Source organism: Acidobacteriota bacterium, from assembly GCA_020845575.1.
GTDB lineage: Bacteria > Acidobacteriota > Vicinamibacteria > Vicinamibacterales > Vicinamibacteraceae > Luteitalea.
On record JADLFL010000057.1, the window covers coordinates 1 to 44,576 of the forward strand.

The window sequence follows — 44,576 nt, forward strand, 5'->3', positions numbered from 1 at the left end:
GATCCTCGGCCGTGAGGATGCACTCGTCCTCCGTGTTGAGCCGGTCGAGCAGCGCGTACAGCGTGGAGCTCTTGCCGCTGCCCGTCGGGCCCGTCACGAGCAGCAGGCCGTTCGGCAGATCCGACGCCTCTTCGAGGAGCGTCTTCGTCTCCTCGTCGACACCGAGATCGCCGAGATCGCGCCGCTGGCGCGCGCGGTCGAGCACGCGCATCACGACCTTCTCGCCGGAGATCGACGGCACGAGCGAGAACCGCAGATCGATGGGCCGTCCCCACACGAGGTCGTACCCGATGCGCGCGTCGATGGGCGCCGTTGCCGTCTGCAGCGGCACGTCGGCCATCGCCTTGAGGCGCGCCGTCACAGGTTGAATCACCGACGGCGGCAGGTCGTGGAGCACGCGCAGCGCGCCGTCCACGCGCGCACGCACGCGCAGCCGCCCCTCGGCGGGCTCCACGTGGATGTCGCTCGATCCGGCTTCCACGCTGCGTGCGATGGTCTGGTGGACGAGCCTGATGATCACCGGCTCGCGCGCCAGCAGCTCGAGCCCCTGCTCGCCCTGACCGAGGGTGTCGCGCGTCCTGTTGGCGAAAGCCGCGGCACCCTCCACGTACTGCGAGAACGGCGTCTCGATGGCGGCCTTGTACGCCGCTTCCGCCGACGTGAGCGACGCCTCGCCCATGTAGGCGAGCGTACGCCCCTTCAGGGACGCCGCGTAGTGCTTCGTGAGCGCGCCCGACACCGCCGGCTCGGTGGCCAGCAGCGGCACCACCTGGCATCCCGAGAGCGACTCCAGACTGCGACGATAGCGCGCGTCGGTTGGGTTCAACAGGCAGACGTGCAGCCTGTTGACCTCCATCTGCGCAGGGAACGCGAGCATGTCCAGCCAGACGTTGGCTGGCACGAGCGTGTTCACACGCTCGAGGAAGTCCGGATAGACGGTCATCAGCGACGGGTCGACCGTCTTGATGCCGGTGATCTCCTCGAGCAGGAGACGGACGGCCTTGTCGGTGGCCAGCGTGAGCGACAGAACCGCGCCGGCGAGCGTACCGCCGCGGGCGTGCTGGTACACGCGCGCCGCCTCCACGCGCGACGCGTCGAGCGCGCGCGATGACACGAGCAGTTCGCCGAGCCGGGCGTCGAGCTCGGCGTCGGTCACTCGCCGCCCCCCTTCAGCGCCGTGAGGCGCTCCTGGGCGGTCGCCTTGCGGGCATCACTGTCTGGCAGCCAATCGACGGCGCGCTGATACCAGCCGATGGCCTCGACGGGCCTGTTGCGCGCGTCGAACTGCCGCGCCTTGCGGTAGGCATCGTCGCCGGCTTCGGCCATCTTGGTTCGCGCCGCCGCGGCCTCATCGGCGGCGCCGGCTCGCTGGTAGGCCGCCACGGCACGCGTCCACTCGCCCTTCCCCTCGAGCGCGCGGGCCTCGTCGAGCGCCTTCTGTCGAGCGGCGGCCTGTCCGTCACGCGCTTGCGCGAGCAGGCTGGACGCGTCGCGGAATCCGGGCTGCTGAGCGAGCACGGCCTGGAACGCACGCTCGGCCTCGACGAAGCGACCCGCGTTGAGCGCGCGCCGGCCGTCCTCGTAGCGCGAGACCACGGCAGGGTTGTCCTTCGGCTCGGTCGTCTGCTGCCGGCGCGCACGGGTGCCGGACGTCTGCGCCTTGCCCGCGGGTGGTTCTTCGACAGGCGGCAGAGGCGGTTCCTCGACAAGGGGCGCTTCGACCGGTGGTTCCACGGCGGGTGGGGGGTCGACGGGCGGCGGCGTGACGACAGGTGGCGGCTCTGGCTCCACGTCGGCGACCACGCGCGGCTCGACGGGCCGATCCAGCACCAGCTTCCACGCGGCCGCGGCCACCGCGCCGATCATCGCGAGGAGGAACAGCACCAGGATGATCGGATTGACGCCCTTGCGTGCCGGCTTCGGCTTGACCGCCGAGCGCACCACAGGCGCCGGCGCGGGGGGCGGCCCCGACGCGGGTACCTCCACCTTGCCCGGCATCAGCAGCGTGAGATCGGGTGATGCCGGCACTTCCGCGGTCACCGACACGTCCGACGACACGTCGGCCGTCACGTCCGGCGGTAACGGCACCGGCGGCGGAACCGGCGTGTGCGCGGGTGCGTGGTCCGCCACGTGCACCGGCGGTGGCGGCGGCGGCGGCGCAACGGGATGGTCCTCGTGGAACACGAGCCTGTAGTCGCCGAACAGCACCTCATGCCCGTGCTCCAGTACCAGCCGGTTGACGCGCTGTCCATCCTTCCAGCTGCCGTTCTGGCTGTTCAGATCGATGAACAACCAGCGGCCGTTCTCTTCGCGCAGTTCGGCGTGGAACCGCGACACGGACTTGTTCGGGTCCAGCAGCGTGATGTCGTTGGTCTCGGAACGCCCCATCCGCCAGTCGCGGTGGCCGGGATCGAACTCCGTTTCGATGGCGCCGTCGCGCCAGATGATCACCTTGGGCATTCGATATCTCTCCGCGCGCTACCGCGTGGCGCGCTGGCGCAGGCGCGCGGCTTCCGTGCGCGCGCGGGTGTTCAGGGCCTCGGTCTCGAGCGTGAGCGCCTGCACGGCTTCCCACTGTTGTGCGGCCTCCTCGAACTTGAGTTCCTCATCGGATCGTGCGGCGGCCGCCTGCAGGCTTCTCAGCCGCAGATCGCGCTCGCCCATCACGCGAAGCACGAGACGACGCGCCTGCTCGTGCTTGGGGTCTCGGAACAGCGCGCCATGGAGCAGACGATACGCGTCGAGCAGTCGTCCGTTGCGATACGCGAGGTTCCCTTCGTCGTACAGCCACTCGACGGGCTTGTCCTTGGCCGCGAGTGCCTGCTGCTCGATCGCCTGTGCCTGCGGAGAATCGAACGGCGTGATCGTGGTATCGGGCGGCAACGACGGATCCACCGCCACCGCCGTCGACGCCATCGCGGCCTGCTGCTTCGGCGCCACATAGACCTTGTAGACGACACCGAGGGCCGCGACCATCACGAGCAGCGTCAGCATGCCGGTCAACGCCAGCCGCAGGCCCTTGTTGGGCGGCTTGACCGGGGCGCCGGGCAGGCTCGGCCTGGCCGACTCGTGCCCTTCCACCTCGAAGACGATGCGTTGGTCGCCGATCTGGATGACGTCGCCCGCCGACAACTGCGCCGCGTGGACGGTGAGGCCATTCACCGTGAGCCCGTTGGCGCTGTCCTGGTCTTCGATACGGACGCCGCGCGGCGACCACGAGACGAGCGCGTGCCGCTTGGACACGAAGTGCGACGCGAGCACGATGGTGTTGCTGGCATCGCGCCCCAGGGTGATGGAACGCCCCGGCTCGAGCGCATAGACCAGTTCCTCTCCATCGGGGCGCTGCACGACGAGGCGGGACGCAGAACGATCGTGGGAAGCCATCGGGTCTCTCTCTACCTCATCGCGCTGTGAGTGTCACGCGCACGTGCCCCGACGCTTCGCGGCGGAGCGAGATTGGCGCGGCGCCACTGAGGGGGACCGACACCTCGGATCCCGCGGGCATGCCGAGCGAGCCAAGTCCCTGCACGACGGCGTTGCGCAGCGGACCATCGAGCACGTCGAGCAGGTGCCTGCCTTCGGCCGACGACCACCCGCCGGCGCTCGCGCTCGCGGGGCCGTGTGCGCTGGCGGCCGCCACCGTCAGCGACGGCGTGACCTCGAGCCAGGGCGGACCGGAATCGACAGGCGCCGGTGCGGCGTAGACGTCGGCGGAACCGGCGTCGGCTACCGGACCAGCCGCCATACCGTCGCGTCGTTCGAGCAGGTAGGCCACCACGCCCGGCAGGCGTTCGAGCCCGGGGACGAGGTTCCCCTGCATCACCTTGGTCGACGCGCCTGACACCGCGAGTTCGACCTGGCGCGTGAAGTGCTGCAGCGTCGCACGTGTCTGGCGCTTGATCAGCATCGCCGCGACGACGGCCAGCACCAGCGTGACGAGCAGCGCCACGATGATCGCCAGCCCGGCGTCCTGCGCGGACGGCCGCGCATACCGTACCCACGCGATGTACATCCCCCCGCCGGCGGGTGCGTACGCATCGGCGAATCCGTCGACGCGGTCCACGCGCGGGGCCGTCACGTCGCGCCAGCCCGTTCCGACCCCCGGCAGCTCCGTGAACGTCCGCGTCGCGACCGACGAGGGGGCCACGGCCACGCCCGTCGAGCGCTCGAGCACCATGGCGCGCTCGACACCCGGCTGCGCCAGCACGGCCTCCATCACCGCGGAGTCGACGATCGTGGCGCGGGCGGGATCGACCCCGGCGGCGAGCCATCCGACCAGCGTGCGTGCCTGCCGCTGCGCGAGCGCGTCAATCGTGCTGCTCGACGAGGACACCAGAGGCAGCGCGCCGAGCAGCACCGCCAGCCCACCGAGCGCGACCGCCGCGAGCGTGACGAAGCCGCCCCACGAGAAGCGCGGCGTGGCAGCGGTCGATCCCGCCACCGCGGCGACGGCAGCCGGCGAGGCGGCGTTGGCCGCCGGCACGGGTGCCGGCACGGCGGCGGGCATGTGGGGCGTCGTGGCCGTGACGGGCGGCGGTGCCGCCACGACGGGTGGCGGAGCCGCCGGTGGTGGCGCCATCGGTGGTGGCGGCGCGACGGGCGGCGGGGCGTACGCGGGCGCGGCGGCCGGTGCGGCGGGCGCCGGCGCCGGCAGGACCGTGGTCCTGTCCGACGTGTCTCCCGGCGCGGGGGCCGCGGGTGCGGCAGCGGGCATCCCGATGCTGCCCGGGACGATGACGGCCGTCCTGTCATCGGCACCCGGCGACGCCGGGCGATCGACGGTAGCCGTCACCTGCTCCTCGAAGCGGATCTGCGCGTCGCCGACGGTGACCACGTCACCGGGCTGGAGATCGGCCGCACCGAGCTTCCGGCCGTTCACGAGGATGCCGTTCCGGCTGCCGAGGTCGGTGACGCGGGGCATGTCGCCCGTGGCGTCGAACTCGGCGTGCCGCCGCGAGATCTTGGTGTCGGCGAGGCTGATGTCGCACTCGGGGGCGCGGCCCACCGAGAGCCGGCCGATGAACAGCAGTTCGCGCTCGCCCTCGGGCGTGACGACGATCAGACGACGCGTGCGCACGGGAGTCCTCAGAAATCCTGGTAGATGAACTTGAGGGCGATGGGCGCGATGACCACCAGCAACACCGCCGGGAAGATGAACAGGAGCATCGGGAAGATGATCTTCTGCGTGGCCTGCGCGCCGAGTTTCTCCGCGCGCTGGAAGCGCTCCGTACGCAGGAAGGACGCCTGCGACTTCAGCACCTCGCCGATCGACGCACCCAGGAGATCGGCCTGGACGAGGGTGGACACGAACGCCGAGAGCTGCGGGATCTCCAGCCGCGTGGCCATCGCGCGCAGCGCCTCCGATCGCGTGGTGCCGAGGCGGATGTCGTTGAGGACGGCCGTCAGTTCGTCGCGCAGCGGCCCGGACAGGCCTCGCTTCACCAGGCGTTCGAGCGCGATGAGGAACTCGAGGCCAGCTTCGACCGACAGGGAGAGCACGTCGACGGCGCTCGGCAGGCTCCTGATGATCGCCTGTTCGCGCGCCTTGCGGCTGCTGCTCAACATCGCGTCGGGGATGAGGAACCCCAGCGCAGCGACCAGAAGGAAGATGGCCGGATTGCGCACGGGGGCGAACAGGATCGCGCTGCCGAGGGGCACGACGATCGCCATGAGGATCTTCATGCCGATCAGGTGATTCATCGTGAAGGTGTCGCCCCAGCCCGATCGCGCGATGGCCACCGCCGACCGCTCGCGATAGCTGGGCCACTTGACGGCCTTGGCGGGCCCGGCAAACGCGGCGATCAGCGGGAAGAAGACCTTCACCGATGCCGGCGCGCCCTCGGGCACCTCGCCCTTCGGCGGTCCGCCATCACGGGCCCGCTGTCCGCCGCCGGTGCTGCCCACGAGCAGCCACACCGCCGTGAACGCACAGATCATGGCCAGCCCCAACGTCAGGAACAGCATCAGCGCCTCACTCCTACTGGGCTCCCACCGCGTCGCAGTCGTCGGTCCGCACGCAATCGGCCACGTCTTCCACGGTCTCGCGCCACGGCTCGAACATCCACAGCAACACGATGATCCCGATCGCCGTCATGATCCCGGCGATCATCAGGTACTCCGTCGTCGTCTGCCCGCGCCTGCCGCCGGATGAAATCCGGCGGCCACGCCACCACCCCGCTCCAGGCCGGGCCCGGAGGGCCGGCCCTACCGGTTGAATCCGGTTGCCGGTTGCCGGTTGCCGGTTGCCGGTCATACGTCAATCTGCACCAGCTTGATCATCAGCCAGAGGCCCATCAGGTCGAGGGCCGTGATGATGGCGAGGATGATCCAGCCGAGGAACGTGTTGAACAGCGGGGCGGTGTAGGTCGGGTCGATGAACGAGAACAGCATCAGCATGCCGGGAGGCATGAGGCACATGATGAAGCCCTGCGTCATCCCCTGGGCCGTCATCGCCTTGATCTTGCCCGACACCTTCTTGCGCTCGACGATGGTGTTGGCCACGACGTCGAACGTCTCGCTCAGGTTGCCGCCCGTCTCGCGCAGCGTCAGGATCGAATCGACCATGATGCGCGCGTCCTCGAGCGGCACGCGCTCGGCGAACCGGCGGAGCGCATCGTCCATGAACCGTCCGAGATGGATTTCCTTCACGACGCGCGCGAGCTCGTCGGCGATCGGCGGCTTGGTCTCGCGCACGGCGAGTTCGAGCGCCTGCTGCAGGCTGAGTCCGGCCTTGAGGCCGTTGGACATCAACCGCAGCGCGTCGACGAGCTGATCGTCGATCCTGTCGATCCGCGCGCGCCGCCGCCACAGCACGAAGACGCGCGGGACGAAGTAGCCCAGCAGGCAGAGGAACAGCGCGAAGAAGATTCGGCTCGCCAGCATGTTGCCGAGCAGGAAGCCGACGAGCGCCCCGCCGACCGTCATCGCGGTGATGAAGAACTGCGCGCGTTCGATGGTGATCGCCTCGAACATCGCGTCGAACTCGTCGACGATCCAGCCGCCGTAGACGCGCGTGTGGCGGCGCCACCATCCGCCGACGGCCTCGCCACCGCCGCTCACGAACAACGCCGTGGCAACGAGCAGTACGCCGAGGCCTCCGATCTTCAACAGCAGCATGGTGGAGGTCATAGCGTCTGGTGGAGGAAAATCTCCTCCGGGACCTGGATACCGAAGTTGGGAAGGTTCTTCACGAACGCGGGCACGTGCCCGGTGGGCCGGAACTGCCCCGTCGCCTTGCCGTCTGGCGTCATGCCCGTCTGCTCGAAGCGGAACACGTCGCGTGTCACGAACTCGTTGCCGTCCTGTCCGCAGATCTCCGTGACGTAGGTGATGCGTCGGCTGCCGTCCTGCATGCGCGACTGCTGCACCACGAGCTGCACGGCCGATGCAATCTGATCGCGAATCGCGCGGGCAGGCAAGTCGAGGCCCGACATCAACGCCAGCGTCTCCAGACGGCTGAGCGCGTCGACGGGCGTGTTGGCGTGGAGGGTCGTGAGCGAGCCGTCGTGTCCGGTGTTCATCGCCTGGAGCATGTCCAGCGCCTCGCCGCCACGACACTCGCCCACCACGATGCGATCGGGACGCATGCGCAGCGAGTTGCGCACGAGATCGCGGATGGTGATCGCGCCCTCGCCTTCGATGTTCGGCGGCCGCGATTCGAGCGACACCACGTGCTCCTGCGGCAACTGCAGTTCGGCGGCGTCCTCGATCGTCACGATGCGCTCATCGTCGGGAATGAACGACGAGAGCACGTTGAGGAGCGTGGTCTTGCCAGACCCCGTGCCGCCCGAGATGACGATGTTCTGGCGTGCGTGGACGGCGGCCCCGAGGAACGTCGCAATCTGTTCGGTCATCGATCCGAAGCCGATGAGATCCGGGATGTCGAGCAGCTTCTTCGAGAACTTGCGGATCGTGATCGCCGGCCCGCGCAACGCGAGTGGCGGGATGATCGCGTTGACGCGGCTGCCGTCGCGCAGGCGCGCATCGACCATCGGCACCTTTTCGTCGATGCGCCTCCCGAGGGGCGCGACGATGCGCTCGATGATGCCGCGCAGCTGATCGTTGCTGAGGAAGCTCACGTTGCTGAGCGTGAGCTGGCCCTTCCGCTCCACGTACACCTGGTCGATGCGGTTGACCATGATTTCGGTCACCGCCGGATCCTCGAGCAGATCCTCGAGCGGACCGAGACCGAGCGCTTCGTCCATCAGCTCCTTCACGAGCTGACGACGATCCTGCCGCCCCGCCTCCACGGCTTCCTCCTGCACGAGCGCGACGAGCTTGCCCTCGACGCGCACGTGCATCTCCTGCCGCTTGACGGGATCGTGCAGGTAACCGAGATCGCCCTTGCGGAGATCGATCTCCTCGATCAACCGGCGCAGGATGCGCAGCTTGAGATCGCGGCGCACATCGGACGGCACGGTGGCGTGTCCCTCGCGCGCCGCTTCCGCTCGATGCCTGAACGCGCGCTGGATGAACGCGCGCGACAGGTCCGCGAACCCCGCCGAGAGGTCATCATCGGGCCGCATCTCGATAAGCGTGCGCCCCTTGGTCTCGGCCCACGTCACGACCTCTGGCTTGTCGGCCAGGTACATGAGGACCGGTGGCCCCAGGTGGCCTGCCGGGCTGCCGGTATACGCCTCGGTGGTGCGGTTCACGCAGAGCGCGAGCGCCGTGAGGGGCACCTGGGCCCCGCGCAACAACCCCAGCAGGTGACCGGCCCGTGCAACGCCCTGCGGCATCGGATCGACAACGATGCACACCTGATCGGTGCGATCGATGAGGAACGCTCCGATGTCGCCCGTGAGCCACGACAGGTCCATCACCAGGTAGTCGAAGGCCTGGTCGAGCACCTTGAACACCTGCTCGAGGACGCCCCGGTTCAGCGCATTGGCCTGGACGACGTCGTTGACCAGCGAGAGACACGGCACGCCCGACGGCGCCGACATCAGGTACGACGTCAGGAACTCGGGCGTGAGGCGGTCAAGGAGCGGCAGCAGGTCGCTGACGCTCTTGTTGCGCGGTAGTCCCATCTTCGCGCAGCCATCACCGGGGCACGGGCCTGACGCGTCGAGGAACAGCACGCCGCCGCGTACCTGCTGCAGGATGCCGACGGCGAGGTTGGTCGCCACGAACGTCTTGCCTGCACCGCCGGATCCCGACGTGACGCCGATGACTTTCAGTCGAGCCATGCGCTCAGGGCTGCGTCGCCGCGACCAGCGCGGGTCTGAAGACGACGAGGATCTGCGTCTTCTTGGTCTTGTAGTTCCTCGATCCGAACAGGCTGCCGAACACCGGCACGTACTGCAGTCCCGTGCCGCGTGCCCCCGGCACGCTGTTGGCCGCCTGGGCACCGCGCGTGGCCTTGCCCATCGCGCTCATGCCGCCGGCGATCCCGGGCGCCGCGAGCAGGTCGTTGCCGGACACGGCGAACGGGATGCCCTCGGTGGTGTTGAACGAGTAGCGCGACCGGCGCCACACGTCGGGGTCGTAGAGGTTGTATTCGAGCGGCACGTTCGTCTCGACCTCGACGGCCGTCACCAGCCCGCCGCGCGTGCCGGGCCGCGGCCGGACCGTCAGGCGGATGCCCGTGTCCTTCATCTCCTTGGCATTCTTCTGCTTCGGATCCATGGCCTGGCCGCCGATGAAGATCTCTCCCTCGCCACCGATGGGTGCCGACACGCTGCCTTTGTACAGGCTGCGCCCCGACGGCTCGACGCCGCTGCCGTACCCGCCCGTCTTGAACTGCACGCTGGCCTCGAAGAGCTCGAGATCGTACTCCACCGCCGTGAACTGCGGCGCGTCGGGTCCCGCCGGCGTGGTGCCACCAGGCCCAGGTCCCGTGGGGGCGACCGGACCGGTGGTGCCATACATCGGCCGGGTCACGGGCGCCACGAGGCGGACCGTCGACTGGACTTTCGCCACGCGCGCCAGGTTCGTGACGGCGTTGAGCTCGTCCTGGCTGGCCACAGTCCCCGTGAGCAGCATCTCGCCGGCCAGGGTGGAGATCTCGACGTTGGGATATGGCGCGAGCAGGCGCTTGAGGTCCGCCTCACGCGTGAGCGCGTCGCGCGTGGTCACGATGAGCGTGATCTCGTGGCGCAGCACCTTCTTCTGATCCCACACGTTGAGCGTGGTGCGGCCCGGCTTCTTGCCGCGCAGCATCAGTTCCTTGCGGCCGGTGACGGGCTCGTAGCCGGCCGTGGCCGGCGATCCGAGCACGATGTCGCCCATCGCATAACCGGGCGACCACGTCGTGACCTCGTTGACGTAGATCGTCAGCTCCTCCTGCGTGACCTGCGCCGAGATCCGGCCCGGCAGGACCAGCAGGGTCAACGCGACAAGGACGACGGGCACCACCCGGAGCGCGAGAGGGAAGAACATCGTGCCTCCTCCTAGAAGAGACCGCGGCCGACGTCGCGGAACGACTGGATTGGCTTGGGCTTGGGCTTGACGGGGATCGGGACCTTCAGCAGGCCCAGTGGATCGAGGAACGGCAGTTCCACGACGGTGTCGTCGAGCGAGGACCGCAGCGAGAGCGTGAGGTCGCCGACGTTCTGGGCGAGGATCAGTTCCTGCACCACCTTCGGCTCCACGAGCAGCGTCACGGTCCGCAGCGTCCGTTCGCGCTGCGGCGGCTGCGCCGTGCCGCCCGACGCGGCCGTCTCGTTCTGCACGCGCTCGCGACGCAGTTCCTTGTTGACCGCGACGACGAACACGTTCTGGAGCATCGTGCGCACCTCGGTCCGCTCGTCGGCGTAGACCACGCGGCCGTTCTGCGTGCCGGTGGGACGCCCGAACTCGAACGTGCCGAGGATGTCGACGAAGTTGCCCGGCCTGATCAGGCCACCGACGCCCGTATCGTCGGTCACCGTGATGGCGACGGCGCGGCGCCCGCGCGGCACTTCGAAGGACAGCGCCTCGGCCCCCGCGTCGGCGAGCATGCTGCCGCTCACCTGCGTGCCGGCGGCGATGGGCACCACTGCCACGCGACCGGCGACTTCCTCGATGGTCGGGAACGTCTGCGGCTGGCGGTACTTGCGTGGCACGGCGATGCGCTGGATCGCGCCCTGGTCGATGGCGGTACCGGCGGCGATCGCCGCGCGCGTCACCACCACGTTCTGCATGTCCACTTCCTCGTACAACTGGCGTTCGAGGCCGCGGACGTAGACGTAGACGAGGAACACGGCCAGCAGGCCGAGCACCAGGGACAGGAGGAGTTTCGCGCGACCGGACATAGGGAGTATCGATTCAGAGAACAGGTTGGAAGCCGTCGACCGAACGGGCGGGCGTCGGCCTCAGTCATCCCACGGGCAGTTGCCGAACACGCAGGACATCGCGCACCCCACGAAATCGTCCATGCAGTCCTGGATCTTGTTGAGTGTCTGCACGGCACTCTGGGCGTCCTGGAGCGTGCCCTTCAGCCCCGTGATGTCGATGGCCGCCGCCTCGCCGTTGTACATGAGCCAGCCGAAGTAGTCGCCCGAGCCGAGCTCCTCGATGCCCGAAAACGCCAGATCCCATGGATCGCCGGCGTTGAGTCCGCCGCCCGCCTTGGTGCGCTTGCAGGGCGGGCTCGACGGCATGCAATTGCCGTCGGGATCGCCGTGCTGCTCCACCCAGTCGCTGTAGATCCGCAGGTCCTCGTCGAGGTCGCCCTGGAGCAGGCCCACGCGGGGCACGGAACTGGCCGAGGGCACGCCGTGGTTGGCCGCCCAGATCACCTTCACCGTCTCGGCGTCGTACTTGGTGCTCTTGTTGTTGTACTGCCAGAACCCGCTGAGCATCTGGCCGTGGACTTCCTGAATCGTGCGGCCGACGCTGCGGTTGGTGAGATAGAGCTGGAACGTGACGGCAAGGAACACCGCCGCCATCGAGGCGATGATCATCGTCTCGATGGTGGCCTGTCCGGCACGCGAGGTGAGATGGTCAGTACGCAATGCGGCGCCACTTCTCGAAGATGTCGTCGTAGGCCGCGCTGTTGAACGCGGCCATCGGCGCGAAGTACATGGCCGCCGACGTCAACGGCTCCATCTTCACGCGGTACTCGTCCTCGGAATTCTCAATCTCCCCGCCGACAGGCTTGGCGTGCGCGGCCGCCGTCATCGCGGGAATGGCATCGTCGCCGAAGACGTCGAACGGATTGAAGATCGCCCGTGTCTCGGGCGCCCTGACGACCCACACGAAGGAGATGGTCTCGTCGGACTTCCTGTACCACTTCACGTAGGTGTACGACGCGGGACAGTACCCGGTCGGGAAGCACGGCACGACGTAGTACACCGTGTTCTCGATCGGCTCCTCGTCGACCACGCACGGGAGCAGGAAGAAGGTGCTGTCGAGGAAGGGTTGATCGGTGCAGACCGTGGGACGCGACTTGGTGAAGGGCACCTCGTCGCTCACGGTGTCCGAGCCGCTCGAGAGGAATCCCAGCCGAAAGCCTTCGAACCATTCCAGCTGCTCGCCGGGGAACATGTCGTGCGCGTTGTAGTAGGTGACGCGCGCGGCCTCGTCGTAGGGGATCTTCGTGTAGCCGATCTGGATCCCCATGTCGACGAAGTTGATGATGGTGGTGCCAACCTCGAAGATGGTCTTCATGACGCCATCGAGGCCGAAGAAACCCGCGACAGGCACGCCGATGCTCGCCACGGGTTCGATGTCGTGCCGCCAGCCGTTGACCTCGGCCAGGCCGTTCATGGCGATCGCCATGTTGGTGGCGCCCGTCCACGCGCCGGCGTCGGCCAGGACCTGCAGGCCCATGCGGCGGTTGATCGCCTGACCGACGTTGACCATCGTACCGACCATCACCGTCATCAGCACGAGAAAGCACAGGAAGAACGGCGTGGACTGGCCGCGCTCGCTAGTCATTGTCGCCACCACTCGGCACGTCGCTCTGGTTGTTGGCCGGCGCGAAGGCCACCAGCTCAATCCCGCCGCCGTCGATCAACTCGTAGATCGGCAATCCGAACGGCACGCGCGTGCGCACTTCGTACCCGGTCGTGAATCCCTTGATGGTGTACTGGACCTGCACCTCCTGCTCACCGCCGTCGGTCGCGAACCAGTTCAGATTGTCCATCACGGCCTGCGCCGCCAGCTGCGGACTGTTGCCGACGACAGCCGCCCGCGACGCGGCAAACGCGGCATAGTTCAGCATGTACCGCGTGATGGCGAACATCACGAGATGCATGAGGCCGAAGATCATGAGGAGGAGGAACCCCATCATCATCATCGCCTCGAGCGTGGCCTGGCCGCGGCGCGCCGAAGCGCGCGCGGCCGGCCGGTGAGGAGCACGCACGGACGTCAGGTCGGAACGTCCGGCTACTGGTCGACCGTGGACTTCTTGTCCTTCGAGGCGCCGACCGCGTCAGCGGCCTTCTCGGACCAGCTCGAAGCCGCCGGCTTCACCGTGTCCCAGAAGAAGAAGATGAAGGCGATGAGAATCACCGCCGCCATGATGCCGACGATCATCAGGTATTCGGTCGGCGTCTGGCCTTCCTCGCGGCGCAAGCGCCGCGCGCTGATGTTGCGTCGAATCGTCCGGATCATGCCGCTGCTCGTCGTGGTCGGTTCCATACGTGCGTTCTCCCCGGCCCTCACTCGGGCCACTAGTGACATTCAACGTCCTCTTCGGGCTCAACGAACTCCGGACACTTCGCCGGAGGGGCAGCTTCATCTCGTGGCGGGCTCGACAGGTGCAGCACCATGTGCTTGACCACCCGCACGCCGACCAACTTCATCGTCGGGATGATGATCGAGGACAGGACGATCAGCATCGCCGTCAAGAGGCCCGCGATCATCAGGTACTCGTTGGCCGTCTGCCCCCGCTCACCCTCCCGCCCCCGGCTTGCCCTGAGCGAAGTCGAAGGGGCCTGCCCTGAGCGAAGTCGAAGGGTCACAGCCCCACCGTGCGCACGGCGCGCGCCAGCATCCTGACCGCAGACACCAGGACCGGCTCGAACATCCCCGTCAGGATGATGGCCACCGCCGTGAGGATGCCGGCCACCATCAGCCATTCGACGGCGACCTGCCCCCTCCCACTCCCGGCCGACGCGCGCGGCGTTCTGCAGCGGTGGATCGTCACGGGTTCGACTCTGCTCGACTGACGCGGATCATATGCACTTGCGTCTCACTGTCCAGCTACAAATCTGTATGGCGCCTGTCTCACCAATTATTCGCGCACACCTGTAATCACCCAGCCCCGCCCCTGGCGCCCCAGATCGAACACGAACGTCCGCCGGATCGAAAGGCTCTGGTCCGGGGCGTAGGCACCAGTGGTGCCGGCCTGTACGAGCTGACAGGACGCCGTGGCGTGACTCCCGTCAACCAGGAGCACCCGGCAGGTCGAAAGCGTCAGCGGTGCGGAGAACGAGCTCGTCACGCGCCGCAGGTGCACGTCGTCCACGGCCGGCCACACGCGGCGAATGCCCGACGCGTGGGCGGTGTTGCGCGCGGCCACATAGGCCCGCACCAGAGCCACGCCTTCTTCCTGGGGCGGTTCGGTCTGCGCCGGCGGCAACTCAGACTCGCGATGCTCGACGGGCGGGCGGGACGGCGTGTCGCTCACCGCCACCGGCGTGTCGCGGACGACGTCGCGCGGTGGGACCGTCCGGGCGATGGTGGTCACCGGTGGCGGCATCCGGTCCGCCACCACACGGGAGTCGCGCGGCGGCACCACCGCTGTCTGCACCAGGGTCTCCGCCTCCCGCGCACGCGCCACCTCCACGTCGCCACCCGTGGGAGGCTCCTGCGGCGTGTCCGCCGGTGAGTCGTCCTGGCGGGCCGGCGTCGTGTCGACGACGAGCCCCTCCGTGGTCCCTTCCTGCTCGGCGAGCACCGCAGTGACGGTCGGCTCCACGGTGCGGGTGAACAGCCCCGACATCGACACGAGCCCGAGCGCGCGCCCGACGAGCATCGCGGCAAGCAGGCACATGGCCAGCACGCCGAGAATCGCCACGACGATGACGGCGACAGGCAGACCGGCACGCGTGGCAGGTACCGGCGCCGAAGCGGCGTTGGCGGCCACGGGTGGCGGCGCCGCCACGGGCGGCCGCGATGGCGCAGCCGCCCGTTCGCGGGCGGCGTGGATGGCCGCCGAATCGGCTGTCGCCCGGCCGGCACCCACCACGGGTGGCGCGCCGGCGTTCGGTGCCATCGGCGGCAGGGCCACGGGCAACGGCCCGTCGTTCCCACGCGCCGACGGCAGGGGAAGCGGTGGCGGCGTCATCGGAGGCGCGGCAGCCGGCGGCGCGGGCGCACGGCTCGGTGCGGGCGGCATGGCGACCGCCTTGAGCGGGGCGACCACCGTCTCGTCCAGCGACGGCACGAGCGCGGGCGCATCGCGGCGCGCCTGCGTCGTGGCGGCCAGGTGCTCGAGCGCGATGTCCTCTTCGGTCTGTGTTGCACGCGCCGGCGCCGCGGGGGTCGGAGATGCCGCCGACGGAGGTGGCGGGTGGATCGCCCGCATGGCGGGCGCCGGGGGTGGTGTCTGGACGCCAGCCTGAGCCTGCGTGGCAGCCCCGGTCACCGGACGGGTCACCGGCAGGGTCACCACCATCGTCACGTCGTCGGAGCTGGCCTGCATCGCGCGACGGCGCGCGCGGGCCAGGTCCTTCCGCATCGCCTGCAGGTCCTGATAGCGATCGCCGGGCTGGCGCGCCATGCTGCGGGCGATCACGCCCGCCAGGTCCCTGTCGATCCCCGGCACGAGCTGCGTGATCGGCGTCGGCTGCGCGGCGAGCACCTTCTGCAGGACGTCTGCAGTCGTGGACCCGCCGAACGCGCGACATCCCGAGAAAAGCTCGTACATCACGAGACCGACGGCGTAGATGTCGCTGCGCGCGTCGACCTCGGCACCTTCCAGTTGCTCGGGCGCCATGTAGGCGGGCGTCCCGATCAGCGTCGGCGCGTCGAATTCGCGCGACTCCCGGTGCGACACGCGGGCGATGCCGAAATCGAGCACCTTGACCAGCCCGGCCCTCGTGATCATGAGGTTCGCGGGCTTGATGTCCCGGTGGACGATCCCGCGCTGATGGGCGTACCCAAGCCCGTCGGCCACCTCGTCGATGATGTCCAGCTTCCTGATCGCCGAGAACGGCACGTCGTCCCGGATCAGCGTGGCCAGCGTGTCGCCATCGATGTACTCCATGGCGATGAACAGCTGTCCGTCGTGGTCCCCCACGTCGTAGACCGTGACGACGTTCGGGTGCTGGAGACGGCCCGCCGACTGCGCCTCCCGCATGAAGCGGCGGCGCAGGTCCTCGCCGTTGACCCGGAGGAGTTTGAGGGCGACGTGGCGGTCGATGACGGGGTCGCGCGCGAGGTACAGGACGCCCATTCCGCCCTCGCCGAGCAGGCGTTCGACTTTGTACCGACCGATCTTTGCAGGGAGGGTGCCCATTGAGCGCTCCTAGGGACTAACGTTGCCTGGCGCGAGGGTGAACAGCGCGCCGCCTTCCCGGGAGACGCGAAGCGGTAATCCGTGCTCCGGCACGGGGCGTAATCGTTTACAGTACCGGACTGACGCCACGTGGACGAGCTTCCAGCACATATCGGGCCTTACGAAGTGCGAGACCGCCTCGGCCACGGCGGCATGGGCATGGTGTATCTGGGCTTCGACCCGATGCTGGATCGCCCCGTCGCGATCAAGGTGCTCAAGGTCCCCGACGACGAGACCCGGCGCCGTTTCCTGCGGGAAGCGCGCCTGGCCGCAAAGGTCCATCACCCCAATATCGTCAGCATCTACGCCGTCGGTGAGCACGAGGGCAACCCGTACCTCGCGATGGAGTTCATCGCCGGGCGCACGCTGGCCCAGATCATCCGCAACGGCGACACGGTGCCGCTCGCTCGCAAGGTGCACTGGCTCTCCGAGCTGTGTGCGGGACTGGCACATGCGCACACCAGCGGCATCGTCCATCGCGACGTCAAGCCGTCGAACCTGCTGATCGCACACGGGACGGGCACGCTGCGGCTGGTGGACTTCGGCATCGCCCACGGCAACGAAGCCTCGGGCATGACGATGGCCGGCATGGTGGTGGGGACGCCGCAGTACATGTCGCCCGAGCAGATCACGGGGCAACCCGTCGACGCGCGCAGCGACATCTTCTCGGTGGGCTCGGTGGCCTACGAGCTCCTCACGGGCCGGCAGGCCTTCGGGGGCGACAACCTCTACCATGTCTCGCGCCAGATCGTAGGCGAGGAACCGCGCCAGATCGAGAGTTTCGTGCCCGACGCGCCGCAGGCGCTCGTGCGCACGATCATGAAGTGCCTCCAGAAGGAGCCCGACGCGCGGCCCGAATCGGCGCGGCTCATCGAGCGCGAGTTCCTCGGGATCGCCCGCCGGCTCGACCCCGATCACACGCTCGTGGTGTTACCGGCCGAGCCCACGGTGGTGTCGTCGGGGGCCGACAGCACCACGTCGCGCCGTCAGATGCTGAAAGATGCCGAGGACGCGATCGAACAGGGCCAGATCACGACGGCCAGCGATCTGGTCCAACGGCTCGAATCGGTGGGCACGTCGCCCAATGCCGACGTGCAGCAGCTCCGGCAACGACTCCATGGACGACGGCTCGAGCTGCGCATCCAGGACGCCGTGATGCGCGCCGAACAGGCGTCGCAGTCGGGCTCGCTCGAAGAGGCCGAAAGCGCCATGGCCGCCCTGTCCGACATCGCGCCGCGCCATCCGGCGCTGGTCGCGCTCCGGAAGGCACACCAGGAACGGCTCGATGAACGGCAGGTCGCCGCGCTGACCTCGCGGGCCAGGCTGGCGCTGCAGCACGAGAAACTCGACGAGGCGGCCGCCCTCATCGCCGAGGCCCTGGCCCTCGATCCGGATTCTGGCGAAGCCCTCGCGGTGCAACAGAGGCTCTCCGACCGCACCCGTGCGCAGCGGATCGCCCGCATGGTGGCGCAGGCGAGCCGGGCCCTCGAGAAGGAGGATCCGCTGGCGGCCCGCCGGGCGATCGAGGCGCTGACCAAACTCGATCCGTCGCACCGCGACGTGGAGCGGTTGCAGGGGCGCCTGGCCGCACTCACCGCAGATGCCGCCGAGCACGCCGGGCGCACGCCGACGTCTGCAACGCGCCCACCTGCCGCGCCGCCCTCGCGGCAACCGGCGGCTGCGGCCGCAGCAGCACCTGCCGCACCGGCCACGCCACCTCCCGCAGCAGCGACGACAGGACCGTCGTCGACACAAGCGCCGGCACCGGCGCTGGATAATCTGCTGATCCGCCAGCCCGTGTCGCGCGTGGACGTCGACGGGCCCTTGGCGCCGTCCGGGGGGGCGCCGTCGAATGTCGTGGGCGAAGCGACGAGCCGGTCACCCCTGGTGGCCGTGCTGGTGGTGCTCGCGCTCCTGCTCGGGGGCGGTGGTGCCTGGTTCGCGTTCATGCGCGGGTCTGCCACACCGCCCGAGCCTGCAATCCAGTCGAACACCGACACACCCGTAAGTGGCGACACGCCCGGCACCGTCACGCCGCCGCCTGGCAGTGAGGGGACGACGGGTACGGAGCCGCCGACGTCAACGGCGAGCGGAGACGCGAAGGACGACACCGAAGCGGTCGTCCCGCCGCCGACGGGTACGAAGATCGACGTCTGGGCTGCCGCACGCCAGCACGTCGCCGCCGGCCGCTTCGACAGGGCGATGGCAGCCATCGACGAGGTGAAGGGCGAACCCGCGCGTGCCGTGCACCAGGAGCGGACGCGTGTGGTCGACGCCGCACGCCGCACCGCGCTCGCCTCACGCCGCGTGGCCGACGACCTTCGCCGGTCCGCCGCGCCGGAGTACGTCCTCGGGGCGACCAGCCAGGCGCAGGCCGATCGCGATACGGCGGCGGGCCGCCTCTCGCAGGCGGTGAGTGCGTACGTGGAGGCGCGCACGCACTTCCTCCAGGCGATGCAGCCCACCGAGCGAGCGCAGACGCAGACGGGCGGCACGATACCCACCCCGCCGCCTGTCACGACCACGCCGTCGGGCACGACACCGGGGGCGCAGCCGCCACCAACGCAGAACACCTCGCCACGCGTGGATCTCTCGACGTGGTCGAACGAAGAGGCGCGTGCGACGATCTCCCAGTTCTGCGGTGCGTATCTCGCCCGCGACCTCGGTCTGCTGAACCGTCTGTGGCCCAACATGAGCCCGGCGTGGCGCACGGAGTTCAAGGAGGCCTTCTCCACCGAAGGCGAGCTCGTGTGCGTGTTCGAGAGCGTGACGATCGTCCGGGCGACAGACGAGTTCAACGCCGTCACGCGCCTCCTGACGCAGCTCCCCGGCGCCGCCCAACGCCGCCGCAACCTCACCCTGACCCTCGTCCCCGCCCGCGACAGACTGGTCATCGGCAACATCAGCGTGAAGTAGGAGCCGACGACCGGGAACCGGGCGACCGGCGACCGGCGACAGGCAACCGGTTGTCGGGGTTGGACGCCGGGCATCCGGTGGGACGAGTGTAGGGGCACCCCTTGTGGGTGCCCGATCCGACGGCACAGACGCAGACAGCATTTCCGACCGGTTGCCCGTTGCCCGTTGCCGGTTGCCGGTTGCCGGTCATCGCATTTCAGCGAGTACCATGCCCGCATGTGCGTCTGGCGTGGGCTTTCACGGTTGGTGTTCGTTCTGCTGCTGTCGTCTCTCGCGAACCCCGTCGCGGCGCAGACGACGGGGATCGAGTACGTCGTCTCCATCCCGCATCCCGAGCAACGATGGCTCCTGGTCGACGCGACGTTCCCGTCGCGCGCGGGACAGGCACTCGAAGTGCGGATGGCGCGATCATCGCCGGGCCGTTACGCGACGCACGAATTCGGCAAGAACGTCTACAGGTTCGAGGCGCTGGACGCGGCCGGCGCGGCGCTGGCCGTCACGCAGGTCGCCCCCGCGCACTGGCGCATCGCGGCCACCGGCCCCGCGGTGCACGTGCGCTACAGGCTGTTTGCCGATCACGTGGACGGCACGTATGCGGCGGTCGACCGCACGCACGCGCACCTGAACATCCCGGCGACGTTCGCCTGGGCGCCGTCACTCCAGCAGACGCCGATTCGCGTGCGCCTCACGCAGCCGCCCGACCTCGCGTGGCGCGTGTCGACGCAACTCTTCCCGACCGGCGATCCGCTCGTCTTCACGGCACCGAACCACCAGTACTTCATGGACTCGCCGATCGAATTCAGCGATCACGCCGTGCGCGAGTTCACCGTGGCGCGCCCGAGCGGCGCGCCGGCCCGCATCAGGCTGGCCGTGCACCATCTCGGGACGGACGCGCAGGTCGACGCCTTCGCCGCCGACGTCGAGAAGGTCGTGCGTGAGCAGGCCGCGGTCTTCGGCGAGATCCCGGCGTTCGACACGGGCACGTACACGTTCCTGATGGACTACCTGCCCTGGGCGGATGGCGACGGCATGGAGCACCGCAACAGCACCGTGTGCACGTCGAGCGCGACTCTGGCAGACGCGGCACCGCGGCTGCTCGGCACCGTGTCGCACGAGTTCTTCCACGCGTGGAACGTCGAGCGCATCAGGCCGGCGTCGCTCGAACCGTTCGACTTCGGCACCGCGAACATGTCGGGCGATCTCTGGCTGGCCGAGGGCTTCACGAGCTACTACGGCGTGCTCACGATGATCCGCGCCGGCTTCATCGCCGCGGATCAGGGCGTGGAGCAGCTCGCGGGATACGCCAACGGCGTGCTCCACGCGCCGGGCACGCGGTTCAGATCGGCGGTGGACATGAGCCGCCTCGCGCCGTTCGTGGACGCGGCCACGTCCGTCGACAGCACCAACTGGGAGAATACGTTCGCATCCTATTACACGTATGGCGCCGCGATCGGCCTCGGTCTCGACCTCACGCTGCGCGAGCGGAGCAACGGACGCGTGACGCTCGACGACTTCATGCGTCAACTGTGGAAGGTCCACGGCGTTCCGGGCGGGAAGGCGCCCGGTTACGTGACACGGCCGTACACGGTGAAGGACGCCGAGGCGGCCCTGGCCGTCGTGAGCGGCGACGCGGCCTTCGCGGCCGACTTCTTCACGCGCCACGTCCTCGGCACCGAGGCCATCGACTACGCGCGGCTGTTCGCCGCCGTGGGCTACGCGCTGCGCGAGCGAGGGACGCCACCAACGCTCGGCCCCGTGCGCCTCCAACAGCGGCAGGGACGCATGGTCGTGGCGGGCAATACGATCGAGGGCAGTCCGCTGCACACGGCAGGCATCGGCAGCGGCGACGCCATCACGTCGCTCGCCGGCACCGCCATCACGCAGCCCGGCGACTTCGAGCGCATCCTGGCGACGCAGACGCCGGGGACCGACGTCGCGGTGGAGTTCGATTCCCGAGGCGAGCGGCGGACCGTGCCGGTGACGGTGCAGAAGAACAACCGCCTGGAGGCCGTCCCGTCCTCCCCGCGCACGCCGGAACAGGACGCCCTCCGTACGGCGTGGCTGTCATCGCGGAGGCCGTCGTAGGGACCGGGTCCCTACGGTGCTTGTCTGATCGCCGCGACCCGTCCCGCCATCGCCTTGACACGATCGGGGTGGTCGGCGGCGATGTTGCGGGTCTCGCCGATGTCTGTGTCGAGGTCGTACAACTGCGGCAGTGGATCGTTGGCGAGTTCGGTGTTGGTGTACTCGTTGCGCCTCGGCCCCTTCGACGGCTCGATGTACTTCCACCGGCCCTCGCGCAGCGCCAGTCCACCTGCGTGCTCGACGATGTGATCGCGGCCCACGGGATCCTCGCCGAGCAGGGCCGCGAGCTGGTTCGTGCTGTCTGCCGCGTCGCCTTGCGGTACCGATTGCTGCGTGAGCGCGGCAAGTGACGCCACGAGATCCACCTGCGACACGAGCGCGTCGCTGACGCCCCGCTTCACGCGCGCCGGCCACCGGACGGCGAACGGCACGCGCGTGCCGGCTTCGAAGCGGCTGTACTTGCCGCCGCGCAGCGGCCCCCACGGCCTGTGCGCGCCGAGTTTCTCCACCGCCTGATCGACGTACCCGTCGTCGACGACGGGCCCGTTGTCGCTCGTGAAGATCACCAGCGTGTCGTCGGCGAGCTTCAGGCGGTCGAGCGTCTCGAGCACCTGCCCGATCGACCAGTCGGCCTGCAGGATCGCGTCGCCGCGCGGGCCCATGCCCGACTTGCCGACGAATCGTTCGTGCGGCACGCGCGGGACGTGCGGATCGTTGAGGGCGAAGTAGAGGAAGAACGGCTCACGCTGGTGCTGCTCGATGTAGGCGACCGCCTTGCGCGTGAACGTGTCGGCCATGTCCTGGTCGCGCCACAGCGCGGCCTTGCCGCCCGTCATGTACCCGATCCGGCTCACGCCGTTGACGATGGTCTGATCGTGCCCATGACTCGGCCGCTGCGTCGTCAGCAGTTCGGGATGGGCCTTGCCCGTCGGCCAGTCGCCGACCGGTTTGGTGTAGTCCACGCGAATCGGATCCGTCGGATCGAGCCCGACGACGCGACCGTCTTCGACAAAGACCGTCGGCACGCGATCGCCGGTGGCCGCCATGATGAAGCTGTAGGCAAAGCCAACCTCGTTGGGACCGGGTGTGATGCGCGCGTTCCAGTCGGGACCGTCAGGTCCGCCGAGCCCGAGATGCCACTTGCCGACAACACCGGTCTGATAGCCGGCCTTGCGCAGCATCGCGGGCATTGTCGTGCGCGCGGGATCGATGATGAGCGACGCGTTGCCGGGAAGTACGCCCGTGCCCTGCTGGCGCCACGCGTAGCGGCCCGTGAGCATCGAGAACCGCGACGGCGTGCACGTGGCCGACGTCGCGTACCCGTTCGTGAACCTGACGCCCTCGCGCGCCACGCGGTCCATGTGCGGCGTCGAGATGGCCGTGGCGCCGTACGCCGACGTATCGCCGTAGCCCAGGTCGTCGGCGTAGATCAGGACGATGTTCGGACGCGGCGCCGGCTGCGCCTGCACCATCGACAGGCAGCAGGCCAGTAGTACCGGCAAGAGGCAACGGGCAACGGGCAACCGGTTGCCGGTCGTCGTCATTCTTCCCCCATGTAGGGGTAGCGGTAGTCGGTGGGCGGGACGAACGTCTCCTTGATCGAACGCGGGCTCACCCAGCGCAGGAGATTGAGCTTGCTGCCGGCCTTGTCGTTGGTGCCCGACGCGCGCGCGCCGCCGAACGGCTGCTGGCCCACCACGGCGCCCGTGCACTTGTCGTTGATGTAGAAGTTGCCTGCCGCGTTGCGCAGGTGCGTGTACGCCTGGCGCACGGCGCGGCGATCGTCGGCGAAGATCGCGCCCGTCAGCGCGTACGGCGACGTCCTGTTCACGATGGCCATCGTCTCGATGAACTGATCGTCGGGGTAGACGTAGGCCGTCACGACGGGGCCGAAGATCTCCTCGCAGAGCAGACGCGCGCCGGGATCCTCCACCTGCACGAAGGTCGGCTGCACGAAGTAGCCCACCTCGTTCGAGGCGGTACCACCGCTCAGGACGGTGCCCGTGCGACGGGCCTCTTCGAGATATCCGCCGATCTTGGTGAACGACCGCTGATCGATCACCGCGCCCATGAAGTTGCGGAAGTCGCGCACGTCGCCGACGCGGATGTCGGCCATCATCGCGACGATGCGATCCTTGACCGCGCCCCAGAGCGACTGCGGGATGTAGACGCGGCTGCACGCCGAGCACTTCTGCCCCTGGAACTCGAACCCGCCCCTGACGATGGCCACCGCCAGCGCGTCGACGTTGGCCGACGGGTGCGCCATGATGAAGTCCTTGCCGCCCGTCTCGCCCACCATGCGCGGATACGACCGGTACTGGTCCACGCGGCCCGCCACGGTCTTCCACATGTGCTGGAACACGGTGGTGCTGCCGGTGAAGTGCACGCCCGCCAGTTCCGGATGGTTCAGCACGACGTCCGAGATCGCCACGGGATCGCCGGGGACGAAGTTGATGACGCCTGGCGGAAGACCCGCGGCCTCGAACAACTTCATCACGTAGTAGTTGCTCAGCATCGCCGTCTGCGAGGGCTTCCACACGATCGTGTTGCCCATCACCGCGGGCGCCGCCGTGAGATTGCCGCCGATCGCCGTGAAGTTGAACGGGCTGACGGCGTACACGAAGCCTTCGAGCGGACGGTAGTCGGTCTGGTTCCAGACGCCCTTGTCGTTGACGGGTTGCTCGGCGTAGAGATCCTCGGCGAACGCGCAGTTGAAGCGGAGAAAGTCGGCCAGCTCGCACGCGGCGTCGATCTCGGACTGGAACACCGTCTTGCTCTGCCCGAGCATCGTCGCCGCGTTGATCGTGTCGCGCCACGTCGTCGAGAGGAGTTCGGCCGCGCGGAGGAACACGGCAGCGCGATCCTCCCAGGCCCACCGGCTCCACTCTTCACGGGCGGCCAGCGCCGCGTCGATGGCCTGCTGCGCCAGTGCGGGGGTGGCCCCGTGCCATGTGCCGAGCACGTGCTGGTGCGCGTGCGGCATGATGCAGGACGCCGTGTCGCCGGTGTGGTGCGGCGTGCCCCCGACGATCACCGGGATATCAACCTGCTCGGCGGCCATGCTGCCGAGCCGCGCCTTCAACGAAGCGCGCTCGGGCGAGCCCGGCGCGTAGCTGCGAATCGGTTCGTTGACGACGGCCGGCACCCGGCGCCGCGCCGCAAGACTGGCCACGGGGGAATCAGACATGACGAGGAGTGTAGCTAATGCCCCCTCGTCCTGTCCCACTTCGGGTCGCCACCCCGGGCGTTGCCGGGGAGCGTCTCCCAGGGGTCGGCGATGAGGCCGTTCTGATCGTAGACGACCTTGCCGTCGCGGACGGTGAGCTCGCACGACAGGCGCTGGCTCGCGTTGATGCGGCCGCCGGCGGGGTCCACGAAGCCGAAGCTGCCCTTCTCGAGCCGCAGCACGGCGACGTCTGCCGGGGCGCCCACCGACAGGTGCCCGAGCGACTCCAGCTTGATCTCGCGCGCGGGATTCCACGTCGATTGGCGGATGACGTCCACGAGCGGCACGCCCATCGCCATGAACTTGCCCATCACGTTCAGCATGTCCTTCATCGCGGAGTTCATGCTGCTCGTATGGAGGTCGGTCGAGATGGAGTCGGGCACGAAGCCCTTCTGCACCATCGGGACGGCCGCCGAGTAGCGGAAGCTCGCGCCGCCGTGGCCGACGTCGAAGATGATGCCGCGCTTGCGGCCGGCGACCATCGCCGCGCTCGGCCCCTTCGCGGCTGCGTCGAACTCGCCGCGCACGCCGCCATACATGTGCGTGAAGATGTCGCCCGGACGCAGGTACGTCATGAACAGGTCCATGAGCGTGCGACCCGCGCGCACGTTGCCGCCGAAGTCGATCATCACGGGGATGTCGGCCTTCCGCCCCGCGATCACGGCCTGCTCGTACGGCTTCCAGTCCTTGCCGTTGTAGTGCGCGCTCTTGACGCCGACCACGACGCCCTTGTGCCGGAGCGCCATGGCGGCGGTGGCCTCGCCGTCCATGTCGTCGGCGTTCTGTTCGATCGGCCCCGATCCCATGCCGTTGCCGACGATGTTGAGGAACGCCGTGACGCGCGTCTTCGACTCGTCGATGATGCGGCGCTTGAAGTCGGGGAAGTTGCGCCAGCCCGACGTCCCCGCATCGGACACCGTCGTCACGCAGCTGCGCAGCGTGAAGCCGTCGGGGAAGACGCTCCAGTCGCCGCCCGCGTAGTCCTTCTGCTTCTCGCCCGGGAAGATGTGCACGTGGATGTCGACGAGTCCCGGCGTCACGAGCAGCCCTCGCGCGTCGACGGCCTTGAGCGCGCGCGCGGCGGGGATGTCCACCGCGACCTCGGCGACCTTGCCGTCCTTGATCGCGACATCCCGCACGGCATCGACCCCGTTCTTCGGATCGATCAGGCGGCCGCCCTTGATGAGGAAGTCGAAGTCGGGAGCCTGCTGCGCCGCCAGAGGCGCCGCCAACAAGCCGACCACAGCCAGCACGACAACGTTGCGCATGGGGGACAACATATACCAGCCGGGCACCGGGCACCGGGCACCGGGCACCGGGCACCCTTCGACTCGCTTCGCTCGGTCAGGGCACGCACCGCGAACGGCCTCATCCGCTTGTGACAGACTGGGCGCGATTCACCCAGCATGACGCCCCTCGAACAGTCGTATCGCACGGCCCGCCGCGTGACGGTGGCCGGAATCGTGGTCAGCGCCGTCCTCGCCTGCGGCAACATCGCCGTAGGACTGGTCGAGCGTTCAACGTCCGTCCTCGCCGCCGGATTCGAGTTCGCCGGCGACGTGCTGGCCTCGACCATCGTGCTCGTGGCCATGACGGTGGCGGCCAGGCCGGCCGACGACAACCACCCGTACGGGCACGGCCGCTTCGAAACGCTGTCGGCCTTCATCGTCGGCGGCATCCTGACGCTGGCCGGCATCGCGATCTGCTACCAATCGCTGCAGGCCGTCACGGCGGCGCATCCTCCGCCCGGGAAGATGGCCGCGATCCCGCTCGTCGCGGCCATCGTGCTGCGCGGCGGCATGTCCGCCCTCAAGTTCGGCGTGGGCCGGCGCCTGCGCAGCGCCGCGCTCGTGGCCGACGCCTGGAACGATGCCGTCGACATCCTGTCGGCGACGGCTGCCCTGGTCGCCGTCGCCCTGACGACGTACGACCCGCAACGATTCCTGCCGGCTGACCACTACGGCGGGTTCGTGGTCGGCGTAGTCGTGGTGGTAACGGGGCTGCGCGTCGCCCGCGATGCGTCACTCGAGCTCGTCGACTCCATGCCGGCATCGGCGATGACCGACGAACTTGCCGCGCTGGCCCTGTCGGTCCCGGGCGTGCTCGGCGTCGACAAACTGTTCGCGCGAAAGACGGGGCTGCAGTATCACGTCGACATGCACATCGAAGTCGATTCCACCCTCAGCATCGGCGACTCCCACGCCATCGGTGGACACGTGCGATCGACACTGAAGCGCGAAGCGCCCTGGGTGGCGGACGTCCTCGTCCATGTCGAACCCGCGCACGTCGATCGGCGCCCCGGGTGAGTTACCTTCTCCGCATGCGTCTTGCACTCGGGCTGGTGATCGTGGGGATCGTGTGTCCGTCGACGGCACTCGCGCAGGCTGTCGATCCGCGTGGGGCGGACCTGTTCGTGGCGCATTGCGCGACGTGTCACGGGGCCGACGGACGGGGCGGCGAGCGTGGGCCCGACATCGTGACGGGGCCGCGCAATCGCAACAGGACCGTCGCCGCGATTCAGTCCGTGATCAAGCAGGGCATGCCCGGCGGAGGCATGCCGCCCATCGCGCTCGACGAGGCGCAGGCGACGCTGGTTGCGAATCACCTGCGGACGCTCGCAGCCGACGCATGGGAACCGCCCACGTGGCCGCGCATCGGCGCGCAGGTGCGCGGCGGCGCGCGCGTCGAAGGTCTCGTGCTGAACGAGACGGGCTCGCACCTCTATCTCCTTCGCAACGACGGCTCGCTGGCCAGGCTGCCGCGGCGCGACGTGACGTCCACAGACGACATGGGGCGCGTCGAGATGCCCACGCTCGTGCCTCGGGACCGTCCGGCGCCGGCGAATCCCGGCGACTGGGCGACGTACAACGGCGAGATCGGTGGCAACAGGCACACGGCGCTGGCGCAGATCACACCCGCCAACGTCTCGCGCCTTCGGCCGGCGTGGACGTTCGCGATTGCCGGTGCGCGCAATCTCAAGACGACGCCGCTCGTGGTCGACGGCGTGATGTACGTCACGGCGCCCAACGAGGTCTTCGCGATCGACGCGCGTACCGGCGCGCAGATCTGGCATCACCGGCGTCCACGTACGCCGGGCGTCATCGGCGACGCCGGCGGCGGCGTCAATCGCGGCGTGGCGCTCGCGGGCGATCGCGTCTTCTTCGTCACCGACGATGCGCGGATCGTGGCGCTGCATCGCGGCAACGGGCAGCCGCTGTGGGAGACGGTGATGGCCGACTTCCGCGCGCACTACGGCTCGACGTCGGCGCCGCTCGTCGTGGGCGATCGCGTGTATTCCGGCGTGTCCGGCGGCGACGAGGGCGTGCGCGGGTTCCTCGCGGCGTTCGACATCGCCACGGGCCGCGAGGTCTGGCGCGTGTGGACGGTCCCCGCGCCGGGTGAACCGGGATCGGAGACATGGGGCGGCCGTGCCATCGAGCACGGGTGCGCCGCGCCGTGGCTGACGGGGTCGTACGACGCATCGCTCGACACGCTCTACTGGACCACGGGCAATCCGTGCCCCGACTACAACGGCGACGAGCGCGTGGGCGACAACCTCTATTCCAACAGCGTGCTTGCGCTCGATCCGGCCACGGGCGCGCGGCGGTGGCACTTCCAGTTCACGCCGCACGACCTGCACGACTGGGACGCGGTGCAGACGGTCATCGTGGCCGACGCACGCTTCCAGGGGCGCACGCGCAAGCTGCTGCTCCAGGCCAATCGCAACGGGTTCTTCTACGTGCTGGATCGCGAGACGGGGAAGATGCTCCTCGCGCAGCCGTTCCAGAAGAAGTTGAACTGGGCTTCTGGCATCGACGCCGACGGCCGTCCCGTGCGGGTGCCCGGCAAGGAGCCCTCGTGGGGCGGCACGCTGGTGTGTCCGACGGTCGAGGGCGCGACCAACTGGATGTCGCCGGCGTTCAACCCCGACCTCGGCCTCTTCTACGTGCAGGCGCTCGAGCGTTGCACGATCTTCACCAAGTCCACGCGCTGGTTCGAGCCCGGGCAGTCGTTCTACGGCGGCACCACGCGCCGCGTGCCCGGCGAAACGGGGGGCAAGGTGTTGCGCGCGATCGACATCAACACGGGCCGCATCACATGGGAGCTGCCGCAGGTGGGCGACGGCGAGTCATGGGGCGGCGTGCTGTCGACGGCGACGGGCCTCCTCTTTGTCGCGGAAGACGATGGCCGCTTCACCGCCGTCGATGCGAAAACGGGCGCCCGTCTGTGGGAGTTCCCCGCCAACGCCTTGTGGCGCGCGTCACCCATGACCTACATGGCCGGCGACACGCAACACCTCGCGATCGCCGGCGGCGGCGTGATCTACGCCTTCGCGCTCCAGTAGGGTCCGGGCGACGGGCGTCAGGTCAGGTGGATGCGCGCAAGGCCCTGGCGAGACCGGTCCAGCACATGTCGAAGGGGACGGCGAGTTCGAGGCGGCGAAGTTCCTCCTCGGACAACTGACGACGGAAGACGCGGCGGAGATCGTCGATGAATCGCGCTTGGCGCTCCTCTTCCGACAGCACCCCGTCGGACAGGAGCTGACCGGCAAGGTGCTTCATCACGTCGAGGCGATCGAGCAGTTCGGCGAGGTGCGCGGCGACGACGGTCACCGGGCCGAAGTGGGTGAGGAACAGCGCCGACGGCTGCCACGCGAGGATCCGCGTGACGCTCTCGTGCCACAGGGCGATGTCGATGTCGGGAGGAGGCGTGGGCGGCATCACGCCGGTCATGGCTGCCGTCCTGCACCCGCCCGTGTCGCCCACGAACGCGATGCGCGACGCCCTGTGGAAATAGCTCACGTGATGCTGGGCATGCCCCGGCGTGTACGCCACGTCGATGTCGTGCCCGGCCACGACGATGTGCTCGCCGCCGCGCAGGATGTGCAGATTGCCCTCGGGGACGGCCATGAACTCGCCCCACAGCGTGTCCATGCGGTCGCCGTAGATCCTCGTCGCGCTGGCCAGCAAGCGCTCGGGCGACGCCATGTGCCGGGCACCCCGCTCGTGCACGTACACGCGACACGCTGGCCGGCGCCGCACGATGGTCCCCGTCGCCCCCGCGTGATCGAAGTGGATGTGCGTCAGCAGGACGGCCTCCACATCGTCGAGCGACAGCCCGCCGGAGGCGAGGTCGGCATCGAGCGCGGCAAGGTCGGTCGACGGCCCGGGGTCGATGAGCGCAATCCCCGACGGCCCCTCCAGGACAACCGTGGCAATCACGCCCGGCGTGCCCTGGAACCGGCCATCGGCATAACGCAGCTGATTGGCGAGGACAAGCATGGGGGATGGTAATGCCCGGCAACCGGTAATGGGCAACCGGCACCCGGAACGGCTTGTCCCTTCGGCATTCGGACCACGCCGTCGCAAACCGGGTGCCGGGTTGCCCGGTTGCCGGCCTCCGTATACTGGTGAGTGGACGCGGCGGGTGCCGGCGTCCACACGTTGATGAGTGACACACACCGGCAAACGGGCGATCTCGTCCTCGAACGGACCGAGAAGCAGGTCAAGGAGCCCGAGCGGTTCAAGGTCCTGTTGATCAACGACGACTACACGACAATGGACTTTGTCGTGGAAGTCCTGGAGACCGTGTTCCACAAGTCGCCGGCCGAAGCCTTTCGCGTGATGATGCAGGTACACACGCAGGGCAGGGGGCTGTGCGGTGTCTATACGTTCGAGGTCGCCGAGACGAAGGTCGAGGCAGTCCACGAACTGGCGCGCCAGAACGGGTTTCCGCTGCGGGCGAGCCTGGAAGAGGAGTAAGTCAGCATGTTCAGTGCCTCTGTCGAGTTGCTGCTGGGCGTGGCGTACCGTGAGGCCACCTCGCGCCGCCATACGCACCTCACGCTCGAACACCTCCTCTACGTCCTCGCGCACGACACGGAAGCCGAGCGGATCCTCGCCGCGTGCGGCGCCGACCTCCCACGCCTGCGGTCGGAACTCGACAAGTTCCTCCAGCAGAACATCGAGCAGTTCCCGCGCGGCGCCCAGAAGGAGCCCGAGCAGACGCTCGCGTTCAGGCGCGCGCTCCAGACGGCCGTGCTGCACGTGCAGAGCGCGGGCAAGAGCGAGGTGCAGGCGGGCGACCTGCTGGCCGCCCTGCTCCAGCAGAACCGCTCGTACGCCGCGCAGCTCCTCGAAGGCCAGGGCGTGACGCGGCTCGACGTCCTCAACTACATCAGCCACGGCATCGCCAAGGTGCCCGCGCCCGAGGATCCTGCGAGCGACGAACGTCCTGCCGCGGCGGGTCAGGGCGAGGAGGGGTCGTCGACGTCGCGGACGCCGCTCGACGCCTACGCCGTCAGCCTCACGCAGAAGGCACGCTCGGGCGTGCTCGATCCGCTCGTCGGCCGCACCGCCGAAGTGCAGCGCACGATGGAGATCCTCTGCCGTCGGCGCAAGAACAACCCGATGTTCGTGGGCGAACCGGGCGTGGGCAAGACGGCCCTCGCCGAGGGGCTCGCGCAGCGCCTGCTCCAGGACGATGTGCCGGCGGTCTTGAAGGACGCAGAGGTCTTCTCGCTCGACGCGACGGCGCTGCTCGCGGGCACGCGCTTCCGTGGCGATTTCGAAGAGCGCTTCAAGGCCGTCGTCAACGCGCTGGCGAAGCGGCCGCGGCCGATCCTGTTCATCGACGAGATGCACAGCACCGTCGGCGCGGGTGCGACAACGGGCGGCACGATGGACCTCGCGACGCTGATCAAGCCGGTGCTGAGCGCGGGCGACATCCGCGTGATCGGCGCGACGACGTTCGAGGAGTTCAAGCAGGTCGAGAAGGACCGCGCGCTCGCGCGGCGGCTGCAGAAGGTGGTGGTGGACGAGCCGAGCGTCGACGAAACGGTGACGATCCTCGAGGGGCTTCGCAGCCGCTACGAAGACCACCACAACGTGACGTACACCAACGGCGCGATCGAGACCGCCGCGAAGCTGGCCGGACGGCACCTGCGCGACTATCGCCTGCCCGACAGCGCGATCGACGTCCTCGACGAGGCGGGCGCCATGCTGCGCCTGCAGCCGAAGTCAGATGGCAGGGCCGGCTCTCCGGGCCCGGCCGCTGACGACAGCGCCTCGACTCCGATCGACACCGACGCGACCACGGATGCCGCCGAACCACGACAGATCGTCGACGTCCCGGAGATCGAGAAGGTCATCGCGCGCATGGCGCGCATCCCCGACAAGCAGGCGCACGCATCCGACAGAGAGCGCTTACGCACGCTCGAGGAACAACTGACGCGCGTGGTGTTCGGACAGGACGAGGCGGTGAAGGCGGTGGCGCGGGCGATCAAGCGCGCGCGCGCCGGACTCGGACAGCCCGACAAGCCGGCCGGCTGCTTCCTGTTCACGGGACCGACGGGCGTGGGCAAGACGGAGCTCGCGCGTCAGCTCGCGATCCATCTCGGCAACCAGTTCGTGCGCTTCGACATGTCGGAGTACATGGAGAAGCACGCGGTGGCGCGGCTCATCGGCGCACCGCCGGGATACGTCGGCTTCGAGCAGGGCGGGCTGCTCGTCGACGCGATCCGCAAGGATCCGTACGCGGTGCTGCTCCTCGACGAGATCGAGAAGGCGCATCCCGACATCTACAACATCCTGCTGCAGGTGATGGATCACGCCACGCTCACCGACAACACGGGACGCAAGGCCGACTTCCGTCAGGTGATTCTGATCATGACGTCCAACGCGGGGTCGCGCGAAGCGAGCCAGGCGCTCGTCGGGTTCAGCGGCAGTGCGAGCGGTAAGGGGGCCGCGGGCCGCGCGAAGCAGGCGCTGGAGCGCATCTTCAGCCCGGAATTCCGCAACCGTCTCGACGCGACGGTCACGTTCGGCTCGCTCACGAAGCAGACGGTCGAGACGATCGTCGAGAAGTTCGTGCTGCAGCTCGAAGCGCAGCTCGCCGAGCGGCGCGTGGCGATCACGCTGGAACCCGAGGCGCGCGCGTGGCTGGCCGAGAAGGGCTACGACCCGGTCTTCGGCGCACGTCCGCTGGCGCGCGTCATCCAGACGGAAGTCCGCGATCCGCTCACCGACGAGATCCTCTTCGGCCGCCTCGAACACGGCGGTCTCGTCACGATCGGCCTCGTCGACGACAAACTCACCTTCGACATCGTCAGCTCGCCGGCCCCCGCCGGCCGCGACACCGTCGATGCGTAGCGGCCAGAGCGCGGCGTGCGCGCGATCCTGATCCTGACCGCCATCGCTGTCGCGGTCCTGGCGGCGCCGTCGGCCGCCGCGCCGCCCTTCGACGCCTCGACGCTCGCGCCTCACGGCGACGCGCCGGTCGAAGCCATGCCGTACGCGTACGACCTCGCCATCCGGAGTACCGACGAGACGATCGGCGCCGACATCGAGGTCGCGATCCCACCGGCGGCGCTGTGGCTCGGCATCGAGGGTCTGGCCGGCGTCGCGCACGACGAGGACGGCCGTTCCGTGCGATGGCAGGGAGAGCTGCCGGCGGGCGAGACTCGCGTACGCGTCCACCTGCTCGCGGGCCGCGCGGCAGGCGGACAGATGTCGACGCTGCGCGTGACCCTCCGTCCATGGCAGGGCGAGCCCACGTACCTCTCGCACATGGCGGAGGTCGATACCCGGCCCGCACGCGCTGTCGTCAGCGTGGGCCGCATCGGCGTGTCTGCGGCAGGCGTCGCGGTGCTGGCCTGGCTGCTCGTCGGTGCGGTGACCTGGCTCCTGCTGCGCGTCCTGCGCCCTGACGCCGCGGCGTGGGTGCCGTTTGCCGTCGTGCTGCCGCTTGCCTTCCTGTCGTACTTCGCCTGGCTGGCGCGTGAAGACGTCCGCATCCTGCGGCTCCCGGCCACCACGTGCGCGGTGCGCGATCGCGTGCTCGACTCGCGCACGACCTCGTCGAACACGTCGCCGCGGCGCGGACCGCAGACGGTCTACCAGCCACGCGTCGCTGTGTCGTACGCGCGCTCGGGCGAGGTGGCGTACGCCCAGGGATTCGGCACCGACAGCCGGCTGTCGCGCGGTTCGTCGGTGGCGGCAGGAACGCCGCTCGCGGCGTTCACCATCGGCGCGACGGTGCCATGCGCCATCGACGATCGCGACCCGACGCGCGTCTATGTCGAGCGCGGGTTCGGGGGCGCGTATGTGTTCGCACTCATCCCGCTGCCGGTGCTGGCACTGGGCGTGTGGGCGGTGAGGATGCCGCGAACGCGGCGAATACGGAATACTGGCAGGAGCGCCAGATGAGGGAAGAGGGCATGTCAGAAGAACCCGTGAAGGTGGTCGACAGGCGGTGGTGGGCACGCGAGGCGTCAGAGGAGACGTCCGCCGAGGAGAGCGTCGCGTTCGACAAGCCGACGTACGTGCAGGAGCTCGAGCAGCAGCTCGCGGAGAAGAACGAGCAGCTGCAGGAGTACATCACGGCCGTGCATGAGGCGCAGCGCGAGTTCGACGCGATGCGCGCGCGCGTGCGCAAGGAGGCGTCGCGCGACGCGGAGCTCTCGCGGCGGGCCGTGTTCGCCGATCTGCTCGACGTGGTCGACAACCTCGATCGCGCGCTGGCCGCTGCGCGCGCGGCAGGCAGCGCCGACCCCCTCGTGCAGGGCGTGGACATGGTCCGCCAGCAGTTCCTGCACAAGCTCGCCGGCTATGGCATCAGCCGCATCGAGCCCCTTGGCGAACCGTTCGATCCCGAGCGCCACGAAGCCGTCACCACGGTGCCCGTCACCCCCGACTTCGCCGACGGCATCGTTGCCGGCGTTGCCGCCCCGGGTTACCTGATCGGCGAAGACGTCCTCCGCCCCGCCGCCGTCGCCGTCGCCTCCACCACGCTGTAGGGGCCGGACTTCCACCTTCGCCCGACCTCTCGCTCCGCGCTTCGTCGGGCTACGGCGGGACAGGTCGTCCGGCCCGCGTGATTCTGCCCGCTGTAGGGGCGACCCTTGTGGTCGCCCGTCATCGGCACGATCGTCGCCGCGGGCGGCCTCCTGCGCTACTCCTCACGCAGCGCCAGGAGCGGGTCGGTACGCGCCGCTCCTCGCGCCGGCACATAGGTGGCCGTGGCGGCGACGAGCAGCAGCGCCGCCAGCGCGACGCCGATGCTGGCCGGGTCGTGCGGACTCAGCCCGAACAACATCGACGAGACGACACGCGTGACGACGATCGCCGCCGGAATGCCGATCGCCACGCCGAGGACGACCAGTTTCAGCGATTCCCCGAGAAACATCCTCTCGATCGTCCCTGGTTCCGCACCGACGGCGATTCTCAATCCGATCTCGCGGCGTCGGCGCGCAACGCCGTACGCGAGCACACCATAGAGTCCGATGGCCGCGATCAACAGCGCGAGCACGCCAAAACTTGTGGATACCTGTGCGACGAGCCGCTCGACGACGAGCGTACGGTTGACGATCTCCCGGAAGGGCACGACATTGGCGAGCGCCATGTACCTGTCCACGGATCGAGCGACGCCAACCAGGTCTCGCATCACCGGATCCGGGTCGCCGGATGTCCGAACGGCGAGCCGCACCACGGGAGTGCCACCCACCTGACGGTAGGGGCGGTAGTACATCGGTGGCGAGTCATCTCTCAGATTGACCCACTTCGAGTCCTTCACCACGCCCACGACTTCCATCAGTTCCGCGGCTCGCGAGCGTGTTTCCCTGAAGAACCGCGCACCGAGCGGATCCGTTCCCGGCAGGAACCGACGCGCGAATGACTCGTTGACGATGGCGACCAGTGGCGCGCGTTCATCATCCGACGACTCGAACTCCCGGCCCGCGACCAGCGGCGTTCCCATGGCGCCGAGGAAGCCGGGCGAGATGCGCTGTTCGATGATGGTGGTCTGGTCATCCTCCGGTCTGGCACGCCCTGGAAAACCGACGCGAAACGCGACAGTCCCTCCGGATAGCTGGCCAACGTGACTGAACGCGGCTGTCTCCACGCCAGGCAGCGCGGCGACCCGGGTGCGAAGTTCCTCGATCAACTGGTCCCGGCGATCCTCCGCATAGTCTCTCGGGAACGCGATGTCGGCCACGAGAAGACGGTCTTCGCGGTAGCCGGCGTCCTGGCCACGCAGATTCTCCACGGTGCGGACGAAGACGCTCGCGACGATGAGCAGCGCCGTGCACATGGCGACCTGGCCAACGAGCAGGCCGCGGCTCAGCACGCTTCGATTCGGCCGTCCCGCCCCCGCGCGTGCCTTGAGCGCGGACGTGCCGATGCTCCCTGTACTGCGAAGGGCTGGCACGACGCCGAACAGCGCACACGTGCCGATCGCCGACACCACGACGAAGCCGAGCACGTGCGCATCCAGTTCGAATCGAAGATTCGGCAGGGCGATGATCTGTTCCGGAGGCAGGAACGCGAGAAGCGCCCCGCTGACCCAGTACGCGACGCCGAGGCCGAGCACCGCCCCCAGCGCTGTCAGGAGCACGCTCTCGGTGACGAGTTGGCGGACGATACGACTCCTCGACGCGCCGATGGCCGCGCGCACGGCGATCTCGCGTGCCCGGGAGTCCGTCGCCGCCAGCATCAGATTCGCAAGGTTTGCGCACGCAATCAGCAGCACGAGCGCGGCAACCAGGGCGACCAGCAGCAACGGGCGATAGAGGCGAACGCGCAGCGTCGAATAGCCGGTAGCACCAGGCTCGAACTGGACAGGCCGACCCAGAATGGCTGCGCTTTCCGCTTCCGCTCGAGCGAGCGTCACACCGGGCTGCAGGCGCCCCATCACGCGCATCCATCGACCTCGCACGCGCGCATCGTCGTTTGGCGGAACAACCTGTTCGATCGACACCCAGATATCGACGGGGACATCGATCTCCGTGCCTCGAAAGCCCCGTGGCGCGATGCCCACGATCGTGAACTCGCGGGTTGCACGGCGAAATCGTGTACCGAGAACGGACGCGTCGGCGTTGTACTGACGTCGCCAGTACTCCTCACTGATCACGGCAATCGGTTCTCCGGGTGCACCGGGATCCGGCTGACGGAACACGCGTCCCATGGACGCGTGGACACCGAGCACGTCGAAGTAGTTGTCGGACACGAGCTGGACGATGACACCGCGCCTCTCACCGTCCACCTCGATCTCGTCGGGCCGGCCGTACAGCTGTGCGCTGGCGATGACGCCGGACAGCTCCCTGCTCGCGCGCTGCAACGTCTCGTGCGTGATCAGCGTGAAGGCCTCCGCCGTGGTGCCGTCAGGGCGACGCTCGACAAGGCGAACCAGTTCCCCCGGGCGTTCGACGGGGGGGTCGCGCATGAGCAGCGCGTTCATCACGCTGAACACGGCCGTCGTCCCGCCGATGCCCAGCATCAACGTCAGGACGGCCGTGGCAGACAACACGGGTCTTCGACGCAGCAGCCGGCTGGCGTATCGAACGTCCTGGCCGATGCGCTCGATCCAGAGCCATCCCCAGGCGTCGCGCGCGTCCTCCTCGACGCGTCCACGATTGCCGAGATGTCGACGGGCAGCGACCCTGGCCTCGTCTTCGGCCATGCCGCGGGCCATGGCCTCCTCGCGCTCCTGCTCCAGATGGAAATCGAGTTCGGCGCGCAGTTCGGCCTCCTTGCGCCGCCGTTGAGTCATCCATCGGAGTCTGGTCAGCAGGGTTCTCACGAGGACTCCGATTCGGCGGGGTTCAGCACCAGGCCGACCGCGCGGGAGAAGGTGTCCCATTTGGTTCTCGCCGCCGCCAGTTCCCGTCTGCCCCGTGGCGTCAGTCGGTAGTACTTCGCCTGCTTGCCCTTGTCCGAGAGCTCCCACGAGGCCTGGAGCCATCCCTTCGCCTCGAGTCGATGCAATGCCGGGTACAGCGATCCGGTTTCGACCTGAAGCAGATCTTCGGACGATCGCTGGATATGCCTGGCAATCGCGTGGCCGTGGTTGGCGCCGGTAAGCAACGTGCGGAGGATCAGCAGGTCAAGCGTCCCCTGGAGCACGTCGACACGCGACCGACTCTTCGGCTTCATTGTGTAGGCACACTACTCAAATATCCGTAGGATGTCTACCCTTGACCGGAACGGGATGGCCCGTGCGCGTCGGAAAACCTTGCCGATCGTCGAAAAGTGACCAATACGTCACGCTGCGTCGAAAACTCTCACGTCCTGGTGTCTTGCGTCGAAGACCCGCCCGGTCGCCTCGCTTCGGGTATGTGACGGGCCACCGGCATTTCAGACCGTAGGGGCGACCCTTGCCTGCCCTCCGTAGCTGCGAAGCAGCGGAGAGGGTGGTCGCCCGTTATCAGGGGATCGGCGACGCAATCGGCACCCACAAGGGGTGCCCCTACATGTGTATCGTCGGCCCGCCTTCGCGACTGCGGCGCTACGGCGCGGCAGGCGGTACGATTCCGCAACGCGCGTTGGTGCTGACGGCGGCGCATGGCGCTGCCGCGAAAGGTTGTCGAGATGAAACGTGACCTCGTGCACGCCATCCATGGATTGTGGCGGACGCCGCTGTCGTCCGGGCTCGCCGTGTTGTCGCTGGCGTTCGGTATCGCTGTCGCCACCTCGTTGTTCTCCGTGGTGAATGGGGTGCTGCTCCGACCGCTGCCGTATGCCGACGCCGATCGCGTCGTGACCGTTGCCGTGATGCGTGACGAGCCCACGTACGCGCTGGCTGGCGCGGAGGCGGTTGCGGTGCGTGCCATGTCGGATGTGTTCGAGGACGCCGCCATCCTCGAGAGCTGGGAGATCAGTTGGCGACCGCTCTGGGCGATGAGCGGAACCGGCACGGGCGAACGCCTGCACGGCGCGCTGGTGGATGCCAACTTCTTCGACGTGCTCGGCGTCTCCCCCGCGCTCGGGCGAACGTTCGTGCGCGGCGGCGACGACGGGGGCGTCGTCATCAGTGATGCGCTGTGGCGACGGCAGTTCGGCGCGTCGCGCGACGTGCTGGGCCGGACGCTGCGACTGGACGGTGTGGAACGCGAGGTAATCGGCGTGCTGCCGGCGGCGGTGCACGTGACGTATCCACAGCCGACCGACGCATACGTGCAGCGCACGGACAGCGTGATCCCGATGGCCGTCTCTTACCAGGTGGTGGCCAGGCTGTCGGCGGGTGTCACCGCCGCCGCGGCGACAAGCGCCGTCCAGGGGCTCGCCGTCGAGAGCGCCAAGGGTTCGCAACTCGGCGTGATCCCCGTCGGCGATCGATTGACGGCGCCGATCGCTGCCGGTATCTGGATGCTGACGATGGCCGCGCTGGTCCTGCTCGGCGCTGCCACCGCCAACACGAGCCTCCTCCTGATCACGCAAGCCGTCCGGCGGACGAGAAGCCTGGGGATCCGCATGGCGCTCGGCGCGACGCGGTGGCACATCTTCCGACTCCTGCTCGTGGAGCATCTGCTGGTGGGCGCGGCGGCTGTCGGCGTCGGCGCGTCGCTGGCGTACACGCTCGATCCACTCGTCAGGCGGATGGCGCCCCACACGCTTCCCCGCCTCGACGAGAGCGTGCTCGACGTCCGTGCGCTCGCCTTTGCCGCGCTCGTGGCATTGGCATGCGTGCTTGTAACCAGCGTGGTGGCGCACGTGGTGATGCAACGCAGCGATTGGCGCATCACGGCAGGTGAACTGGGCCGCACGGCGACCACGCCCGCACGGGCGCTCGCGTGGCGGCGCGTCCTCCTGACGGCGCAATCGGCGCTGCTCCTTGTATCGCTCAGCGTCGCCGGCCTCCTGCTGCACAGTTTTCTCAACGTCTGGCGTCTCGACTTCGGCTTCGACACGCGCGGCGTCACCGCGGTGCGCCTGACCGCTGCGGCGTCGGCCACGCCCGAGACGCTCACGCAGGGCACCGGTGCCCGACTGGACTGGAAAGGCCCTTCCGCGCGTCTGGCCCGTGCAGCCGAGGCCCTGCGTGAACAGCTCGAAGCCGTGCCTGGCGTAACCGCCGTCGCGTCGGCATCGGCCATCCCATTCGAAAGCTCTCCTGGTTTTACGGTAGTGCCGCACGGCGACAGCCCCGATGAACCGCGAGCGTCGCAGATCCCCGCTCTCGTACGCGAGGTGAGCGACGGGTACTTCGCGCTCATGAACATCCCCGTGCTCGAGGGGCGAGCGATCTCGAAAGACGACGAGGCGCAGGGCAGGCGCGTGACGGTCCTGTCGCGCGATCTTGCAAGGCGCGTGTTCCCCGATTCGCCTGCCGTGGGTCGCACGCTGTACTGGGGCGAGCCGTACGAAGTCGTCGGGGTTGCGGGAGACGTGCGCTGGGAGGGTCCCGAGGACGCAGGCAGTCCGGCCTTCTACGTACCCACGCAGCCCGAGAATCTTGCCGCGAGGCAGATCATGGTCCGTTCGAGCCTTCCTGTCGCCCATCTGATGCAACTGGTCCGCGAGCGGATGGCCGCCATCGATCCTCTCCAGCCGGTGGACCGTGTGATCGCTCTCGATGACGTGGTGGGGCGGTCGCTCGAACAACGCCGGTTCCATGCCTCGGCGACAACGACGTTCGGTGTCCTTGCACTGCTGCTCGCGGCCATCGGGATCTCGGCCGGCGTTGCGGCGGCGGTCACCGAGCGGACACGTGAGTTCGGCATTCGCTCCGCGCTCGGCGCGTCGCGCATCCACATCAGGTGGCAGGCGATGCGACACGCGTTGCGACCCGTGGCTGCCGGTCTCGCGTTGGGTGCTGTCGCCACGGTTTTCGTGACGCGTGCCCTTCGTGCGTTTCTCTTCGAGCTGTCGGCTTTCGATCCGTGGTCCCTGACCGCCACTGTGATTGTGGTGACGCTCGTCGCCGTGGCAGCAGCGTGGTACCCGGCCAGGCACGCCGTTCGTATCTCCCCCGTCGAGGCACTCCGGGCCGAGGACCGGTAGTGGCATCCCGGAGGCCCTATCTCAAACATATTCATATTTCTACGAATTTGTCGTCATTAGACATATGATTGGGGAGTGGCGAACGCGTTGGATCGGCTGCTGGATCTGCGGCTGGGACACGGTCGGCAACACCTGACCAAGGTCGAAGCCATGGAAGCCGTCGACCTGTCGGCAGCGGCCTTCAACGCCGCTGCGGCACGACTGGTGCGTCAGCGCCGGCTGGCTCGACCGAAGCAGGGCTTCTTCGTCATCCTCCGCCCGGAGGACCGCGTCGCCGGAGGTCCCGACCCGGCCCGCTGGATCGACCCGCTGATGCGCTACATCGGCGTCGACTACCGGGTATCGCTGCTGCGGGCCGCGGCGTTTCACGGCTCCTCCCATCAGGCGGCGCAGGTCTTTCAGGTGATTGTTCCCAGACAACTGCGCCCGGTGGCCATCGAGCGCCAGCGCGTGGAGTTCATCTACCAGGCCCCCGACGCGTTCGCGGAGGTCAACACGCAGCCGTGGCTGGAGCAACTGAAGACCGACGCGGGGTTTGCGACGGTGGCCGGTATCGAGTTGCTACTCCTCGATGCCGTGCGGTACTTCCATCAGAGTGCCGGTTTCAACGGTGCCGCGCAGATCGTGCACGACCTCGGCGGACGGGCGAGTTCACAGAAGCTCGCGCGCGCCGCGGCTTCCTACGAGAACTCCGTCGTGCGTCGTCTCGGCTACCTTCTGGAGTACTTCGGCCACACCCGACAAGCCGCCAGTCTTCAGCCGCAGGCGAAGAAGGCGAAGTCGTTCAAGCCGCTCGATCCGTCGGCGCGCGTGGTGCCCGGTCTGACCGCCAGCGTCGGCGACACGGTCGAGTCTCCAACCTGGAAGCTGCGACTGAACGTACCCGTGGAGATCGACGCGTGATTCCGCTCGCCCACATTCAGGAATGGGCCGCAACGGCGCCGTGGCGGGATTCGCGGCAGGTCGAGCAGGACCTCATCATCTGTCGCGCGCTCTACGACATCTTCAACGAGCCGTTCCTCGCCGAGCGCCTGGCCTTCCGAGGCGGTACCGCAATTCACAAGCTGCTGTTCCGTCAGCCCCTTCGTTACTCGGAGGACATCGACCTCGTGCAGGTGCGCGCGGAACCGATCGGTCCGACGGTCAACGCGCTGCGCGACGTGTTGTCGTGGCTCGGCCCGTTCAAGCGGGACACCGCCGCGCACTCGCTCCACCTCGTCTACCGCTTCACGCCGGAGTCAGAACCGACGGTCAGAGCCAAGGTGAAGGTCGAGGTCAACACGCGGGAGCATGGGCACTTGTACGACCTGCGTACATATCCCTTCGCCATCGAGAACACCTGGTTCACTGGCCGGACGTCCATCGTGTCGTTCGAGCCGGAGGAACTATTCGGGACGAAACTCCGGGCGCTTCTGCAGCGTCGGAAAGGTCGCGACCTCTTCGACTTTCACGTCGGATTCGATCAACTCTCCCTCGACTCGGCGCGTGTGATCGCAGCGTTCGACCACTATGTGGCGCAGGACGGCATGACGATCTCGCGGGCGAACGCCGAGGAGCGGATGCTCGGGAAGCTGACGCGCAGCCTGACCGAGGACATCTCGCCGCTCCTCGCGCCCGGTGTCACTTACGACGAGGCCGACGCGCTCGACGCTTTCGCACGCGTCTGGTTCGAGCTACTGGCGAGCCTGAAGGGCCAGCCTTGGTACAGGTCCATGGCTGTGATCGAAGAGTTTCGCACGACCTCGCTGCCGGGACTCTTGCGATCGACGAACGCGTGAGCGTCATTGGCCACGCCCAACCCGCAGAGTGCCGCTCGCAAGGCGGCACCTGAAGGAGTCCGTAAGTGGCCTTGGCCTTGGGGCCACCGGCCGTTCAAACCGTAGGGGCGACCCTTGCCTGCCCTCCGTAGCTGCGAAGCAGCGGAGAGGGTGGTCGCCCGTCATCGGCGGATCGGCGAGGCGATCGGGCACCCACAAGGGGTGCCCCTACACACGCTTATCGTCGGTCGGCCTTGGCACCGGCGGCGTACGTTACGTCAAGCGTTCGTCATTCGGCCCGCCTTCGTGCCTTTCGGTGCATTCGGCATTCGTCATTCAGCCCGCCTTCGCGACTGCGGCGCTACGGCGCGGCAGGCAGTACGATTCCCCATGCGCGCGCTGGTGCTCGGCGGCGGAGTCGTAGGCGAGGCCGTTGCGTGGGACCTGACCCGCGTTGCGCCTGTCGCGGAAGTGACTGTCGCCGACGTCGATGCGCGACGGCTATCGGCGATCGGCTCGCGACTCGGCGTGGAGACGAGGCACGCCGACCTGCGCGACACGACGCTCGTCGGACAGCTCGCCGCGCACGCAGACGTCACGATCGGCGCGCTGCCGAGCACGCTCGCGCTGCCTGTCATCGAGCGCATGGCGGAACTCGGACGCCGTCACGTGGACGTGAGCTTTCTCGCGGCGGATCCGCGCCAGTTCGATGCCATCGCACGCTCATCGGGCGCCACGATCGTGTACGACTGCGGCGTCGCGCCTGGCCTGAGTCACGTACTCGTCGGCGAGGCGGTGCGACACATGGCGCGCACGACGAGCGTGCGCATCGATGTCGGCGGACTGCCCGTCGAGCCCGTGCCGCCCTTCTTCTACAAGGCGCCGTTCGCCCCCATCGACGTGATCGAGGAGTACACACGTCCCGCGCGCGTCGTGCGCAACGGACGCGTCACGACGCTGCCTGCGTTGAGCGAGCCCGAGGCCGTGAACATCGACGAGGTTGGCGCGCTCGAGGCGTTCAACACCGACGGCCTGCGCAGCCTCGTCGACACCGTCCACGCCGACACGATGACGGAGCGCACGCTGCGCTATCCCGGACATCTCGCGATCATGCAAGCGCTCGCTGACGCAGGCCTGTTCGACACGAACCCTGTCGTCGTCGACGGTCGGTCTGTCGTGCCGCGCGATGTCACCTGCGCACTGCTCTTCCCGCACTGGCGCTATGCGCTCGGCGAACGTGATCTCACGGTGCTGACAGTCGATGTCGCCGGCATCGGTCACGACGAAGCACCATGTGCCTGTGGGTGGACGTTGGTGGACGTGCCGCCGAGCGGTGCGCCTCTGAGCAGCATGGCGCGCACCACAGCCGGCCCCGCCGCCATCGTCGCCCGCTGGCTCCACGCAGGCGTGGACATCGAGCCCGGCATCCATCCGCCGGAGCGCCTCGGCCTCGACGGCCACGCCCCGGCGTTACTCGATGCCCTCGACGCGAGAAACATTCGTGTCGGGCGGCATCGCCCTCCCTTCACGCGCTGATCGCCGAGGGCCGTCTCACCGGCGATACACTCAGACGCATGGCCGAGGTCACGGTTCGACAGTTGAGAAATCAGGGCGCCGAGGTGCTGGAGCGCGTTACGCGCGGTGAGGCGCTCACCGTCACGCGCGATGGCGAGCCGGTTGCCGAACTGCGCCCGCTCCTGCGACGGCCTCTCTCCGCAGAAGCGTTGGTTCGCCGATGGCGCCGGCTCCCGCCCATCGATGCCGCGAGACTGAGGGCGGATGTCGACGCCGCCGTGGATCCTCTCCTGTGACCCCGCCGACTGTCCGTCATGCACGCGGCGTGCTCGACACCAACGCCGTCATTCTGCTGTCGCGCCTCGCAGACGCGACGGTATTGCCCGCCGAGCCCGTCATCACCGCCATTACGCTGGCTGAATTGTCCGTTGGGCCACTCGTCGCCACGACAGACGAAGAACGGGCGGCCCGTCAGGCGCACGTGCAGCAGGCGGAAGCCGACTTCACACCGTTGCCGTTCGACGCCGACGCGGCCCGTGCGTTCGGGCGCGTCACGGCCTCGCTGCGCACGGCAGGGCGCAAGACCAGCGCCCGCGCGTACGACGCGATGATTGCCGCGACGGCGCTCGCTCACGGACTGCCGCTCTACACGTGCAATCCGGATGATTTCGCCGGAATCGACGGCCTCGACGTCGTCGTTATCGACACGCCGATGCCACCCACGACGAACAACAGCTGACCACCAGACGGTGATAGTTGCCCTTGCGGTGTAGCCGACGGATTCCCGCCTGCGCCGACAGCTACGGCGCGGAGGGCGACCCCTTCCTCCATACGAAGGCGCCGGTTGCATGCGCGTACCCTGAGCGCAGCGA

Annotated in this window: 36 protein-coding genes; 14 read left to right on the forward strand and 22 right to left on the reverse strand. The window is 68.5% G+C overall.

Annotated elements, in window-relative coordinates; all coding sequences use genetic code 11:
- The 16 genes from tadA to IT182_16550 all read right to left on the reverse strand — a co-directional run.
- The coding region (tadA, locus tag IT182_16475) for a Flp pilus assembly complex ATPase component TadA (protein MCC6164946.1) at positions 1-1,156 on the reverse strand (1,156 nt) is incomplete at its 3' end.
- The gene (locus IT182_16480; GenBank protein MCC6164947.1) at positions 1,153-2,460 is read right to left on the reverse strand and encodes an FHA domain-containing protein; all 1,308 of its coding nucleotides are present in this window, start codon (positions 2,458-2,460) and stop codon (positions 1,153-1,155) included. The genes IT182_16480 and tadA, both read right to left, overlap by 4 nt.
- 18 nt (positions 2,461-2,478) lie before the next feature.
- On the reverse strand, positions 2,479-3,384 hold the full coding sequence (locus IT182_16485) for an FHA domain-containing protein (GenBank protein ID MCC6164948.1): 906 nt from the start codon (positions 3,382-3,384) through the stop codon (positions 2,479-2,481).
- A gap of 16 nt (positions 3,385-3,400) precedes the next feature.
- Complete coding sequence (locus tag IT182_16490; GenBank protein ID MCC6164949.1) at positions 3,401-5,077, reverse strand: FHA domain-containing protein; 1,677 nt, start codon at positions 5,075-5,077, stop codon at positions 3,401-3,403.
- Between the two features lie 8 nt (positions 5,078-5,085).
- On the reverse strand, positions 5,086-5,964 hold the full coding sequence (locus tag IT182_16495) for a type II secretion system F family protein (GenBank protein MCC6164950.1): 879 nt from the start codon (positions 5,962-5,964) through the stop codon (positions 5,086-5,088).
- A gap of 285 nt (positions 5,965-6,249) precedes the next feature.
- A complete protein-coding gene (locus tag IT182_16500) occupies positions 6,250-7,116 on the reverse strand; it encodes a type II secretion system F family protein (protein ID MCC6164951.1) in 867 nt (288 codons plus the stop codon).
- Positions 7,117-7,124: 8 nt separating this feature from the next.
- On the reverse strand, positions 7,125-8,525 hold the full coding sequence (locus IT182_16505) for a CpaF family protein (protein ID MCC6164952.1): 1,401 nt from the start codon (positions 8,523-8,525) through the stop codon (positions 7,125-7,127).
- A gap of 667 nt (positions 8,526-9,192) precedes the next feature.
- Complete coding sequence (locus IT182_16510; GenBank protein MCC6164953.1) at positions 9,193-10,380, reverse strand: pilus assembly protein N-terminal domain-containing protein; 1,188 nt, start codon at positions 10,378-10,380, stop codon at positions 9,193-9,195.
- An 11-nt stretch (positions 10,381-10,391) separates the two neighbouring features.
- Positions 10,392-11,234, reverse strand: coding sequence for a Flp pilus assembly protein CpaB (gene cpaB / locus IT182_16515; protein ID MCC6164954.1), 843 nt, complete (start codon positions 11,232-11,234; stop codon positions 10,392-10,394).
- A 60-nt stretch (positions 11,235-11,294) separates the two neighbouring features.
- Positions 11,295-11,936 (reverse strand): hypothetical protein, encoded by a 642-nt coding sequence (locus IT182_16520; protein ID MCC6164955.1) that lies wholly within the window; start codon positions 11,934-11,936, stop codon positions 11,295-11,297.
- Positions 11,926-12,870, reverse strand: a complete 945-nt coding sequence (locus tag IT182_16525; GenBank protein ID MCC6164956.1) for a Tad domain-containing protein — start codon at positions 12,868-12,870, stop codon at positions 11,926-11,928. The genes IT182_16520 and IT182_16525 overlap by 11 nt, the downstream gene beginning before the upstream one ends.
- On the reverse strand, positions 12,854-13,288 hold the full coding sequence (locus tag IT182_16530) for a hypothetical protein (GenBank protein ID MCC6164957.1): 435 nt from the start codon (positions 13,286-13,288) through the stop codon (positions 12,854-12,856). The genes IT182_16525 and IT182_16530 overlap by 17 nt, the downstream gene beginning before the upstream one ends.
- A 23-nt stretch (positions 13,289-13,311) precedes the next feature.
- Positions 13,312-13,566, reverse strand: a complete 255-nt coding sequence (locus tag IT182_16535) for a hypothetical protein (protein MCC6164958.1) — start codon at positions 13,564-13,566, stop codon at positions 13,312-13,314.
- Between the two features lie 32 nt (positions 13,567-13,598).
- Positions 13,599-13,790, reverse strand: coding sequence for a hypothetical protein (locus tag IT182_16540; GenBank protein ID MCC6164959.1), 192 nt, complete (start codon positions 13,788-13,790; stop codon positions 13,599-13,601).
- Positions 13,791-13,885: 95 nt separating this feature from the next.
- Entirely contained in the window at positions 13,886-14,074 is a 189-nt protein-coding gene (locus IT182_16545) for a hypothetical protein (protein MCC6164960.1), read from the reverse strand.
- Between the two features lie 87 nt (positions 14,075-14,161).
- Positions 14,162-16,390, reverse strand: a complete 2,229-nt coding sequence (locus IT182_16550) for a serine/threonine protein kinase (GenBank protein ID MCC6164961.1) — start codon at positions 16,388-16,390, stop codon at positions 14,162-14,164.
- A gap of 129 nt (positions 16,391-16,519) precedes the next feature.
- Here IT182_16550 and IT182_16555 point away from each other — a divergent pair, with 129 nt between their 5' ends.
- Positions 16,520-19,345, forward strand: coding sequence for a protein kinase (locus tag IT182_16555; GenBank protein MCC6164962.1), 2,826 nt, complete (start codon positions 16,520-16,522; stop codon positions 19,343-19,345).
- 216 nt (positions 19,346-19,561) lie between these two features.
- A complete protein-coding gene (locus IT182_16560) occupies positions 19,562-21,430 on the forward strand; it encodes a M61 family metallopeptidase (protein MCC6164963.1) in 1,869 nt (622 codons plus the stop codon).
- An 11-nt stretch (positions 21,431-21,441) separates the two neighbouring features.
- Here the strand turns inward: IT182_16560 and IT182_16565 are convergent, their stop codons facing one another.
- Genes IT182_16565 through IT182_16575 form a run of 3 tightly spaced genes read right to left on the reverse strand, consistent with a single transcriptional unit; the run spans position 21,442 to position 25,924 of the window.
- Positions 21,442-22,974 carry an arylsulfatase gene (locus IT182_16565; protein ID MCC6164964.1) on the reverse strand — a complete coding sequence of 511 codons (1,533 nt, stop codon included), beginning with the start codon at positions 22,972-22,974 and terminating at the stop codon, positions 21,442-21,444.
- Complete coding sequence (pruA, locus tag IT182_16570) at positions 22,971-24,617, reverse strand: L-glutamate gamma-semialdehyde dehydrogenase (GenBank protein ID MCC6164965.1); 1,647 nt, start codon at positions 24,615-24,617, stop codon at positions 22,971-22,973. Before pruA ends, IT182_16565 begins: the two co-directional genes overlap by 4 nt.
- 14 nt (positions 24,618-24,631) lie before the next feature.
- The gene (locus tag IT182_16575; GenBank protein MCC6164966.1) at positions 24,632-25,924 is read right to left on the reverse strand and encodes an amidohydrolase/deacetylase family metallohydrolase; all 1,293 of its coding nucleotides are present in this window, start codon (positions 25,922-25,924) and stop codon (positions 24,632-24,634) included.
- 138 nt (positions 25,925-26,062) lie between these two features.
- On the opposite strand from IT182_16575, the gene IT182_16580 reads away from it, so the two are divergent.
- Both IT182_16580 and IT182_16585 read left to right on the forward strand, forming a co-directional pair.
- The gene (locus IT182_16580; protein ID MCC6164967.1) at positions 26,063-26,962 is read left to right on the forward strand and encodes a cation transporter; all 900 of its coding nucleotides are present in this window, start codon (positions 26,063-26,065) and stop codon (positions 26,960-26,962) included.
- 14 nt (positions 26,963-26,976) lie between these two features.
- Entirely contained in the window at positions 26,977-29,001 is a 2,025-nt protein-coding gene (locus tag IT182_16585) for a PQQ-binding-like beta-propeller repeat protein (GenBank protein ID MCC6164968.1), read from the forward strand.
- 22 nt (positions 29,002-29,023) lie between these two features.
- Here the strand turns inward: IT182_16585 and IT182_16590 are convergent, their stop codons facing one another.
- Positions 29,024-29,938: an MBL fold metallo-hydrolase gene (locus tag IT182_16590; protein ID MCC6164969.1), complete on the reverse strand. Its 915-nt coding sequence runs from the start codon at positions 29,936-29,938 to the stop codon at positions 29,024-29,026.
- 165 nt (positions 29,939-30,103) lie between these two features.
- Here IT182_16590 and clpS point away from each other — a divergent pair, with 165 nt between their 5' ends.
- From clpS to IT182_16610, 4 genes are read left to right on the forward strand one after another with little or no spacing between them, the layout of a single operon-like run.
- Positions 30,104-30,418 carry an ATP-dependent Clp protease adapter ClpS gene (gene clpS / locus IT182_16595; GenBank protein ID MCC6164970.1) on the forward strand — a complete coding sequence of 105 codons (315 nt, stop codon included), beginning with the start codon at positions 30,104-30,106 and terminating at the stop codon, positions 30,416-30,418.
- 6 nt (positions 30,419-30,424) lie between these two features.
- Positions 30,425-32,806: an ATP-dependent Clp protease ATP-binding subunit ClpA gene (gene clpA, locus IT182_16600; GenBank protein ID MCC6164971.1), complete on the forward strand. Its 2,382-nt coding sequence runs from the start codon at positions 30,425-30,427 to the stop codon at positions 32,804-32,806.
- A 15-nt stretch (positions 32,807-32,821) separates the two neighbouring features.
- Entirely contained in the window at positions 32,822-33,862 is a 1,041-nt protein-coding gene (locus tag IT182_16605) for a hypothetical protein (GenBank protein MCC6164972.1), read from the forward strand.
- Positions 33,863-33,873: 11 nt separating this feature from the next.
- Positions 33,874-34,452 carry a nucleotide exchange factor GrpE gene (locus IT182_16610; GenBank protein MCC6164973.1) on the forward strand — a complete coding sequence of 193 codons (579 nt, stop codon included), beginning with the start codon at positions 33,874-33,876 and terminating at the stop codon, positions 34,450-34,452.
- 155 nt (positions 34,453-34,607) lie between these two features.
- On the opposite strand, the gene IT182_16615 is transcribed toward IT182_16610, so the two are convergent.
- Positions 34,608-37,202, reverse strand: a complete 2,595-nt coding sequence (locus tag IT182_16615; protein ID MCC6164974.1) for an ABC transporter permease — start codon at positions 37,200-37,202, stop codon at positions 34,608-34,610.
- A 26-nt stretch (positions 37,203-37,228) separates the two neighbouring features.
- Complete coding sequence (locus IT182_16620) at positions 37,229-37,585, reverse strand: PadR family transcriptional regulator (GenBank protein MCC6164975.1); 357 nt, start codon at positions 37,583-37,585, stop codon at positions 37,229-37,231.
- 435 nt (positions 37,586-38,020) lie between these two features.
- Here IT182_16620 and IT182_16625 point away from each other — a divergent pair, with 435 nt between their 5' ends.
- The 6 genes from IT182_16625 to IT182_16650 all read left to right on the forward strand — a co-directional run bounded on the left by IT182_16625 (position 38,021) and on the right by IT182_16650 (position 44,443).
- Positions 38,021-40,432, forward strand: a complete 2,412-nt coding sequence (locus IT182_16625) for an ABC transporter permease (protein ID MCC6164976.1) — start codon at positions 38,021-38,023, stop codon at positions 40,430-40,432.
- Positions 40,433-40,507: 75 nt separating this feature from the next.
- A complete protein-coding gene (locus tag IT182_16630) occupies positions 40,508-41,335 on the forward strand; it encodes a hypothetical protein (GenBank protein MCC6164977.1) in 828 nt (275 codons plus the stop codon).
- Positions 41,332-42,210 (forward strand): nucleotidyl transferase AbiEii/AbiGii toxin family protein, encoded by an 879-nt coding sequence (locus IT182_16635; GenBank protein MCC6164978.1) that lies wholly within the window; start codon positions 41,332-41,334, stop codon positions 42,208-42,210. The genes IT182_16630 and IT182_16635 overlap by 4 nt, the downstream gene beginning before the upstream one ends.
- Before the next feature lie 369 nt (positions 42,211-42,579).
- A complete protein-coding gene (locus IT182_16640) occupies positions 42,580-43,725 on the forward strand; it encodes a saccharopine dehydrogenase NADP-binding domain-containing protein (protein ID MCC6164979.1) in 1,146 nt (381 codons plus the stop codon).
- 38 nt (positions 43,726-43,763) lie between these two features.
- Positions 43,764-44,000 (forward strand): type II toxin-antitoxin system prevent-host-death family antitoxin, encoded by a 237-nt coding sequence (locus tag IT182_16645; protein MCC6164980.1) that lies wholly within the window; start codon positions 43,764-43,766, stop codon positions 43,998-44,000.
- On the forward strand, positions 43,925-44,443 hold the full coding sequence (locus IT182_16650) for a type II toxin-antitoxin system VapC family toxin (GenBank protein ID MCC6164981.1): 519 nt from the start codon (positions 43,925-43,927) through the stop codon (positions 44,441-44,443). The genes IT182_16645 and IT182_16650 overlap by 76 nt, the downstream gene beginning before the upstream one ends.
- Positions 44,444-44,576: the final 133 nt, after the last annotated feature.

Coding starts and splice junctions, on each gene's coding strand:
- IT182_16480 (MCC6164947.1), bottom strand. CDS start 2,460: ATGCCCAAGGTGATCATCTGGCGCGACGGCGCCATCGAAACGGAGTTC.
- IT182_16485 (MCC6164948.1), bottom strand. CDS start 3,384: ATGGCTTCCCACGATCGTTCTGCGTCCCGCCTCGTCGTGCAGCGCCCC.
- IT182_16495 (MCC6164950.1), bottom strand. CDS start 5,964: ATGCTGTTCCTGACGTTGGGGCTGGCCATGATCTGTGCGTTCACGGCG.
- IT182_16500 (MCC6164951.1), bottom strand. CDS start 7,116: ATGCTGCTGTTGAAGATCGGAGGCCTCGGCGTACTGCTCGTTGCCACG.
- IT182_16505 (MCC6164952.1), bottom strand. CDS start 8,525: ATGCGGCCCGATGATGACCTCTCGGCGGGGTTCGCGGACCTGTCGCGC.
- IT182_16510 (MCC6164953.1), bottom strand. CDS start 10,380: ATGTTCTTCCCTCTCGCGCTCCGGGTGGTGCCCGTCGTCCTTGTCGCG.
- cpaB (MCC6164954.1), bottom strand. CDS start 11,234: ATGTCCGGTCGCGCGAAACTCCTCCTGTCCCTGGTGCTCGGCCTGCTG.
- IT182_16535 (MCC6164958.1), bottom strand. CDS start 13,566: ATGGAACCGACCACGACGAGCAGCGGCATGATCCGGACGATTCGACGC.
- IT182_16540 (MCC6164959.1), bottom strand. CDS start 13,790: ATGATCGCGGGCCTCTTGACGGCGATGCTGATCGTCCTGTCCTCGATC.
- IT182_16550 (MCC6164961.1), bottom strand. CDS start 16,390: ATGGGCACCCTCCCTGCAAAGATCGGTCGGTACAAAGTCGAACGCCTG.
- IT182_16560 (MCC6164963.1), top strand. CDS start 19,562: ATGTGCGTCTGGCGTGGGCTTTCACGGTTGGTGTTCGTTCTGCTGCTG.
- IT182_16565 (MCC6164964.1), bottom strand. CDS start 22,974: ATGACGACGACCGGCAACCGGTTGCCCGTTGCCCGTTGCCTCTTGCCG.
- pruA (MCC6164965.1), bottom strand. CDS start 24,617: ATGTCTGATTCCCCCGTGGCCAGTCTTGCGGCGCGGCGCCGGGTGCCG.
- IT182_16575 (MCC6164966.1), bottom strand. CDS start 25,924: ATGCGCAACGTTGTCGTGCTGGCTGTGGTCGGCTTGTTGGCGGCGCCT.
- IT182_16580 (MCC6164967.1), top strand. CDS start 26,063: ATGACGCCCCTCGAACAGTCGTATCGCACGGCCCGCCGCGTGACGGTG.
- IT182_16585 (MCC6164968.1), top strand. CDS start 26,977: ATGCGTCTTGCACTCGGGCTGGTGATCGTGGGGATCGTGTGTCCGTCG.
- IT182_16590 (MCC6164969.1), bottom strand. CDS start 29,938: ATGCTTGTCCTCGCCAATCAGCTGCGTTATGCCGATGGCCGGTTCCAG.
- clpS (MCC6164970.1), top strand. CDS start 30,104: ATGAGTGACACACACCGGCAAACGGGCGATCTCGTCCTCGAACGGACC.
- clpA (MCC6164971.1), top strand. CDS start 30,425: ATGTTCAGTGCCTCTGTCGAGTTGCTGCTGGGCGTGGCGTACCGTGAG.
- IT182_16610 (MCC6164973.1), top strand. CDS start 33,874: ATGTCAGAAGAACCCGTGAAGGTGGTCGACAGGCGGTGGTGGGCACGC.
- IT182_16615 (MCC6164974.1), bottom strand. CDS start 37,202: ATGACTCAACGGCGGCGCAAGGAGGCCGAACTGCGCGCCGAACTCGAT.
- IT182_16620 (MCC6164975.1), bottom strand. CDS start 37,585: ATGAAGCCGAAGAGTCGGTCGCGTGTCGACGTGCTCCAGGGGACGCTT.
- IT182_16625 (MCC6164976.1), top strand. CDS start 38,021: ATGAAACGTGACCTCGTGCACGCCATCCATGGATTGTGGCGGACGCCG.
- IT182_16640 (MCC6164979.1), top strand. CDS start 42,580: ATGCGCGCGCTGGTGCTCGGCGGCGGAGTCGTAGGCGAGGCCGTTGCG.
- IT182_16645 (MCC6164980.1), top strand. CDS start 43,764: ATGGCCGAGGTCACGGTTCGACAGTTGAGAAATCAGGGCGCCGAGGTG.
- IT182_16650 (MCC6164981.1), top strand. CDS start 43,925: ATGGCGCCGGCTCCCGCCCATCGATGCCGCGAGACTGAGGGCGGATGT.